The organism is Paenibacillus sp. FSL E2-0178, assembly GCF_038593005.1.
GTDB lineage: Bacteria > Bacillota > Bacilli > Paenibacillales > Paenibacillaceae > Paenibacillus_AQ > Paenibacillus_AQ phytohabitans.
Genome location: NZ_CP151953.1, coordinates 7,488,603 through 7,544,546, shown reverse-complemented (window position 1 = coordinate 7,544,546; position 55,944 = coordinate 7,488,603). Strand labels below are relative to the sequence as shown.

Genomic DNA, 55,944 nt, shown 5'->3' with positions numbered 1-55,944 from the left:
GGTGCTGGAGGTCTTACATGAGCAGAAGTTCCCCTTGTTCAGCCCGGAGATCACGGTTCATCAGCTGCTGACGCATAGCTCGGGCATTCCGGATTATTTCGATGAGGAGGTTATGGACGACTTCGCAGCACTGTGGAAGGACATACCGATGTATACGCTCAGGCGACCGGGTGATTTCTTGCCACTATTTGCAGCCCTGCCGATGAAATTCACTCCCGGCGCTCGTTTCCACTATAATAATGCGGGTTATATCATGCTTGGCCTGATTGTCGAAGCGGTCAGCGGAATGAATTTCACGGATTATGTGGAGCAGCATATTTTCCAGCCTTGCGGGATGAAGGATTCCGGTTACTTCGCCATGGATACCCTGCCGGCCAATACAGCTCTCGGTTATATCGACAGTGAGACCGGAGAGAATATCAGCAACATCTACTCCATTCCGGTAGTGGGCGGCGGCGACGGAGGTGGTTTTGTCACGGCAGCTGATATGCAGAAGCTGTGGACATGCCTGCTCGGGCACAAGCTGCTGCAGCCAGAGACAACTGCCCTGCTGCTCACACCGCATATTCATGAGGATGAGGATACTTACTATGGCTATGGAGTATGGATTACGATCCGAAACGGCGGGGTGTTAAAATACCATCTCATGGGCTCCGATCCCGGGGTCTCCTTTCGCTCGGCAGTTTATCCGGCAAGCGGCGTAACTTTCACCGCTCTTTGCAACCGGAGTAGAGGGGCTTACCGGATGATGCAGGTGGCTGAGAAGAACCTGCTGTTGGATTAGCTGCGCGCTCAAGCAGGAGCCCCGTTCTTCCACGAGCTACGAGCTACGAGCTACGGGTTACGGGTTACGGGTTACGGGTTACGGGTTACGGGTTACGGAATAAGTGGATTCCGTACACTTATTTTCATCGTGTGGACCGCATACCAAAAAATAAGTGGATAAACATCACCTAAATTTGCTGATTCCGCCGCCAAGTCGGTAAATCGGAAAATTAAATGTACTTTTTCCAACTAAAACCCAAATATCAGCGATTCAAGGATAATTAAATGCCCTTTAACCACTTGTCTTACGGGGGCGGTCCTGAACAAACCAAAAAAGCCGTACAATCAGCGAATTGCTGATGTACGGCTTTTGGATTGTTAGAGTAACCGGAATCCGCTTTAGTACCGAGTTACGCCATCCTTAGTCACCAGTGCAAATACCAGCGGCTGCGGCGGAACCGGCTGCGCGGAGATGCGGTAAGCTTCCAGCACCTTGGCTTCGGCTTCCTGCACTTTGCTCTCACTGGCATCATTCACATGCAGCACAGCAAGCGTATCGCCTGCGGCTACGGCATCACCGACCTTAATCGCCAGCTGAATGCCAACGGCCAGGTCGATGACGGATTCCTTCGTTTCGCGTCCGGCGCCGAGCAGCATCGCCGCTACGCCGATCTCTTCGGCCTGAATGCTCTCCACATACCCTGCGGTCGCAGCTTTCACTTCGATGAACTTGCGCGCTGTCGGCAAAGTATCCGGCGACTCAATCTGCGTGGCATCGCCGCCTTGGGCAGACACCATCTGCTTGAACTTGTCCAGCGCACTGCCGTCTTTGATATGGGACAGCAGAATGGAGCGCGCTTCTTGTTCGTCCTTCGCCTTGCCGCCGAGCACCAGCATCTGGCTGCCCAGAATGAGGCAGACCTCCTGCAGATCCTTCGGCCCGTGGCCGTTCAGGGTCTCAATGCCTTCTTTGATCTCCAGCGCATTGCCGATACCGAAGCCCAGCGGCTGGTCCATGTCGCTGATCACAGCGACCGTGTTGCGGCCGAGATGTGTACCGATATCCACCATTGCCTGTGCGAGTGCAATGGAATCATCCAGCGTCTTCATGAACGCGCCGCTGCCGGTCTTCACATCAAGCACGATGGCATCCGCACCTGCGGCGATCTTCTTGCTCATTACGGAGCTGGCAATCAGCGGAATGGATTCCACGGTTGCAGTCACGTCACGCAGTGCGTACAATTTCTTGTCCGCAGGCGTAATGTTGCCGGACTGGCCGATGACAGCTGCGCCGATCTCCCCTACCTGGGTGAAAAAGCGCTCCCGGTCCATCTCCACGGAGAATCCGGTGATCGACTCCAGCTTGTCGAGCGTACCGCCGGTGTGGCCGAGGCCGCGTCCGGACATTTTGGCCACCGGAACTCCGGCTGCAGCTACAAGCGGGGCCAAGACAACGGTAGTCTTATCGCCCACTCCGCCGGTAGAATGCTTGTCCACCTTGATGCCGGCAATCGGACTGAGATCCACCTGGTCACCGGACATCGCCATTTCCAGGGTCAGATCGCCGGTTTCCCGTGCGTTCATTCCCCGGAAATAGACAGCCATCGCCCAGGCGGAAATCTGGTAATCAGGAATTTCACCTTTGCTGTAGCCTTGAATCAGAAAAGCTATTTCTTCACGGCTGAGCTCGCCGCCGTCTCGTTTTTTCTGGATAAGGTCAACTGCACGCATTATACCTGTACCTCACGGACAAAGGAGCGCACAAGGCCGATAAATTTCGGTTTGGTCAGGTTAGCTACTTTTACCACCTGCTCATGAGTTAGCGGCTCCAGCTCGTCCCCGATCGCCATATCGGTGATACAGGTAATACCGAGCACACGCAGCTTGCTGTGGCTGGCTACGATCACTTCCGGCACGGTGGACATTCCAACGGCATCGCCGCCGAGGTAGGCCAGCATTTTGAGTTCAGCCGGAGTTTCGTAGGTAGGGCCGCTGATACCGGCATATACGCCTTCCTGCAGCACAAGCGCTTCACCGTCGGCACCCTTAACTTCACCGGCCAGCTTCTTCGCCAGCGCGATATATTCAGGGTCATACGCACGGGACATATCCGGGAAACGTACACCCAGCTCCGGATCATTTGGTCCGATCAGCGGGTTGTCGCCGGTCATGTTAAGGTGGTCGGTAATCAGCATGAGATCGCCGGCTTTGAACGCTCTGTTCATTCCGCCGCCTGCATTGGTAATCACGAGTGTGCCTACGCCAAGCTTAGCCATTACGTATACCGGCAGCACCACTTTGCGCATTTCATAGCCTTCATAGTAGTGGAAACGGCCCTGCATGATGATAACATCCTTGCCTTCCAGCTTACCGATCACGAACCGTCCGGCATGGCCTTCTACCGTGGAGCGCGGGAAATGCGGAATTTCTTCATAAGGCAGATATACCGCATCTTCGATCTGGTCACCCAGATCCCCGAGGCCGGAGCCCAGAATAAGTCCGATAGCCGGTGTGTAAGAACCGAATTTGGATTGAATATATTCAGCAGCTTCTTTTACCTGCGTGCCGTATGGGACTGTTGATGGTGTTGTCATAGGTTGATCCTCCCGGATATGAATTGTCTTGTAAATAGCTTGAAGCAGGAACTACATCTTCGGAATAAAAGCCAGCACCAGCTTCAGGAATTGCTCGCGCACACGTTCCGCTGTCTCCATCACTTCTGCATGGTTCAGCGGCTGTTCCAGAATTCCGGCAGCCATGTTGGTGATGCAGGAAATACCCAGCACTTCGATACCGGCATGACGGGCCACAATCGTCTCAGATACTGTGGACATCCCTACTGCATCTGCCCCTTGGCGGCGCAGCATAACGATCTCAGCAGGAGTCTCGTAGTTGGGTCCGAGCAGGCCGGCGTATACGCCTTCCTTGAACTCGAAGTTCAGCGCTGCTGCAGCTTCTTTGGCGGCTGCAATCAGGCGCGGGCTGTAGGCCGAAGACATATCCGGGAAACGTACGCCCAGCGCATTATCATTCGGTCCGGTCAGCGGATTGCGGCCTGTGAGGTTCAGATGGTCAGTAATCAGCATCAGATCACCCGGTGTGAAATCGGTGTTGACCCCGCCGGCAGCGTTAGTTACCAGCAGGCTGGTTACGCCCAGCTCTTTCATAACACGTACAGGGAAGGCAGTAGTCTCCGGTCCATAGCCTTCGTACATGTGGAAGCGGCCCTTCATCATGACGACGCGGCGGCCTTCAATCATGCCGATCAGCAGCTCACCTTCATGTCCTTCAACAGTGGATACGGGGAAATGGGGAATTTCATTATAAGGAATGACTACTTCATCCGTGATCAGATCGGCCAGAACGCCGAGGCCGGAGCCGAGGATCAGCCCGATTTCGGGTGCGACGGTACATTTGTCTTTGATATATACTGCTGCTTCTTGAATATTGCTTTGGGTAACTGCGGTCATGGTTGGTTCCTCCTTGAGGTGGGTGGGATGAACTTAAGTCATCTTCGTCAAGCTAAGTCGTAACTGCGGTGATATTTGGACTTCCGGCCGCTGTTGTCACCAGATTTCTTGATTTTAAACTGCTGTCCGCAGCTGAAATCCGGTGACAAAGGCGATCGCTTACGCTCCTTCAGTTCCAAATTTCCCCTTCGTTCCTTCAAGCTTATTGCTATTTCCTTTAGTTCATTTTGATTTGATATTTAGACAAGCTCTGAAAGGAAGCTCGTCCCGTACTGCGGTGCCTTCGCTCCGAAATTATCAGCGATGGTAGCGGCAACGTCAGAGAAGGTCTGGCGGATGCCCAGGCTGCCCGGATTCTTGAATCGCGGGCTGTAGATCAGGAGCGGCACATATTCACGGGTATGATCCGTTCCGGCATGGATCGGGTCATTGCCGTGGTCAGCCGAGATGATCAGCAGATCATCTTCATCCAGGGTGGAGAGCAGCTCAGGCAGCGCCTGATCGAATACCTCCAGCGCGCGGCCGTAGCCTTCCGGATCACGGCGGTGGCCGTACAGGGAGTCGAAGTCTACGAGATTAGTGAACAGGAATCCGTTGAACGGCTTGCGCAGCTCATCAATGGTGATCTGGATGCCGTGCTCATTGCTCTTCGTCGGGTAAGAAGCTGTTACACCTTCGCCAGTGAAGATATCATTGATTTTACCTACCGCAATCACGTCTTTGCCGATATCCTCCAGAGCGTTCATAACGGTTGGCTCCGGCGGCTTCACTGCGTAGTCATGACGGTTCGGGGTACGCACGAAATTCCCCGGTTCACCGATATAAGGACGGGCGATGACACGGCCGACAGAGAATTCGGGAGCCATCGTCAGCTCGCGGGCGATCCGGCAGGCGCTGTACAGCTCTTCCAGAGGAATGATATCTTCATGCGCGGCAAGCTGGAATACGCTGTCTGCCGAAGTATACACAATCCATGCGCCGGTCTTCATCTGCTCTTCGCCGTATTCTACGAGAATCTCCGTGCCGGAAGCCGGCTTGTTGCCAATCACCTTGCGTCCGGTTGCCGCTTCGAACTTCTCAATCAGCTCTGCGGGGAATCCGTCAAAATAAGTATTGAAAGGAACCTCAATCTTCAGGCCCATCAGCTCCCAGTGGCCGGTCATCGTATCCTTGCCTACTGAAACCTCCTGCATTTTGCCGTAATAGCCTGTTGGGGCAGCTACCGGTTCAAGCGGCGGCAGCGGAGCAATATTCGCCAGTCCCAGCTGCTGCAGATTAGGAAGCTTAAGACCCGGAACCCGCTCCAGAATGTGGCCCAGCGTATGGGAGCCTGTATCTCCAAAATTAGCGGCATCCGGCGCTTCACCGATACCTACACTATCCAGAACAATAAATCCGATGCGTTTAAATGAGGACATTGCCGTCTTCACTCCTTCGTAGTTTGCATAATCGTAAGGTCTGCTCAAAACAGGAAGAAACTCCGGGAGAACCTCTCCCGGGAGCTATCCTTTCAGTATGATTCCATCATAACTTTCTTACTCACAAAAAGCATCTTTTCGGGCCAATCCAACCCATTACCCGTTCTATCCACGGTTACACCATACCTCTGAATAAAGACTATTTCGCCCGGGGATGGTGATTCTCATAGACTTCCTTCATATTCTTGCGGGCGATACCGCTATAAATCTGAGTGGTCGAAATATCGGAATGGCCCAGCATCTGCTGCACAGAGCGCAGGTCTGCCCCGCCTTCCAGCAGATGAGCGGCGAAGGAATGCCGCAGGGTATGCGGTGTGATGTCCTGCTCGATGTGGGCTTCACGCGCATGTTTCTTGATAATCTTCCAAAAGCCCTGACGGGTCAGCCTCCCGCCCAGACTGTTCAGAAACAGCGCCGGCTCCTCCAGGTTCACCCGGAGCAGCTTGTCCCGCATCCCGCCGGTATAACGGGCCACACAGTCCGCAGCAATCGTACCAATCGGCACCACTCTTTCCTTGCCGGAGGCCCCGCTGCAGCGGACGAACTTCAGCCCGGTGTTCACGTCCTCCACATTCAGCGAGATTAGCTCCGTAACACGGATACCCGTAGCATAGAGCAGCTCAAGCATCGCCTTATCGCGCATCCCCTGGGCAGAAGATTCATCAGGGACGGCCAGCAGGCGTTCAATTTCTTCAATACTAAGAATCATCGGCGGTTTCTTGCTCGGTTTAATAGTTTCCATATCCAGTGTCGGGTCTTGCCCGATCAGCCGTTCTTTCAGCAAAAAATGAAAATAGGCGCGCAGCGATACCGTATTCCGGTTGACTGTTGCCGTTGCCTTGCCCGCTCCGCGCAGAGCGCCGAGGTAGAGCATAATATGTGATCTTCTGATTTCTTCCATCGCAGCCGTGCCACGTTCTTCGGTAAACTCCAGAAACTGTGATATATCCCGTCCATAGGATTCCAGCGTACTAGGAGACAATCCTTTGTCCCCGGACAAATACTGCATAAACGGCTGCAAGTGTGACTTCATCTATTCACGCTCCTGTCATACTCAGGCTGCTTCATGCCGCTCTGCAGCGGTTGGGGTCCGGCAGCAGTCAGAACGCGGGGCGCCCCTTACATGCTCTAGATTCATTCGACAGGCTTCAAGCTTTTTCCTGCAACCGGCGGAGCGCTCACTCCCCGTACCAATAGTAGAACCGCAGGCGCTGACCTGCACTCAGCCCTTCATCGCTTTGCTTCACATCATGAAATGCCCGGATGGCTGTGCCCTCCGGAATATCATAGTTCTGAGCGGGGCTGATCCAGGCACTGACCCAGCTTAGGACATAATACAGCACACAGCTGATCGCAACGAGCAAGGTCATGAAATACAGCCGGCGTACGGTTTTGGGAATGGAGACAATCATCCGGACAACCTCCTAAAAGTTTTGGCAGCCTCTGCTTCACTATTCCACTTCGCAGAACTCGTCCTTCACTTTATGCGCCGGAGGGTGGTGTTATGTATTGCTCTTTGAATAATCAGTTAAAAAGCCCCCTCCGGCCATTCAGCCGGGGAGAGCTTGTGCGGTAATTCCTCATCTGTATAAGAGTTCATGCTCTATATAAGCTTATTCGGGAGTATTGCCTTCTGTAGGATTCTTATCCTTGCAGCGGTGGCAAATTCCGTGAAAATCAAGTCTATGATCAAGCACCGTAAAATTATAATCCTTCTCAAGACGCTCTTCCAGCGGACCCAGCCAATCCTCACGAATCTCATCCATGGTTCCGCATTGTACACAAATCAGATGATGATGATGATGTTTCGCTGTATCCGTCCGCAGATCATAACGGGCAACACCGTCTCCGAAATTAATCTTCTCCACGACATGAAGCTCGCTGAGCAGTTCCAGGGTACGATATACGGTGGCGAGACCGATCTCCGGAGCCTTTTCTTTCACCAGCATGAATACATCTTCAGCGCTTAAATGATCATCCTCGTTCTCCAGGAGAACTCTTAAGGTCGCTTCCCGTTGAGGTGTAAGCTTGTATCCTTGGGATTGTAGTTGTTGCTTAATCTTGTCTATCCGGGCTTCCATTGTCTGCCTCCCCCTTGGAAAATTACCGCACCGGGCTTCAAGCCACTTCTTCCATTATAGGGGGAGTTACTTTGAGAAGTCAAACGGTTTTAGCTTACACGGAGGCAGGACCCCGATGTTCAAGGAAGTGCCAGAATGGAAATTCATTCCACCGCATGTTCTAAGGACAGCTGCTGCTTCCTGAAGATTCCACGCTCATCCGGCTGACACCAGCATCGGCGTCACCCACCGCATCATCACCGGGGTCACCCACGCCTCAAATCCGGAGATCCCCATAACCAGCAGGGCCATGCCGAGTGACAACAGGGTGTACATTACAAAAGGCCGTGTCACCTTGGTACGCCGCTGTTGTCCCAGCACCCGGCTGCGGATCATCAGCAGGGAGAAGGCGATCGCTGCCGCGCTGCATACAAGCAGTACCGGAATCAGCACCAGATTATGCGGGGCTACAGAAACCAGGGCAAACAGCATGCCATGCCAGGAATACTGGCTGACGAGACAGCCGACGGTGAAGCCGATCAGCACGCCTTTGAGGAAATCCAGAATCAGAATCCCCGGAAGTCCGATAACCGACAAGCCGAGTATCCAGATCAGTCCGACCCATTTCAGATTGAATGCGGCAATCCCCCAATACGAATCCTGCGCGGCAGGCAGTCCCTGCTGATCGACGGTCATGAAGAAATTGCCCAGATAATCCCCCAGCTCCTGCTGCTGATCCAGCGTTAACGCACTGACAATGAGCGCTCCAAATACGACCCCGACCAGAAATAATACCGCGACAAAAATATAAAGAGGCGTCTGTTCCTTCATCATCAGCCTTAAACTGCGCATCAGGACATTCTCCTTTCCGGTCACATGTTACACCATATGAAGGAATGTCCTGCTCTATGACTTGTCCTTGGTTACTTCCCCTTAATGACCTTGCCGTACGTCCCTCCGCCTCCTGAAGAGAGCGCAAGCCTGCCGGTACGTGCCAGTACGATCAGCTCTGCAAGCTCTTGTCCGGCAACAGCCGCAAGCTCGGCTTCACCCGCCTTGTGCAGTATATTCATCTCTGTGCCAAACGCCTGCAGCAGGTCATTCAGCTTGCGCTTGCCAAGTCCCGGAATAAACTCCAGAGGCACCTGGTAATGGTAGGGCGGACGGTACGCCGGAACCAGCGGCTGCTCACGGTCAGCAATATCGAGAATACGGTCCAGCACTCCTTTCACCAGCTTGGGACTGCCGCAATACGGACAGCGCTCTGAAGTCGCATACGCCTCATCGATAATGCTGCCGCAGCCGCCGCAATATGTGCGGTGGTATTTCCCCAGCCGGGGGTTCAGCCCGAAGTTGGCACTGATCCGGCGTCCCTCCGAGCGTTCCAGCGCCAGCTTCAACTCATGGAAAGAGGGCTGCTGCATCTCAATCACATTATACTCACGGCCGATTTTGCCCAGGGAATGAGCGTCAGAATTGGTCAGGAAGCTGTACGGGTCAAGCTCTGAGATATATCCGGCCATTTCCGAATCCGCACTGAGTCCAAGCTCTACTGCCGCAATGCGTTCCAGGTCAAATAAGTCAGCCATGCGCTCCGCTGCACAGCCGTAAAGCCCTTTGTGCGGAGTGAAAATATGTGCCGGAATCAGCAAGCCTCCCCGTCCGGTAATCTCGTCCTGCAGCACCCGGGAGGGTGCATACAGGCGCTGGGAGCTTAGATTCACGTTCCGCATATGGGCGCTCATCCAGCTGCTGAACTCTTCCATGGTCCCAAGGTCCGGCATGAAGGCCAGGACATGGCACTCTTTTCGCCCGGGCTCACGGATCTCAATCTCGGTTCCCAGGATGATGGTAGTCCCCCTGTAGGCAATACCTCCGCCTTCCGCCATCGTCATCTCGCCGGAATCCAGCGCCGCATGAATATCCCGCAGCACCCCCGGGGAGTGGCTGTCAATGATGCCGATCAGACCGATTCCCTTGCGTTCCGCCGCCTCTTTGGCAATCCCGGCGAAGGTGAGCTCGCGGCTGCCGCTGATTTTGACCGCCTGTCCCTCCGAAGTCCGCCCGATATGCACATGCAGGTCGCAGTAAACGCTCTGCAGCGTAGACTCTAGTGCCATTGTCCAGTCAGCGTATACAGATGCCAGGCGTAGACAGCCATCATGGTCTTGGCATCCGCAATACGTCCATCCGCGATATACTGGTACGCTTCCTCCAGCGTCAGCTCGGAAACCTCCAGGAATTCATCCTCATCCAGCGCCATCTCTCCCGGCTGGGCATCTTCGGTCACATAGAGGTGAATGATCTCGTCGGCGAAGCCGGGAGAGGTGTAGAACGACTTCAGCAGCTTCAGCCCGCCGCTGTGAAATCCGGTCTCCTCCTGAAGCTCACGGCCCGCAGCCGCCAGCGGATCCTCGCCTTTGTCCAGCTTGCCAGCCGGTATCTCCACCTCAGTCCGGTGCATCGGCTGGCGGTACTGCTCCACTACAAGCATTTTACCGTTATTCAGTGCCAGCACAGCTACGGCCCCCGGATGCTTCACCACCTCACGGGTTGCTGTATTGCCGTCAGGCAGCTTCACCGTGTCCACCTGCAGCGAAATAATGTTGCCAGTAAAGATCGGCTTCGTCGACAATGTTTCTTCATCCAATGCGGGGTTGCGGTTGATTTCATCGTTTTTCATAGATTTGTGGTCTCCTTTGGCATGGTTATGCATAGGGTGTATTATAGCAAACTTAAAAGGAAAGAAGGAATGCAGGCATGAATGATAGTCTTGTCCGAGCAAGCTCATCCGCAGTTACAATGGTAGGTAAACCGGAGCAGATCATGGCCGTAATGGCCGGATGGATGAAGCAGTACGGGCGCGATATGCCCCTATCCTACATCCTGCTGCTCCAGACGGAAACGCGGATCACAGCTTCCAAGGCAGGATAATGCCGCTTCGTTCTTCCGGATATCCGTGAGGAAGATTAGCTTCACCGAGTAACAAGAAGGAGCTGTCTCCCGGTGAATTCCGGAACAGCTCCTTTTTGTTACATTTAAGCGCAGCCGGCCCATTACCGCCAGGCATCTGCGCAGTTTTTGAAATCAGCCTTTTTGGCTCTCGGCCACAATAGCTACAACCAGGCTGGCTACTTTGACAATATCTTCGGCTTTGATCCGTTCCTTCGTTGTGTGGATATCCTCATAGCCGACAGCCAGATTCACAGTAGGAACCTTCAGGCCGTTGAACACATTGGCATCACTGCCGCCACCGGAAGCGAACAGCCGGGTAGTCAGTCCAAGTGAAGTAATCGCGCGGTCTGCCAGCTGTACCACCGGATCATGCTCATTAAAGCTGAACGCCGGATAAATGATTTCACTGCGGAATTCACTCTGTGCGCCATTGTCACGTGCGGTTGTCTCCAAGGCTTCACGCATAGAGGCAATCTGCAGTTCTACCTTTTCCTGCACAATACTCCGGGCTTCCGCATCCAGCTGCACATGGTCGCAGACCACATTGGTCGGGCCGCCGCCGGCAAATTTGCCGATATTCGCTGTCGTTTCATTATCGATCCGTCCAAGCTTCATCGCCGAAATCGCTTTGCTCGCCACTTGAATCGCACTGATTCCATCCTCCGGATTAACTCCGGCATGAGCGGATTTGCCGAAGATCTGCATCGTTACCCGCGCCTGTGTCGGCGCAGCAATGGCAATTGCTCCTACTTCACCATTGGAATCAAGCGCGAAGCCAAGATCGGCATCCAGATGCGCCGGGTCCATTGCGCGTGCGCCCATCAGCCCGGACTCTTCGCCTGCCGTAATGACAAACTGAATCTGCCCGTGCGGAAGCTTCTGCTCCTGAATTACCCGGATCGCTTCGAACAGGGCGGCAAGCCCCGCTTTGTCATCCGCTCCGAGAATTGTACTGCCGTCGCTGGTAATCCAGCCGTCTTCCCCAAGGGAAGGCTTAATATTCTGCCCGGGAACCACTGTATCCATGTGGCAGGTGAACAGCAGCTTAGGCGCGCTCACGCCGCTGTCCGCAGGCCAGGTCACGAACAGATTACCAGCTCCGTGTCCCGTTCTCTCCTGGGAATCATCTTCAACTGCTGTCAGTCCCAGAGTGCTGAATTTTTCCTTGAGTACATCGGCAATCCGCCGTTCATTTCTGGTCTCACTATCAATACGGACAAGCTCCATGAATTCATTGATCAACCGGTCTTGTGATATCACTTGGACTTCCCTCTCTTTCGCGGATACGTTACAATGGTTGTACTGTGTTGTCTAACGCCTACGTTCTTAACTTAAACTAATCTCAAAGGAGTCACTCATGCAACAGAAAAAATGGTTCCGCATCATTATCTACATCATGCTGATCGCTATGATCGCCTCTACGGTGCTCTTTGTCATCGAGCCGTTTATGGCCGGTTAGTCACGTTTAGTACTTGAATAACAGCGTCCGGGTTCTCCGGGCGCTGTTTGACGTTGCCCGGATTCAGCATTCCTTATTCTGCAGCACTTACAGCCCCGGCAACCGCTTCATACGGAAACTGCTGCAAGAAATAAGGCACCAGCTCGGAAGCAACACTCTCCAGGCCAAAGGAGCGCCCGGTGCATTCCTCAAGTGAAGTAACCCCGTACTCGGCAATGCCGCAGGGTATGATTCCCGAGAAGCCGCTTTGGCTGATTCCGGCTGAGATGTTGAACGCGAAGCCATGACTGGTAATAAAACCTCTGCGGAATTTACTCTTGTTGAATTTGACGCCGATCGCACAAATTTTCTCATCGCCGACCCATACGCCCGTATATCCCTGCTTGCGGGTTCCTGATATCCCGTGTGAAGCCAGATAGGCAATAATAACGGCCTCCAGCCTGCGCAGATATCCGTGCAGATCGACCTTGCCGTCTTCGCCAAGCTTCAGGAGAGGATAACCTACAAGCTGGCCCGGTCCGTGATATGTAATATCTCCTCCGCGGTCGATTTCAAACAGCGCAATCCCTTGTTTCCCAAGCTGTTCCACGCTAAGGAGCAGATGCTCCGGATGATTCTGTGAACCGATGGTATAGGTAGGCGGATGCTGCAGAAGGATCAGCCGCTCGGAAGCGGTGCCTGCGTCAATCCCCTGCACCGCTTCCTTTTGCAGCTCCCAGGCCGCGCCGTATTCCATCAGCGGGAGATAGGAAACTTCCAGTTTGCTTAAGTTCAGGTTGTCCATAGTCATAAGGTCCCCTTTGCTTCATATTCTCCCTGTCACAGGGTTGCGCAGCTGCCTTGTTCAAACATTAGTACAGCTTGGTGTCCGGCGTATAACCTTCCACATTATCCTTCACGCGCTGCAGGAAACGTCCGCTGATGACTCCATCCAGAATCCGGTGATCCAGCGACAGGCAGATATTGGCCATCGAGCGGACGGCGATCATATCATTGATGACCACTGGTTTTTTCACGATAGATTCAAAGGTTAGAATCGCCGCCTGCGGATAGTTAATGATCGGGTAGGACAGAATCGAGCCGAATGATCCGGTATTGTTAACCGTGAACGTACCGCCCTGCATATCTTCCAGCCGCAGCTTGCCTTCACGGGTCTTCAGCGCCAGTTCGTCGATCTCGCGGGCCAAGCCTGCGACGTTCTTCTGGTCGGCTTTTTTGATGACCGGTGTCATTACAGAGTCCTCTGTGCCTACAGCGAGCGAGATGTTGATATCGCGTTTGACAATGATTTTGTCAACGGCCCAGACGGAGTTCATGATCGGATAATCTTTGATTGCACTGACAACCGCCTTCATCAGGAAGGCCAGATAGGTCAGATTAATGCCCTCTTTGCGCTTGAACTCATCCTTCAGCTTGTTGCGCAGCACGACAAGATTGGTCACATCGACCTCAATCATCGTCCAGGCATGCGGAATCTCCGAGACGCTCTGGCGCATACGGGTAGCGATCGTATTACGGATCGGCGTAACGTCGATCAGGTATTCCGAGCTGCTGCCCCGCCCGCCTTCCACTTCGATCGTCGGAATCTTCGGCGACTCGCTTAAGTGCAGGCCGGAGTGACGCAAATGCTGAAGCTCTCCGCGCACTTCTTCCTGAATAGGCTGGAATACAGGCTGCTGCGGCGCAGGAGCAGCAACAGTTGGGGCTGTCGCTGCAGGCTGAGCCGCAGCTGCACCGCTCTCCAGGAACGCGAGCACATCCTTGCGTGTGATGCGTCCGCCCAGGCCGGTGCCCGGCACGGCCGCAAGGTTGATGCCGTGCTCGGCGGCCAGCGTCTGCACAGCCGGAGAGTAACGGGAACGCATCGGAGCATCCGCGTCATATGGCGCAGCCGGCACGGACGGCCGGACGGAGGCGTGGGCAGGCTGCGGCGCTGCGCCGGGTGCCGCCGGGGCTGCGGCATTGGCAGGTCCCGCAGCGGCAGCTGCCGGGGTCGCTGCCGCAGGGGCAGCACCCGCTACTGCGATGCGGGCGATGATCTCGCCGACGCTGACCGTCTGGCCTTCTTCGGCGAGCAGCTCCACCAGCGTACCGTCTACGGTAGCCGGAAGCTCAGCATTTACCTTATCCGTAATCAGCTCACAGATCGGCTCATATTGCTCGATCGTATCGCCCGGCTGCTTCAGCCATTTTCCGATCGTCGCCGATACCAGCGATTCTGCCAGCTGCGGCATGATTACATCCGTCAGCTTTGTATTGTCAGACATAATGTCACTCCTTAAAGTTTTGTAAGCACAGGCTTCCTGAAGCAGCTTCGTACAAAACTGGCTTCGGAAGCATACACTTATGTTTTGTAAGCACATACTTCCTGAGTTAGCTTCGACAAAACTGGCCTCGGAAGCATGTAGCCACGAAATCCTGCCCAAAATACAACATTTCACCACTTAAATCGGCCAAAAATCAGAAAAGTTGTACAAACGGCAGCATTTCTCTTTATCCAAGCGGATAAGCGTGCAAATTGTTGTATTTCATACAGCAATCCTGCCCAACCCACCGCTAATTTCGAATCTAAGCTGCAATAATTGCAACATTCATGCCCAATGTACATACAGGCTGAACATAAAGACCTCACCTGTTGTTCACATATATCAGTACTGCGCCAAACGCAGCATCTCCGCCTTTAATTTGTCCTTGCTCAGCATGAAGAACTTCTCCATCGGCGGGGAGATTGGCATCGCCGGCACATCAGGTCCGCACAGGCGGAAGATTGGCGCATCCAGATCAAACAGGCAGTGTTCAGCGATAATTGCTGCCACTTCGCCGCCAATGCCTCCGGTCTTGTTGTCCTCGTGGACAATCAACACCTTGCCGGTCTGGCGGACAGCGGCAATAATCGCCTCGCGGTCCAGCGGCTGCAGGGTGCGCAGATCCAGAATATGCGCGGTAATGCCCTGCTCGCGCTCCAGCTCTTCCGCTGCCTGCATCGCAAAATGCAGCGGCAGGCTATACCCGATCACCGTAATATCGCTGCCTTCACGCAGCAGATTCGCTTCACCGATAGGCACAATGTAGTCGCCCTCCGGCACATCTTCCTTGATCAGCTTGTAGCATTTCTTGTTCTCGAAGAACAGCACCGGATCAGGGTCACGGACAGCAGCTTTCAGCAGTCCCTTGGCATCGGCAGCCGAGTAAGGGGCTACAATCTTCAGTCCCGGAGTACCGAAGAAGATCGATTCCGGACACTGAGAGTGGTACAATCCGCCGAAGATCCCGCCGCCGATAGGCGCGCGGATTACCACCGGACAGTTCCAGTCGTTATTGGAACGGTAGCGGATTTTGGCCGCCTCGCTGATAATCTGGTTCGTTGCCGGCAGCATGAAATCAGAGTACTGCATTTCGGCGATTGGCTTCATGCCGTACATCGCCGCGCCGATCGCCACGCCGGCAATCGCTGACTCCGCAAGCGGTGTATCAAGCACGCGCTCTGCACCGAACTGATCCTGCAGTCCTTTGGTGGTCGTGAATACGCCGCCCTTCACGCCGACATCCTCACCCAGCACGAACACCGAATCATCGCGCTCCATCTCTTCCTTCATTGCCAGCCGGATTGCATCGATATATTCCATCATCGCCATGGCTTATGCTCCTCCCTTAAGGCCGGATTCATCGTACACATGCAGCAGCGTATCTTCCGGTTTCGGGAACGGTGCATTTTCGGCGTAGGTTATGGCCTCTTTCAATTCAAGATTATATTCGGCAACCAGATCACGCTCCTGCTCGTCACTCCACAGACCCAGTCCGGTCAGGTATGTGCGGAACGCGGCGATGCCGTCCTTTTTCCAGTTCTCGTCAACCTCTTCCTTGGTCCGGTAAGCCAGATCATTATCCGAGGTGGAATGCGGCGACAGGCGGTACATCATCGCTTCAATCAGGGTGGGTCCTTCTCCGGCGAGCGCACGCTCCCGCGCCTCTTTGACCACACGGTAGACCTCAAGCGGATCATTGCCGTCCACCCGGACACCCGGGAAGCCATAGCCGAGGGCGCGGTCACTGACCTTGCCTCCAAGCTGCTTGTGGGCCGGAATGGAGATCGCATACTGGTTGTTCTGACAGAAGATGATGACCGGCAGCTTATTCACACCGGCGAAATTACATGCTTCATGAAAATCACCCTGGTTACTGGAGCCTTCACCGAACGTGACAAAGGAAACAAACTTTTTCTTCTGCATCTTGGCCGCCAGCGCGAAGCCTACAGCATGCGGAACCTGGGTCGTAACCGGACTTGATCCCGTTACGATACGCAGGCGTTTGCTTCCGAAGTGGCCCGGCATTTGCCGGCCGCCGCTATTCGGATCTTCCGCCTTGGCGAATACGGACAGCATCAGCTCACGCGTGGTCATTCCTACCGTCAGCACGAACGCATAATCACGGTAATACGGGAGGAAATAATCATTCTCCCGGTCCAGTGCAAAAGCCGCCGCGACCTGCGCCGCTTCCTGTCCGATGCCGGACACATGGAAGTTGATCTTGCCTGCGCGCTGAAGCAGCAGACTGCGCTCATCGTATTTGCGCCCGAGCTGCATGAATCTGTACATATCGATAACCTGGCCGTCGCTGAGTCCAAGCTGTTTATGTCGGTTAACGGTTTCTACAGTACCTTGGGATTCCATATAAGAGGTACCTCCTAAAAGTTTTGTAAGCATAGCTTCCTGAATTCAGGTCGTACAACCGGCTCCGGGAGCGTTCGCTAACTTTGTTAAGCATGACTCAACAAAGTATATGCCCTGATCTTAAAACCAGGTACTAATTTCATTCTAAGTTCATTATAATCCCTTTCCATACAAAAAGAAAAGCCAAGAAATGCCGCTATGGAGCTGTTTAGGCGCATCAAGCGCCCTCAGCTCCGTCCGGCATTCACTTTAGCCCTTTCATCTTATCCTAGAATCCAATTGCTCTTCCATCCACCGCCAGCATCGCTTCCCCGATGATCTCCGAAAGTGTCGGATGGGCATGGACCGCCTCGCCAACCTCCCAGGGTGTTGCATCCAGAATCTGTGCCAATGCTGCTTCACCGATCAGGTCCGTCACATGCGGGCCAATCATCTGCACGCCGAGGATATCCCCGCTCTTCGAGTCGGCGACCACTTTTACGAAGCCGTCCTTCATGCCGTAGACAATCGCTTTGCCGATAGCCGAGAACGGGAATTTGCCGGTTACAGTCTCATGTCCCAGCGCCTTCGCTTCCTTCTCGGTATAACCGACACTTGCTACTTCCGGCCGCGTATAGACACAGCGGGGAACAAGATGGGCTTCATACGGATGGAGCGTTTCGCCAGCCAGGTGATTCACGGCACGGATGCCTTCATGGCTGGCCGCATGTGCCAGCTGCAGTCCGCCGATGCAGTCGCCAATAGCGTAGATATGCGGCTCCCCCGTCTGCATGCTGGCATTCACTCCGATGACACCTTTGTCGAAGCGGATATCTGTATTTTCCAGGCCGATATTCTCGATATTCGCTACGCGCCCTACGGATACCAGCAGCTTCTCGGCCGATAGGCTCTGGCTCTGCTCACCCTTGCGGGCTTCAATTGTAATCCCGGATTCCGATATACTACAGGTCTCTGCATCCACGGTAGTACCGGTCAACACTTTGACTCCGCGTTTCTTGAGCAGACGCAGCAGTTCACGGGCAACCTCTTCATCTTCCTGCGGCAGCAGCTGGCCGGCGGCCTCAACTATAGTTACCTGCACACCGAAATCGGCCAGCATCGAAGCCCATTCCACGCCGATAACCCCGCCGCCCACAATAATAATCGAGGCCGGAAGTTCTTCGAGCGTCAGCGCTTCCTCACTGCTCAGAATCACCTTGCCGTCAGGCGTAAGGCCAGGCAGTATACGCGGGCGTGATCCGGTAGCAATGATGAGATTGGTGGAGACTACAGTCTCCATCTCGCCATCCTCTAGCTCCACGGCAACTGCACCGCTTCGCGGAGAGAAGATAGACGGGCCGATGATCCGGCCTTTGCCTTTGAGAATCTGAATTTTATTCTTGCGCATCAAATATTGCACACCCTGATGGAGCTGCTCCACTACCGCTTCCTTGCGCAGCTGCACTTTGGGAAACACCAGCTCTACGCCAGTTGTCTCTATACCGTAGCTTTCGCTCTCCTTGATTTCAGCAAATACCTCGGCACTGCGCAGCAGTGATTTGCTGGGAATGCAGCCGCGGTGCAGGCAGGTTCCGCCCAGCTTGTCCATTTCGATAACGACGACGGATTTGCCGAGCTGCGCGGCGCGGATCGCCGCCACATAACCACCGGTACCTCCACCAAGTATCGCCACGTCACAGGTAATTGTCATGATATGTATCCTCCAGTCATTCCTCTAAAGTTCAGTTTAACCTATTATATTGTACTCTCTTTTGATTCTATTACAAAACTTATAAACGTCATGTATCCATGGACTTTTGCCAATTGAAGCGTTATCATAGGGGTGAATTCAAACGGCTGCGAAGAGGAGGGACGATTATGAAACTGCTCATTTCACGCTTCATTGCCATCCTTATCCTGGTGATCCCCGGCCTTCTGGCCATGAAGGGCTTCCTGATGATGAAAGATGATATTTTCAACTTTATCTCCATGCATGGCGACGAGTCCGTCACTCCGGATTTCGCCTGGCTGCATTTTGGCGGAGGATTACTGCTGTTCCTGGCCGGAATGAGCTTCCTCGGCGGCTGGATACTAACCCGGGACCGCAAGAAGAACTACGTAGGACCACGGTTCAGAGAGAAACAGAAAGCGCAGCAGCCCCCGTCCACCAATGGCACACTCTAACAATAATCAATAACACTAATAAGCAGGGGATGTCCCAAGCCAGGATTGAAATGGCTGCAGAGGCATCCCCTTTTGTCGTTCGAATGTTCTGAAACCAACTGCATGTAGCTTGAGCTGAAAACTTCCGGCTCCGCACCATTGCCTCAGCTTGTTTGCAAATTTGAGGTTGTGGGCTACGAGACTCTCTCTCAAGTCCCAAATTGAGTCAGCATTGCGGCGGGAGAGCTTTAATTCCCCACTCCCTCTTACACTTATAATCTGCCTGAACACGACAACCTCTTATACTTGGTTCGTTGCCGGCCTAGGAAGCACTGTCTATTAGGCCGCTGCAGACAAAAATGTTGTACGTTTTGCAACTTTGATACCCAGATAGCCAGGTGTTCAGATAGAATGTTGTATGAAATACAACAATAATCCGGCTAAGCCGCTTAAATAAGGTGAAATCCTGCATTTTCTACAACAATTTTGGTTTTAGGCCGGTAGGAAGAGGGAAATGTTGTATTTTGTGCAGGATTTCATTAAATTTGCCCGATCTCTGTCCACGGAAAGCGGATATAGTCGGGACATTTGTGCGGCCACAGCAACAGCAGCAGCCCGGAAGTCCATCCTGCACCGCCTATTTCAGCAAAGCATCTTCCCTATCCCATCCTTGCCGGCAGCACTTACTGCGCAGCAGCCCCCTTGCTCCCCTGTACCAGTTCGCTATAGAGACCGCCCTGCCGCAATAGCTCCTCATGGGAACCCTGCTGAATCAGCCGTCCGCCTTGGAGCACCAGTATGCGGTCAGCAGCCCGGATCGTGCCCAGCCTGTGGGCAATCACGAAGCTCGTCCGCCCTTTCATCAGCGCCTGAAGGCCTTCCTGAATCTTGATCTCGGTCACTGTATCAATACTGCTCGTAGCTTCATCCAGCACCAGCATAGACGGATTCGCGAGAATTGCCCGGGCAATAGCTAGCAGCTGCTTCTGCCCTTGACTGATGCCGCTGCCGTCTACGGACAGCATCCGGTCATAGCCCCCTTGCAGCCTCATAATGAAGGCATGGGCATTGGCAAGCTTCGCGGCTTCCTCCACCTCTTCATCGGATGCATCCAGTCTGCCGTAACGGATATTGTCGCGGATCGTTCCTTTGAACAGGAAAGAATCCTGCAGTACGAAGGCCATTTGACTGCGTAGACTTTCCCGGGTAATCGTGGAGAGCTCTCTTCCGTCCAGCGTTATACTTCCTTTACTCGGATCGTAGAAGCGGGACAGCAGGCCGATTAGGGTGGTTTTGCCGGCCCCAGTAGGTCCAACCAGCGCAATCATCTCTCCGGGCTTAGCTTCAAAAGATATATCCTGCAGCGTATCTGCACCTCCATCATAGGAGAAGGATACGCCCGAGAACTTCACCGCGCCCTCCACATGCTGCAGCTTTACCGCTGCCCCCTCATCCCTGGCTTCGGTATCTTCATCAAGTACTTCGAATACCCGCTCCGCTCCGGCAATTGCCGACAGAAGCGTGTTCCACTGGTTCGCCAGATCATTCAGCGGGCGGGTGAATTGACGTGCATATTCAGCAAAAGCAATAATTATCCCTACTGTTACGAGTCCGCGGATGGCGAGCAGCCCCCCGACTCCGGCAACGATTGCAAAGCTTAGGTTGTTCAGACCATTCATCAGCTTGGGAATGAAGCCGGAAATCGCCTGGGCCCAATACCCTGACAGCATAATCCGTGTATTGCGCTCCCGGAAGCCGGTAATGACCCGCTCCTCCTGCGAGAACGCTTTGATAATCCGCTGCCCGGACAACGTTTCTTCTATAAATCCGTTCAATTCCCCCATATTGCGCTGCCGTTCCTTGAACAGCGGGCCGGTCCGCCGGGTAATCCAGCGCATGCCCAGCATCATCAGCGGCACAACGATGAAGGTCAGCAGCGTCAGCAAGGGACTGAGCCACAGCATTACCCCCACCGTACCCACCAGCGTCAGGATACTGGAGAAAATCTGAATCGCCGAGTTGTTCAGCGTCGAGCTGATATTCTCAATATCATTGGTTAGCCGGCTCATAATCTCCCCCTGCTGCCTGCGGTTGAAGAAGGAGATCGGCAGACGGTGCAGATGAGAGAACAGATCCGTACGCATCCGGTATACGGTCTCCTGGGCAATCTCGATCATCCAGATATTCTGCAGCCAGGAAATCAGAGAATTAAGCAGATAGACAAGAGCCAGTGTGACCAGAAAAATCACCCAGGTTCTGCCCCCGTCCCCTTCAAGATAATGGTCCACCGCCCGGCTTATCAGGTAAGGTCCAAGCAGGGACAGTCCTGAGCTGAGCAGGACCATAAACAGTACCAATACCAGCTTAGCCCTGCGCTCCGCAAGGTAACTCCATATCCGTCCAAGCGTACCGGACCAGTTCTTGGCTTTGGCCTTCGGTTTCCGGGCGCCCATTGCCCCGAAGACCTTCCCTTCTCCCAGTCCGACCTCCAGCTTCGGATGGCGGAACGGCTCAATGAGTGCTTTGAACATGCTGCGCCTCCCCTGTCTGTGACTGATAGATTTTGCGGTACAGCGGGGACGCATCCATCAGTTCTGTATGCGTCCCCTGGGCAATCAGCCGTCCTTCGTCCAACAGCAGAATCAGATCGGCCGACACAGTGGAACTGATCTTCTGGGTGATGAGGAACGTTGTGCAGGACATCGTCTTCAGCTCCGCCAGTAAAAGCCCCTCCGTCACCGCATCAAGCGCACTGGTGCTGTCATCGAGAATCAGAATCGCCGGTTTGCGTACCAGTGCCCGAGCGATGGTCAGACGCTGCTTCTGTCCGCCGGACAGATTGACTCCGCGTTGCCCAAGCCGGGTATCGTACCCCTCCGGCAGTCCTGCAACAGTCTCATGAATCTGGGCGGCTGCGGCTGCCTGCTCAATGTCCTCCTGACCCGCCTGCCCGTTACCCCAGGCAATATTTTCCCGGATCGAGCCGGTGAACAGCAGTACCTCCTGCGGTACATAACCAATCGATCCCCGCAGTGCCTGTATGCCAATTTCCGTATGCTTCATCCCGTCAATCCTGATGACACCGCTGCCACACTCATACAGACGGGGGATCAATGTTACCAGAGAGGATTTACCTGAGCCCGTTGCACCCATAATCGCCACACGTTCTCCAGGCTGCACCGTGAAGGAAATGTCCTCCAGCACTTTAATCTCACTGCCGGGATAACTGAAGCCGACCTGCTGGAACTCGACCTTCCCCTTAATGGCTGGCAACTGATTCTGATTCAGAGAGCCCGTTTGCGCTGGCCCCATCCCGTTCAGAGGCGCCATTCCCAATTCCCCCGGACCTTCACTGGCCGACATCACTTCATCAATGCGCACGGAAGAAGCTCTGGCGCGCGAGAAGCTTACCATAATCCAAGACAGCGCAGACAGTGCACCCATGGTGCGCAGGGAGTAATTAATGACTGCAACGGTCTGGCCGAGCGTCGCATCACCTGTGGATATCTCAATCCGGCCAAACCATAAGACAGCCAGAATTCCAGCATTCACGATGATCATAATGAACGGTGTCGAGGTCTCCGTGAGCCGCAGCGCGGATACAGTCGATTGCATCAGCTTCCCGCTGAATGAGGCAAACCGGCCAATCTCATGACCCATGCGCACAAATACACGAATCAGACGGATACCGGTAAGGTTCTCCTGAATGACACCATTGACATCATCCAGCCGGTTCTGCACATTGCGGAACAGAACAGAGGCTCTCCGCATCAGCCATAGGAGGAAAATCACCAAAAACGGCAGCGTCACGGTCAGCAGCAGCCCCAGCTTGACATGTACCACGAGCGCCATAATTACGCTGCCCACCACTACCAGCGGGATACGGGTCATGAACCGCAGACCCATGAATATCGTATCCTGCAGCTGAGACACATCACCCGTAAGCCTTGTAATCAGCGATGAAGTAGGGAACCGGCTGAAGATTTCATAAGAGAAGGATTGCACCTTCTCATACAGCTTGTCCCGCAGGTCGAACGCGAACCCCTGGCTGGCATGCGAGGCAAAAAAGGAGCTGAGCACTCCGGCAAGAAACGCCACTGCAGCGCTTCCCATAAGCACACCGCCCCACAGCCAGACTACTGCTGTATCTTTTTCCCGGATGCCTTCATCAATGATTTTGGAGATCAGCAATGGCTGCGACAGCTCTACTGCCAGTTCGATCAGCATCATTACCAGCGCGGCAATGGCTGCGACACGGTATTTTTTAAGATAAGAGAAGGTTAGCTTCATCGGTTATACCCCATTTATTTATTCGTAGAGCGCATCCCGCAGGCGGGTAGACATCGCTGAGCCTTGTCCCGATTTCAGGATGACCCGGCGCAATGCCATATTGCTGCGGTGAAGCTCCGTCATTTCTGCCAGCATTTCGACCAGTAAATCCTCCGACTCAGGGCTTAGTTCCCCCTTCTCCTGAAGTAGGTTTAACCGTTCCTTGTATTGCTCCAATTTCTCTGTCACCTGATAAACTTCCTTTCTGTTCACAAGATTCTCCTGCTGAAGACATAATTGCGTTCATTATATCACATCCCCGCTGGAGCAATCTTTTCACTGGCTACCCCGGCCCCGAATATGATACTCTAATAAGGTCGCATTTTTCGGATACTATTAACCAAGCTGAACAGCGAAAGGATAGATGGACGTGGCACAGTTATTTTTCAAGTATGGGGCAATGAATAGCGGCAAATCCATTGAGATTCTCAAGGTTGCACATAATTACGAGGAGCAGGGCAAGTCGGTACTCCTCTTCACTCCATCCCTTGACGACCGGGACGAAGTCGGTTACATCTCTTCCCGGATCGGACTGCGCAAGCAGGCCATCCCTATCGATGAGAATACGGATATCTACAGCATTGTCAGCAGCAATCTGCCGAAACCCCACTGTGTGCTGATAGATGAGTGCCAGTTCCTGACTAAGGACTGCATTCTCCAGCTCGTGCGCATTGTCGATGAGCTCGGCATTCCGGTCATGGCCTTCGGCCTCAAAAATGATTTCCAGAACAATCTGTTCGAAGGCAGCAAATACATGCTGATCTACGCCGACAAGATTGAGGAAATGAAGACCATCTGCTGGTTCTGCGCCCGGAAAGCCACCATGGCACTGCGGGTCGAAGACGGCAAGCCTGTATACAGCGGCAAACAGATTCAGATTGGCGGCAATGAAGCCTATTACCCGGTCTGCCGCAAATGCCACAAGAATCCTCCATTGTAAAAAAAGAATATATTTCTATTATTTAGCCTTTTGTTATTTCCTTTAATCACTTTATAGATAGAAAACACCAAAACGCATTCCAGCCATTGATAGGCTAAAATGCGTTTTTAGTGTTTTATTCTAATGAATAGCCTTCAGTGCTCTGTGCTCATCTTCCTTACGGACATACAGATCATGCTGAACCGTAGCCTTTCCTCCATAATTAGCACGCTGGGTGGTCGCTTTCATTCCCCCGTTAATCCTGGAGCGGTGCCGTACTCCTGCCGCCGTCAAAAGACCTTTTACCTTAAAATATTGTCCCTGGTCAAACGTGGTATAAACTAAGGTGCGTTCTCTTGGAATGAAGAAATGCCAGATGCCTTTTAGCAAGCTCATAAGCGCTCCTCTCCAGCCTAATTACAGCATTTTAGTTCAAGTAACGTTCATGAAGAATCCGCAGATGATGCAGCTCATGTCCGATAATCAGACAGGCCTGCGCCCGAACCGACATGGCTATACCCCCGAAGCTCCCCTTGCGTGTATAGGAATCCTCCGGCAGGCTATCCAGCAGCGCCAGGGTGGACTCCCGAACGATCCGGTAATGCGTGATCATCTCCTGTAGCGAGAAGCGGTCGAATCCGCCAGCAGCAGCGTAATCATTCTCTTCATAGCCGGGCAGCGGCGCCTGCTCTCCTCGGGCAAAACAAAGCAGACGGTAGGACATAATCCGGTCGTTATCCGTTAGATGCCCTATCATTTCTTTGATGCTCCACTTCCCTGGGGCGTAGCGGTATTCACCCTGCTGCTCCGTCAGCCCGCCAAGCAAAGCCAATACATGCTGAGTCTGCTCTCTTAGAATGACCTTTAAATCTCCCTCTGGCGGCACCAGTGTAATATATCTGGACTGGAATTCGGTGTATTCTCCCTGCTCTGGACGCTCCTGCATGGTAAAACTCCTCTCAAAATACATTTTTTAAGAAATATTTGCCGGAAAGTGTCAAAACCTGTTGTTGCATTTTATCCTATTATGTATAATATCACCAAGATTAGCTACTTTGGTATTCGGGAGTGTAGGCATGCTGGATTTTGTGCTGTATATGGTATTTTCCATACTTGAGACAACTGCAATGTTTTATTTGGCCTTCAAGGTTTTTAAGATTGATGTTTATCCCAAAGAAATCTTGTTCGCTGGTGCCCTTATGGCATTTGTGTCCTACGTTCTCCGTAACGACTATGGGCTTATACTTACAGACGTGGCTATTCAATATCTGTTAACTTTCTGCTTTTTATGGCTTTTGTTTCGAATTCATATTTTTTATGCTGCTATTATGACAGGATTAACTTATTTATCCTATATGCTCATTCAATCCACATGTTATTTTCTAATGAAATTGACAGGTTTATACTCTATAGAATTCCCTTTTTTGTCCGTTGGTGTGTATATTCTTCAATTAATCTCTGTTGTACTTACAATCATTATTGGTTTTAATATCGGTAAACATAGAAAGGGATTTGATTTTGTTCCTGACAAACAAAACGTCAAAGTAAAGATAGCCCTTCGTGAAATTAAAATCTTTATTCTAAGTGCGCCTGCTATATTCATCGTTATATTAATGCTAATTCTAACACAAAGATATTCTCAGTATTTCTTCCTAATGCCTATGCTTTATGGCATTTTGCTTTATGCCTACCTATATCTATCATATAAAAAGGATCGAACCGATGATGAATTCATTAGCCTTTAGAATTGCAATGGCAATAAAGAATGCAAATTCAGAGGAAACCCACTCTGTCGAAGTTATGCAGTATTCGCTGGGCATTATTTTAAATACACTGCTAATCATAGCGGGCACTTCGATAATAGGTTTTATTTCGGGAACATATGCCGAATGCTTAACCTTTCTATTCTGTTTCTCGATACTGCGCCTCGCCTCAGGCGGTTTTCATTTAAAAACAGCTACGGCTTGTAATATTGTTACTATTTTATTAAGCACCTTACTGCCTTCTTTAATCACCTTTCCAGACTCTGCCCTTTGGATTGCTAACATAATCAGTTTGATCATAATCGTTATATTTGCTCCAAACCCGGACAATAATGCAAGAATTCCCACTTCTATATTTCCATTATTGAAGTTGGTTTCTATATTAATGGTTTCCTCTAACTTTTTTCTTCAATCATCTGTAATCGGATTGGCTTTTATAGTCCAATCATTAACAGTAATTCCTTGGACAAGGAGGAGAATACATTGAAAAAAGCTATCGCTAAACAAATTTCAGCCGCTCTTGCCGGATCTGCACGTTTCTTTGTTTCAATTATGAAGCCAGCCTTTCACAGCCCGGAAGCACCCAAAGAATTGCGCAAGTAATTACACAAGGATGGGGAAAACATGCGTGTCTTACTAAACGACGGATCTTCCCGGAGTATCCGGGAGGAGGATATATTGTATTTCTCAAATCATAAGAATACAATATTCGTCCATACGAAAGAAGGCGAATTTGTTCTCCCTACCACTCTTTCCGATTTATACGCAGCATATGGGGGCATCGGCTTTGAACGTCTTGACCGCAGTAATGTAGTCAACATTGGCAATATTGACGGTTATGACCCGGAACGGAAGATCGTTCTGTTCAATCAAGGAGAACAATTTGCTACCGTATCAGAATCGAATGAAGCACGGATCAGAAGATTTTTAGCCTCCCGGTGGAATGATTCACCGTAATCACAGAAGAATAGAATCATTCCCATTTCCCGGTGCCCATTGGCGCCGGGATTTTTCCTGCTATATAATTAATTCAAAATCTTATACTTATAGCTATTAATATATCCTCGCACCAAAGCTAATTATTATCCCATATTACCCATCTTTTGTAAAGATGAATTCAGAGGGCGAATGACAGCAGACGGATTAGCTTCCAAATGGTACCATTTTGATAGATTCGTAATGTTTTAAAACAATTCACTTATTTGTTAGCACTCTCAACTACAGATGGAGGAATCTAATGGAATATTATTTTCATCCTTCTCCGCGCCCCTCATCACTTGAGCTATTGTCTGACGAACAATTAATTAACATCTATGAATTGGCGCTGGAAGCTAAAGCTTCAGCTGATTTTATCGAAATCATCAGAAATGTCCTCTCTGGCCGAAATCTGTTAGGCTCAGATCATTATGATGCCTAATCCCTATTTTCAAGCCCTCCTATAAAACCATTCTGCTTATTGGTATATTGACCCGGCCTGCCGGGCAATATACTTTTTTGTCATTTTAAGATAATCAAATTTTAGTTTTTAATTTCAATTTCAATATCTTTCCTATATAATATTCTTTGTGTTTGTTACCTAACTTGACAATAGAAGGGATGAAAGATTGCATGAGGCATAATTTCCAGCACTTATTGCACAAAACTGTTCTATCTTCACTCGTAATTTCTATGACTGTATTGCCATTCAGTGGAATGTTCGCGGCAGCTGCGCCGGCTGACTCCACAATGAAACTGCGCATCATGGAGACTACAGACATCCACACCAACCTGCTCCCGTATGACTATTATAAGAGCGCTACGTCTCTGACCGTCGGACTGGCCCGCACAGCTAATCTAGTGAAAGCAGCCCGCCAAGAGATTGGCAATACGCTGCTGGTAGACAACGGAGACCTGATCCAGGGTACACCTCTCGGCACATACAAAGCACTGGTGAACCCGATTAAGGGCACCGAGATTCATCCTGTGTACAAAGCAATGAACCTGATGGGGTACGATGTAGCCACCTTCGGCAATCATGAATTCAACTACGGTCTGGATTACCTGGATCAGGCGATCAAAGGCGCCAATTTCCCTTATATTAACGCCAATGTATATGTAGATGACAAAGACAGCAATCCGGACAACGATGTTAACAAATACAGCCCTTATCAGATCATTACCAAATCCTATAAGGATGAAGCCGGCAATGTGCAGACGCTGAAGATTGGTGTACTCGGCCTTGTCACTCCGCAGATTACCGAATGGGACAAGAGCAATCTGGAAGGCAAAGTCATTACCAAGGATATCGTAGCTACAGCTGAGAAATTCATTCCACAGATGCGCGCAGCCGGTGCAGATCTGATTATCGCCATGACCCATTCCGGGTTTAACGGCAGTGCCGAAGCTTACGTGAAGGCAGAGGATGCTATTTTCCCGCTGAGTAAGGTTGCCGGTATTGATGCGATTACTTTCTCTCATACGCATAAAGTATTCCCTGCTGCAGATGAGAAGTCGCTGGATGTCCTCTTCAAGGATGCCTCCGGCAAAGTATTGCCTGGTGTCGACAATGCCAAAGGAACCATCAACGGTGTCCCTGCAGTACAGGCCGGCTACGGCGGCAGTAATCTGGGCCTCATCGATCTGACACTTGAAAAAACAGATGGCAAGTGGAAGGTCGCTTCATCGCAATCCTCCACCAAGGCAATCTATGATGCTGTTGCCAAAAAATCTACGGTAGATGTGGATCAGGCCATTGTGGATGCCGTGCAGGCCGATCATGAAGCTACAATTGCCTATGCGAACAGTCCAATTGGCACAACGACCGCACCGATCTACAGCTACTTCGGACTGGTTCAGGATGATCCATCCGTACAGATCGTTACCACTGCACAGAAGCAGTATGTAGAAAATTACATCAAAGCTAATCTTCCGCAATATGCAGGTATCCCGGTTCTGTCCGTCGGTGCTCCATTTAAAGCCGGACGTAACGGCCCCGAAGAATATACTGATATTGCTCAGGGACCACTGGCCATTAAGAGCGCAGGCGACCTGTACCTGTACGACAATACGCTGAAGGCGATTCTCGTGAAGGGATCTGTGGTCAAGGAATGGCTGGAAATGTCTGCGGGCAAATTCAATCAGATTAACCCGTCCGCAACAGAAGCACAGGAGCTGCTTAATTCCTCCTTCGCCGTCTATAACTTCGACGTAATTGATGGTGTAACTTATCAGGTCGATGTTACCAAACCAGCCAAGTACAAACCGGATGGTACCGTGAATGACGCCTCCTCCAGCCGGATTATCAATCTGCAGTATAACGGCAAAGCGATTGATCCGAATCAGGATTTCATCATGGCAACCAATAACTACCGCGCAAGCGGCGGCGGTAACTTCCCTGGTGTCAAAGGCAGCAAATACATCATCGACTCACCGGATGAGAACCGCCAGATCCTGATGGATTATATCACGGCCAGCAAAACCATTAATCCGTCCGCCGATAACAACTGGTCGATTGCACCCATCTCCGGGAATGTGAAGGTCACCTTCACCTCATCTCCCAAAGCAGAGGCCTATGCCAAAACAACGGACAACATTGCCTATACAGGTCAAGTGGATGAGAAGGGCTTTGGTGTCTTCACACTGGACGTAAGCAAGGCTGTAACGCCATCTCTGCCCGCTGCTGATCCGGTTACGGAACAGCCTGCCGTTGCAGTATTCAAGGATGTTCCCGTGTCACACTGGGCGGCTGGTTACATCAATAGCCTCGCTGCGGATAAGATCATTTCCGGCAAAACAGCCGATACTTTTGATCCGAACGGCCTGGTAACCCGCGCCGAATTCGCCAGCTTGCTGACCAAAGCTTTGAAGCTGCAAGTCAATGTATCTCCAGTCTTCAAAGATGTACCCGCATCCGCCTGGTATGCAGGTGCTGTTGCAGCAGCTCATAAGAACAAGCTGGTTAGCGGTGTAACCGCCGACACCTTCGCACCTAATGCTTCCATCACCCGTGAACAGATGGCGGTTATGGTGAAGCAGGGGCTGGATCTTCGTGCCGGTAAAATATTGACTGCCTCCACAGCAGTCAGCTTCAACGATTCGGCTTCCATCAGTGCTTGGGCAGCATCCGCTGTAGCTGTTGCTGTCGATAAGAAGATTATCGCCGGACGCACAGACGGCAGCTTCGCCCCTAAGGCTACTGCCACCCGCGCTGAAGCCGCCAAAGTAATCTCCAGCCTGCTGTCTGCTTCTGTAGAGTAACCCTCAGCTGCGAGGGCTGAAAGGCTATCCTGACCAGTATACACAGACGCAAAAAAGCCATCCTCCACATACGTGCGGGGATGGCTTTTTATGTTGGTACGCAAGGATCTACTCGATGAATTCTGTTTTGAAGACATTCTCCAGCTTGCCGCCGAGTCTCTTCTTCAGCGGAACCTTGATATCGCGGCCCAGCTCTTTGAAGAACGTATCCACATCGCATTTCACATTCTGCGCCAGGGCAATGATCGTACCGTCGCCTACGATATTCTGGTTCACTTCAAGAGGCACATCCACTTCAATATCGTATTTCTTAGTAAGTGTTTTGATGTATCTTGCAAAGATCTCCAACAGCTCATCGTTATTGAAATTCTCGATTGCAGCTTTACCTTTGCTGGTAAACTTCATATTGATTCTCATGATTCGTATCCCCTTTTCTGTCTAACCATTTGTAGTTGTTTATGGATCAAGATGAATAGATGGCTGCAAGAAAGGGCAACATTATTCATTTTTGACAACAAGCTGAGCTAGGCCCTTCTTCACTTATACACGCCCTTGATCTGCTGAACTTTGAACTGGGTGAATTCCTTCAATGACTGGATAACCTGGTCCTGCTCTTCTTCCTTCAGCTCATAGATGCATTCGCGCAGCCATTCTCCGAACAAATAGGCCTGACGCCCTTTGCGGGGCTGTTTGCGGAGGCTGTCCAGACTTCCCTCGAATTTATCGTTCAGGACATCGGTCAGGTTATATTTCTCGATCTTCTCTATTACCATTCCTGCCCCATATTCCGTTTCATAAACGATAACTTCGTCAGAATCAAACGAAACATATGACGTTTCTTTGTCTTCCTTAGCCCGGAACTCCTTCAGCTTGTTAAACGCCGTTTCATAGATGTAATCCTGGGACTGATTATGCTGCGGCAGCTTGTAGCCTTGCTTGAGAGTCTTAATGTATTCAATGTCAGGCATGTAGTCCGCCAAGTGATACATCCGGTTCTTAAGATCCCCTCCGAGCGCCTCAATAATCTTGTCCAGGTTATCTTTAAGCGGAATACTCTCTCCCCGTTCAATCTTGCTAAGCTGTGAATAGCTGATGCCGCTCTTCTCTTCAAGCCCTCGTAAGGTCAAACCTCGAGCTTTGCGGAAGTGCCGGATGAAATTCCCCAGCTCATCGGGATAGTTATCGAAATCGTTCATAGGAGCCACCTCTACCTATATCATAACACAAGATAACAATTTGTGTTTCATTATAACAATTGTTTGTGTAAATTCTTTAGGCAGAATCAATAAAAACTCCATTATTAGCACTCAGAGCAGCTAAACTTAAGGCTAAATCCGCACTAAATGGAGGTAATTCCCATAACTGTGAGCTGATCCGATTTGATTTCCTTATTCTCTCAAATAGCCTGTATTCTTATCCGATAAAGACTAATGTAAAATCAAAATCACTACTGGGGGAATTATCATGTCTTACACCATGGAAGTAAATGTAGCGAAAAATCAAGTGATTGTTAGAGCCTATGGCCTCACCGAAGGTGACGTGCCTGCATACATAGCTGATTTCGAGAGTGCTCTGAAGAAACTGAAACCGGGATTCACCGGCGTAACCGATGTAACGGGTTCCCCGACTGTACTGTCTCCGGAAGTTTCAGCTTTGCTTGCTCCGACGGGCGACCTGGCAATTGCCGCAGGTGTCGGCGGCTGGGTCTACGTTGCAGATTCCCCGGTATGGAAAATGCAAATGAAGCGCTTGTTCGGTAAATTCGCTGTTCACTACCCGACCTATGAAGAAGCAGATGCTTACCTGAACGGCTTGTCTAACCAGTCGATCCACTAAAAAAACAGACAAAAGGTGATCCCGGACCAGAAATGGCTTGGAATCACCTTTTTTTATATGCGGATTAATCACGGAAAAGAACCCGAAAGCTTATTTCAGCGCTCAGAATTTCCGATATAGATTCTATATGGTATTTAATCCTTTCCTTGGGAGGAATTCTCTTGTCATCCATCTCTTCAACCTCTTCACAGAGTTCTATGCCTGTTTCCGCCACAAGCCACCAATTGAAACCTGATTCCAGGGACAAGGAAATTCAAAGTCTGATCAAACAAAAGTCCAACCTGAATGAACAGATTGAAGCCGTCAGATCCAATGAGAACCTGGATAAGAAGCTGAAGCAGGAACGCGTACAGGCCCTCAAAGCATCTATTCAGGAAGTTGATGCGCAGATCGCACAGATCAAAGCCGAGCAAATGCAGGAAAAAATGGAGAGCAGCAAGCCTAAACAGACTGAAGCCAAAAAAGCTGAGCAAGACACCTTCACGGATATTAGTGTTGAATCGATGCATGCGCTCATCAAAAACAGCACGACATATGACCGGATGGGTAAGCTTGTGAATCTCAGTAAGCAGCTGGAAGGCGAGATCAAGCCCATCCAGAGTGAGATTAAGATGGAAAGAGACCGGTTAGCCAACAACCCTACGAACGACATAGGCCGGCCGTTAATGCTTGAGAATGCGGAACGTATTATTTTCCAGGCTAAACGGGAGGAAATTCTCGATATGAAATCCACCATCCGCGGGATCGACAGCAAGATTGGAGATTTAGTCTCTGAGCTGAAGGACAATAGCAAAGCGGCGGCAAAAGAGAGTAATACTCCTAGCTCGCTCTCCCGCACTGAGGATAAAGAAGAAACAGATGAGACCAATAAGTCCTCCAAAATTGGAGATAAAAGCAGCACTGCCGAAGCGGCTGGTACAGGAAGAGCGTCAGACCCGGTGACCGGCTCGGCCCCAGCCTCAGCGTCGTTGGATATTTTGGTGTAGCCTGGAAGCTAAGAAACAGCGAACCTGATGAACAACAAAACACTCCTTATTGGAATTAATGCATCCAAAAAGGAGTGTTTTTCATTTTATAAGCATATAATATTGGCTCTGAAATTCGGTCAAACATCTTAACCCTTTCACGTATCTTGATCCTTCCCCCTTCAAGACACCTTATGCTCAATCCGCAGCTTGTCTGCTACCATGGCAATAAATTCCGAGTTAGTTGGCTTGGATTTGGAGATATTAATCGTATAGCCGAACAGATGGCTGATGCTGTCAATGTTGCCGCGGGTCCAGGCGACTTCGATCGCATGGCGGATGGCACGCTCCACGCGTGAAGGCGTTGTCTTGAATTTCTCGGCAATGGCAGGGTAGAGTGTCTTGGTTATGGCACCCAGAATCTCGATATTGTTGTAGACCATGGTGATGGCTTCACGCAGGTACTGATAACCTTTAATATGCGCAGGTACGCCGATTTCATGAATGATCGATGTAATATTGGCATCCAGATTCTTTCCTTTGGACAAAGGTACCACATTACTGGAAGATCTGGAACTCGAATAGCCGGACATGCTGGCAGAAGTGCTCATGCTGCCTTGGGCGCCCACAAGCTGACGCACACGGTTCGCCAGAACCTCCATATCGAACGGCTTCAAAATATAATAAGATGCTCCTAGCTGAACAGCTCTTTGGGTGATGTTCTCCTGGCCGAAAGCGGTCAGCATGATGATCTTCGGCTGCGGGTTCAGATCCATATCGCGCAGGCGTTCCAGAACGCCAAGGCCATCCAGATGCGGCATGATGATATCAAGAATAAGGACATCGGGAACTTTGCGTGCTCCGCTCAGCATTTGAAGCACTTCTTCACCATTATAGGCAATGCCTGTCACGGTCATATCTTCCTGTTCGGTAATGTACTCGGCAAGCAAGTTAGTGAACTCCCTGTTATCATCGGCCAACAACACTTCAATATTCTGCACTGGCTGCTTCCTCCTTATTATCTTCTCTCCCTTAAGTTTTCGACATGAAGATTGAATATCCTTCTGTCGAAAATTATTTTTCTTTATTTTTTTTCGGTGTTGATTTATAATTAAATATTTTGTTTCACGATTCGAGGTTTATCGCTGGCCTTCGACAAAAAAATCTTAAGGCTAAACCGCCTTAAGATTGTAGGGAAGCAAATTCTCTTGTTGCACCACACCGGAGTCACGAAGCATCCATTCGATGAAGCAGCCGTAACCCGACTTGGGATCATTGACGAATACGTGGGTAACTGCACCGATCAGCCGGCCATTCTGGACAATCGGACTGCCGCTCATCCCCTGAACAATCCCGCCGGTCTTATCAATCAGACGGGAATCGGTGATGCGCAGGACCATGCCTTTGGTCGCCGGAGTCTGCTGGCGGGCCACATGAATGATCTCCACATTGAAACGCTCCACCTGCTGACCATCGACTACTGTAAGAATCTGTGCCGGGCCTTCCTTCACTTCAGCGCTCATTGCAACGGGTATCGGTTCCTGGTACAGGCTGTGCTCCGGATTGCGGGTCATTTTGCCGAAGATTCCGAAATCCGTATTGCTCTCCACATTACCGAGAACCTGGCTTTCCTTCAGAAAATGGGCCCGTTTCTCCCCAGGATCGCCATCCTGGCTTTTGGAAATGGAGGTGACACTGGACTGGACGATATGGCCGCTGCCGACAACAATCGGTGTGCCGGTGTTCATGTCGGTAATGACATGCCCCAGAGCACCGTATACGCCTTGTTTCGGAGCATAGAAAGTCAGGGTACCCACACCTGCTGCGGAATCGCGGATGTAGAGCCCCAGTCTCCATACCTTGTCATTACGGTCATACGCGGGTTTTAGCTGAGCTTTGTGCTCTTTGCCGCTGCGTTTGTACACAATACTTAAGGAATCATTGCTTTTACCGGCACGTTCCACAAGCTTTGCTACCTTGGATACCTCGTCCAGCTTGACCCCATTAATGGAGATCATCAGATCACCAGGCATCAGTCCGCTGTTCTCGCCGGGTGAAATCTTGGACTGCTCCGACACTTCAATCAGATGATGGCCCACAACCAGAACCCCTGCTGACTTCACTTTCACGCCAATCGTCTGACCTCCCGGGATGACTCTAAGCTCATTGTCATTCCCCTGAACCGCTTTATGCGGCTGATGTTCCAGCGGTGCTGCAAAGCTCTGTTGAGGTCCCGTTATGCCTGATAAGCTGAGAAAGAAGGCAAATAAAAGGCCGGGCATTAACTTCCTGAGGTTCGGCTTCAATGGCTGTCACGCTCCCTTTTGCTTCTTTCGCTTGACGAAAAAGGTGGTCGCCAATTGCGTACCTATAAGATAACCTTGCCCCCAGGCTTTTATTACTGTCAATCATTGTCCCGCTTACCCAGCAGCAGCTTTGCTGGCCTCAGCCAAACCGAGCATTTCCTGTGCGTGATGCAATGTTTTTTCGGTAATTTCCACACCACCCAGCATACGGGCCAGCTCCAGCACCCGGCCTTCCGCCGAGAGGGAGTCCACTTCGGTCATCGTGCGTCCGTCTTCGACTTTTTTGACAATCAGATATTGATGATCCGCCATACAGGCCACCTGCGGCAAGTGAGTAATGGAGAACACCTGACAGGTGGAGGACAGCTTGTATAATTTATCCGCAATGGATTGTGCCGCGCGCCCGCTGACACCGGTATCCACTTCATCGAAGATCAGGACAGGAATGGCGTCATGCCGGGCAAAAATACTCTTCATCGCCAGCATGATGCGGGACAGCTCACCGCCGGAGGCGATTTTGCCCAGCGGCCGCAGCGGTTCGCCCGGGTTCGGGGAGATCATGAACTCTGCGCTGTCAATCCCCTGCCGGGTAAGACGGTATCGCCGGTCCTGATACTCAATACCGCGCGGGTCTTCGAGCGTATCCATTTTGACCTGAAGCGAAGTCCGCTCCATCTGCAGATCCTTCAGCTCACCTTCCACTTGGGAAGCGAGATCCGTAGCACACTGGCGGCGTGCCGTGCTGAGCGCTCCGGCGGCTTTCATTAAAGTGCCGAGCAGGCCATCGCGTTTGGCCGTCAATTTCTCAATGTATTCGTCCTTATTCTCCAGAAGATCGGTCTCCCGGTGAATCTGCTCATAATACTCCAGAATCTGCTCTACACTGTCTCCGTATTTGCGCCGTAGCCCTGTGATAAGATCCAGACGGTTCTCAATTTCCTCCAGCCGCGCCGGATTGAATTCGATATCTTCGCGGTAGTCACGCAACTGGAAGGCCGCATCCTCCAGCTGGTAATACGACGACTGCAGCTGCTCGAACACAGCCCTCAGGCCCTTCTCGTCATAACGGATCGCATCCTCCAGCTTGGAGATGACACTCCCGATGGATTCCAGCCCTTGCCTGTCATACAGCAGCTCGTATGCGCCGGATACTGAATCCATCATTTTCTCACTGTGGGATAGTTTGACCCTTTCTTCGTTAAGTAATTCATCTTCTCCCGGTTTTAGTCCTGCAGCAGAAATTTCCTCCAGCTGAAAACGGTACAAATCAAGCATTTGATACGCTTTTTGACTGGATTCCTGAAGTTCCCGGAGTTCTTTTTCCACTTTGGCGAAGGCCGTATATTTCTCCTGGTAGTCAGCTTTGAGCGGGCCAATCACAGCTTCGCCGTAAGTATCCAGCAGCCCCAGATGACGTTCAGCCTTCAGCAGGTTCTGATGCTCATGCTGCCCGTGGATATTCACCAGCTGTTCACCGATTTCCCGCAGCATGCTGAGATTGACCATCTGGCCGTTCACCCTTGAAGTGCTTTTGCCTTGAGAGGTAATCTCCCGGCGGATCACCAGGTGCTCTTCGCGTTCTGCTCCAATGCCAAGCCGTTCCAGCGTATCCCAGACCGGATGAGTTCCCGGCAAGCTGAAAAGCGCTTCCATTTCTGCCTTTTCACACCCATACCGGATAGAGTCCGCAGAACCACGGCCCCCGGCAATGAGTGCAAGCGCATCGATAATAATCGATTTCCCTGCCCCCGTCTCCCCTGTAAGAACATGAAAGCCGGGATAAAAATGCACATCCACCGCCTCAACGACGGCCAGATTGCGGATTGATAACGTGTCTAACACGAATACAGCACCTCCGAAAAGATGATCGCTTATTTAAGTGTAAAAGGGTGATGAAGTTACGAGATGTAGCCCATAATTTGTGCAATAACGCCTTTGCTGTCCTCAGGCTGGCGGCAGATAATCAGAATGGTGTCATCGCCCGAGATGGTGCCCATAATTTGCGGCCAGTCAATATTATCAATCAGTGCAGCCACAGAATTGGCTGTTCCCGGAAGACATTTCATAACCACAAGGTTGGCGGAGAAATCGATCTGCACAAAATTATCCACCAGCACCCGCTTAAGCTTCTGGGTCGGATTATAGCGCTGGTCAGTCGGCAGGGAGTATTTGTAGCGCCCGTCATCCATCGGCACCTTAATCAGCAGCAGTTCCTTGATATCACGGGATACTGTGGCCTGGGTAACCTGAAATCCGGATTCACGCAGAGCCTCCACCAGATCATCCTGGGTCTCGATCTCCCTCTGCGTAATAATTTCTCTTATTTTGATGTGCCTGTGTCCCTTCATTGTTGCCTCCCGTATTTATAAGTTGATCTCAATTGGATTCACCATCGTCTTTGCCTAACTTAATTACATGAATTGCTGAATTCACCGTATCCACGTACAGCACACCACTGCAATCCGGATAAATTAGCAGATAAGGAAGCAGAGTGTCGCGAAGTCCGCTGCCGGTGAACTCAAGCCCTTTGCGCGGCCGGGACAGAATAACCAGATAGAAATGCTCCTCATCTTTGCTGGCCACATAATCAATGAACAGCCTGCTGTACATCGGTGCCCCGTTCACTTGAAAGGACAAAGGAATCTTCAGCTTGCCGCCAATGACCTCGTAACCGGCATCCTCTAATAATGCGATGGACGGATGAGGCTGAATAATGGTATTGATCGGCACCCGGTCCTTCATGAACGATCTTGGGGAACCTTGGAGCCAGATGTAGATCCGGTAAACGATAAAGATTGCCGCCGCCAGTCCAATGAGTGCTACAACGGCCTTGTCAGAGCTCGCCACTCCCATCACCTCGGTGAATCTATTCGAGTGAAGGCAGGCGAAATCCTGCTTGAGGGGAATAACAGAGCCTGATCCGGCAGCAAAAAGTTGAAGCTGACTGCAGATGAAGCGTTGCCTGCTTAAGTTCATTAATTATAACGTATAACACCGCTTGAAGCATGTATATTGCAGGCAGAAAACGGCAGATGATTTAATTCTTTATTTTTGCAGCAAAAGAAACTCATCGCTTCGATGAGTTTCCATTGTTCGTAGCGCTAAAGGTTGCATTCGCTTCCTTGATTACGGATTCGGCAAGCGCGGCGAAAGGATTCGGCTGTGCTTCAGCCGGGAAAAGCTGCTGTTCGTGCTGTTCGTTCGTAGAGTTATCTACCGCTACAGGCAGCAGCTTCCAGTGAGCCAGGAATTCAATATTGCCTTCCCCTCCGGTAATTGGAGAGAAGGTCAGCCCTTCCAGCTTATAGCCCAGCCCGGCCGCCATTGACAGCACATTAACAAGCACCTCTTTGTGAACGGCTGATTCGCGGACTACACCGGATTTCCCCACCTTTTCCCGTCCGGCCTCGAACTGCGGCTTGATCAGCGCAGCGATATCGGCCGGGCGGTTCAGGAGCGCCATCAGCGGCGGCAGAATAATCTTCAGTGAAATAAAGGACACATCAATACTGGCAAAGTCAGGTACCGGCCCCTTCAGGTCAGGCGGGGTCATGTAGCGGAAGTTGGTCTGCTCCATTACGGTTACCCGTTCGTCGTTGCGCAGGCTCCAGTCCAGCTGGTTATGGCCGACATCAATAGCATACACATGTGCTGCCCCGTTCTGGAGCGCACAATCGGTGAAGCCTCCTGTTGAGGAGCCGATATCCAGCATATTCCTCCCGTTCAGGTCAATGCCGAAGTGCCGAAGTGCCTTCTCCAGCTTCAGGCCGCCCCGGCTGACGTAGGGATGCACAGCTCCTTTGACTCTTAAGACAGAGCTGCGCAGCACCTTCATTCCCGGCTTCTCAATCCGTTCTTCATTCGCCAGCACAAGCCCTGCCATGATTGCTGCCTTGGCCTTCTCACGGCTGTCGTAGAAGCCTTGCTCAACTAACAGTACATCTATACGTTCTTTAGGGTGTTCCATGTTCATCTCCTGGTCACTTGGGTCCGGCTTCCACCCTGTACTCAGGAATTGGAAGTCGACTTGTAAGTATAAGTGCTTAGCGCCTTCATCGCCTTGATCCGTGTACACAAGGCTTCAACGGTGAGGCCGGTTTCCTGGCGCTGTTCCTTGATCGAACCATGCTCAACGAAGATATCCGGCACGCCCATCAAGTGAACTCGTGCATCATAAATTTCATGTTCCGCATAGAATTCGAGCACTGCGCTGCCTAGGCTGCCTGCCTGGCTGGCTTCTTCAAGCACAACCATGCTGGTTCCGGCATGAGCCAGTTCAAGCAGCATGGTATTATCCAGCGGCTTCAGGAACCGGGCGTTCACTACGCTAACCTGAATGCCTTCACGCTTGAGCAGCTCAGCTGCCTCCTCGGCTAGCTGAACCATCGGGCCGCAGGCCAGCACTGCGTAATCATCCCCGGGACGCAGACGCTCCCAGGAGCCGATAGGCAGACAATGCAGTTCGGCATCTACAGCCGCTCCGGTGCCTTCAATCCGCGGATAACGGTAAGCAATAGGTCCGTCATTGTATTCCAGTGCCGTCTTCATCATATGGCGCAGCTCATTCTCATCCTTAGGCATCATAAGCACTATATTCGGGATGTGCCGCATGAAAGCTATATCATATACCCCTTGATGGGTCTCCCCGTCCGCTCCGACAAAACCGGCGCGGTCGATGGCAAACATTACATTGGCATTATGTCTGCAGATATCATGGACAATCTGGTCATAGGCACGCTGCATAAAAGTGGAGTAAACGGCATAGACCGGCTTCATCCCCTCCATGGCCAGTGCGGCGCACAGCGTGGCTGCATGCTGCTCAGCGATACCGACATCGATCATCCGGTCCGGGAATTCCTTGGCGAACGGGAACAGGCCCGAGCCGCCCGGCATTGCCGGTGTGACCGCAATCAGTCTTGAATCCTGACGGCCCAGCTCAATCAGCGTCTCCCCGAACACTTCGGTATACATCGGGTGGCTGACAGCCTTCACAGCCTTAAGAGACTGGCCGGATTCAATTTTGTAGGGTGAGATCGCATGTGATTTATAGAAGTCCGTTTCGGCCGGCTTGTAGCCTTTGCCCTTCGTCGTCAGCACATGTACCAGCACAGGACCAGACACATTATCTGCCTGATGGAAGGTGTCGATCATTTTCTCCAGATCATGACCATCCACGGGTCCCAGATACGTGAATCCGAGCTCTTCGAACAGAACACCGGGAACCAGCATGTTCTTCAGGCCGTCCTTCACATTCTGCGCCGTCTTGGCCAGCCGCCCGCCAATCGCCGGGATTTTCTTGAGCAGGCCTTCCACTTCATCCTTCGCACGCAGATAATGGCGGTCCGAGCGGATTTTGCTCAAATAATTATGCATGGCTCCTACATTCGGTGCAATAGACATCTCATTGTCATTGAGGATAACCATCAGTTTGCGGCGTTCATGTCCAATATGGTTCAGCGCCTCAAAGGCCATCCCCCCGGTAAGCGCACCGTCGCCGATCACAGCGATGACCCTATTGTCCTCGCCCTTCAAATCCCGGGCCATAGCCATACCCATTGCGGCAGACAAAGAGGTACTGCTGTGTCCGGCTTCCCAGACATCATGCTCGCTCTCCGAACGCTTCACAAAGCCGCATAAGCCGCCCTGCTTGCGCAGTGTATCAAACCGGTCCTGGCGGCCAGTCAGTATCTTGTGTACATACGCCTGATGACCGACGTCATATATCATCTTGTCCCGGGGACTGTCATAGCAGTAATGCAGGGCCAGCGTGAGCTCCACTACCCCCAGGTTGGATCCGAGATGCCCTCCGGTTACTGTAAGTTTGTCTATTAAAAACCGGCGGATTTCTTCCGCAAGGGCTGCCAGCTCCTCGACTGACAAAGATTTAAGTTGCTGAGGATCATTTATTTGTGGAAGCAGCACGAGTATTCCCCGCTTTCCTAGATGTTGTAAAATATAAACCCCATTATAACACAAACGAAACGGCTGTCGAAACACAGCCGTTTCCGAAATGTACCTAATGATCGCGTGACATCAAATAATTTGCAATTTCAAGCAGCCGGGTATGATCCTGAAATCCGCCCTCAAGGACCGCGCTGTGCGCTTCAGCGGTCAGCCGCTTCACCTCTTCACGCGAGGCTTCCAGGCCGATGAAGTAGGGATAGGTCACCTTTTGCTGCTTGATATCACTGCCGGTTTTTTTGCCCAGCTTGCTCTCATCGCCGACCAGATCAAGGATATCATCCTGAATCTGAAAAGCCAGGCCAATCTGCGTACCGAACTGGCGCAGCGCCTCCAGCTGACGTTCATCCGCACCGGCGATTCTGCCTCCCGCCAGCAGCGAGAAGATCATCAGATCGCCTGTCTTATGAAGATGGATATACTGAAGCTGATGCAGGTCGGTTAAGCCCTGCTCGCCTTCCATATCGGCAACCTGCCCGCCGACCATTCCGCGCGGACCGGCCATTTCGGCCAGATCCTCAACAATGGACAGCACATTCTCTGCCGGAACGCCAAATTTACGCGAAGCTTGTACCACACTATAGAATGCATGCGTCAGCAGTGCATCCCCGGCCAGGATCGCCGCAGCTTCCCCGAAGACCTTGTGGTTCGTGAGCTTGCCGCGCCGGTAGTCGTCATTATCCATGGCCGGCAGATCATCGTGAATCAATGAATAGGTATGCACCATTTCAATCGCTGCCGCTACGGGCAGCGCAGCCTCACGGCTGCCGCCAAGCGCTTCACAGGCGGCGATGACCAGCAGCGGGCGCAGGCGTTTGCCTCCGGCCTGCAGCGAGTAGTCCATCGCCTCCCTGAGCACCTGAGGCACAGTCCACTGCGCAGGCAGGGTTGCCGTCAGTGCATCAGCAACCCAGTGGCCCACCTCTGCAATATACTGCTCAAGCGGTGCGCGCCCGTGTGCTTCCGCTTCACTGCTGCCCGGTTCCAGCTCAGAACGACTCATCGCCATCGCCTTCCAGCCGGGCTCCGAATGGCTTCTTGCGCAGCTCGCCATCCTCTACCGTAATCATCTCGATCTTGCGCTCTACCTGCTCCAGCTTACTGCCGCAGAGCTGCGACAGCTTCATTCCCTGCTGGAATAAATCAATCGCCTTCTCCAGGGGAACGTCGCCATGCTCAAGCTCGCGTACGATTCCCTCCAGGCGCTCCATGGCTCCCTCAAAATCCAGTTCCGCTTCCTTTGCCATCGTCTTAAACATCCTCCTTCATTCCCCATACCTGGCAGTTTAGCTGTCCGTCATTAAGCTTTATGTTCACCTTATCGCCTACTTCAACTTCCTTCAGCGATTTGATTAAATGCTCTTCGTTCTCGTCGTACACGAGGCTGTAGCCCCGTGACATCACCTTGAGCGGGCTGAGCGCATCCAGATGGCGCAGCTCAGCCACATAGCGCGCGCGCTTATCCTGGAAGCGCGCCTGCATGGCCCCCGTCAGCTCACGGGTAAGGCTATCCGTGCGCCGGCGGGCAGCGCTGATGCTATCCCGCGGATGGAAGCGCTGCAGGCTCTGATGCAGCAGCGCGCTGCGCCCCTGCGCGCGGCTGTGCCTTGCCTCGGCTGCGCGGACCAGGGCCGCGCGCAGCATGTCCAGCCGCTGCGCGTGCTGGGCCAGCTGCCGGCGCGGGCCGGCCAGCGCCAGCGAGCGCTGCAGCGCCGTGAGGCGCTCGCCGCTGCGCTGTGAGCGGCGCAGCAGCCCTTGGCGCAGCCGCTGCTGGGCGGTGCGCAGCTGCCCGGCTAGCTCGGCTGCGCTCGGCACGGCAAGCTCCGCTGCCGCCGTAGGGGTTGCCGCACGGAGATCGGCGGCGAAGTCGGCGATCGTGAAGTCGGTCTCGTGGCCGACGGCCGAGATGACCGGAATTCTGGAGGCCGCAATCGCGCGGGCGACGGCCTCTTCATTGAAGGCCCAGAGCTCCTCCAGGGAGCCGCCGCCGCGCCCTACAATCAGCACATCGGCCTCGCCCATGGCGTTCAGGTTCTCGATGGCCTTCACAATGGAAGGGCCGGCGCCTTTACCCTGTACAAGCACAGGATAGAGCACCACCGCCACCTGCGGATAACGGCGCTGCAGGGTGATGATAATATCCCGCACTGCCGCTCCTGTCGGCGAGGTAACTACACCGATCACGCGCGGGAACCGCGGCAGCGGACGCTTGCGCGCCGCTGCGAACAGCCCCTCCTGCTCCAGCTTGCTCTTCAGCTGTTCGTAAGCCAGATACAGGCTGCCGATTCCGTCCGGCTGCATGTGGGTGGCGTAGAATTGATACTGCCCGTCCCGTTCATAGACCGTCACGTTGCCTCTGGCAATGACCTTGGTCCCTTCCTTCGGTACAAAAGGCAGCCGCGAGTTATGTGAAGCAAACATGATCGCCTTGATCCGGCTGCTCTCATCCTTCAGCGTGAAATACATATGCCCGCTTCCGTGGTGGGTGAAATTCGATATTTCACCGCGGATCCATACATCGGAGAGCACCGCATCCGAATCCAGCTTCATGCGGATATACTTGTTAAGTTCCTTAATGGAGTAGACCTGCCGCTCTGCCGCCATAAGCTTAGCCTACTTCAGGCCGTGGCGGCGTTTGGCCGCGATCAGCGTGTTGCTCATCAGCATCGTGATCGTCATCGGCCCTACTCCGCCCGGCACAGGCGTAATAAACCCGGCGACTTCACGGGCACTCTCATAATCGACATCACCGGCAAGCTTGCCGGTATCCAGGCGGTTCATTCCGACATCAATGACAACTGCACCCGGCTTCACGAAGGAAGCATCGATGAAGTTAGCCCGGCCGATGGCAACTACCAGAATATCCGCCTGGCGGCTGAGTTCAGCCATATTCGCGGTGCGTGAATGACACATGGTAACCGTGGCATTCTCACGCTGCAGCAGCAGGGACACCGGCTTGCCGACAATATTGCTGCGGCCGATAACCACAGCATGCTTGCCGGAAATATCAGTGCCTGTCCGTTTGATCAATTCGATGACTCCCGCAGGAGTACAAGGGAGCAGACTGTCATCACCGATGACGAGGTTCCCTACATTGACCGGATGGAACCCGTCAACATCCTTCTCCACGGAAATGGCATTAATGACTGCCTTCTCTTCAATATGCTTCGGAAGCGGCAATTGCACGAGAATGCCGTCAATATCATCACGGCCGTTCAGATCAGCCACCAGAGCGAGCAGCTCCTCCTGGCTCGTTGCCGCATCCAGCCGGTGAACCTCGGAATGGAAGCCCAGCTCAATACATGATTTTTCCTTGTTACGCACATAGACCTGAGAAGCCGGATCTTCACCGACTAGAACGACAGCAAGACCGGGCTTAACGCCACGTTCCGTAAGCTCTGCAACCTCCCGGGCAATGCTGATCCGAATTTCGTCCGATACCTGTTTACCGCTGATAATCGCTGCTGTCATGTAAGTCTCTCCCCTTTTGTCTATTTAACGATTACAGATCCGCTCTAAGCGTATCTACATCCTGAATCATCTTGCCAAGTACGCCGTTTACGAATTTACCGGAATCATCGGTGCCGAAATGCTTGGCCAGATCAATTGCCTCATTGACAGCTACCTTAGCCGGTACATCACTGGCAAAGATCATCTCGAACGTGGCCAGACGCAGAATCTGACGGTCAACACGGGACAGGCGGCTCATCTGCCAGCCTTTGAGGTAATGCTCCAGCATTTCGTCGATGGCCATTTTGTGCTCCCAGACGCCATTTACATGGGCGATCACATAAGCCTTCAGCTCGGTCTCGTCAGTGATGACGCGTTCAGTTTCGTTCTCATCGGCAGCTTCCTCAATCAGCATTTCTACAGCCTCAGTAACTTCCACATCATTCATTTCCATCTGGTACAGACTCTGGACAATAATTTCTCTCGCTAAACGTCTTTTCATTTGTTCCTCCTACAGTCTTAACTAGCATACTTTGTATTTGAATTTCTTAAATCTTCTTACCAAAAAACCGCGCAGCCGTTCTTCCGCAGGTCAGCAACTCAAAGTAACGGGTTCCAGGCTTCCGGGAGAAAGACTATCGCGGTTCATTTGAAGGGACGCCAGCGTCCGGACAGCCGGCTCACGAGCTCCTGCCACTGAAACAGGGGAGCCTGTGCGGTATCCTTTCTTTTGCCAAGCGTATATCCGATGAACACTACCAGTGCAAAGAACAGCATATCCCAAAAACCGCTAATCAGATAAATCAGACCGAGAACGACCCCGAAGGTAACTCCGGCAATTCTACCCCCGTGACTTTCCCATACTTCTCTCCAAGACATAAGGGAAACTCACCTCTATTCCACTCGACTTTTGAAGCTTGGTGACTGTGTGAGGTTAGCAATATATACAGATACATCCGCTACCGGAATTCCGGTTGTTTCCTGCACGAAATCATGCACCTGGCGCTGCACCTCCGTAGTAAGCAGAGGCAGGGAATGCTCGCCGTCCACAACTGCCCGGATCATAATTTCAAGTCCGGCCTGCGAGACGCGGATGCGCGACTTCAGATCACGGATGCCCTTCACTTTGCCTGCAGCCTTGAGGCTGAGGTTCTCGATGGTTTCCATGGAGATCTGAATGTCCCCATACTCTGTACGCTGATCCACGGACGGCAGGGAAGCACGGTCGCGGCGCAAGGAGATGTAGAAGAAACGGATGCTCAGCAGGAAAAGAATAACCGCAGCTGTAATCGCAGCGATATAGGCCCCCGGCCCGTCAGGAATCTCAAACGTGTCCGGAATGGCGCCGCTCAAGAGGAGGATGGCAATTACAGATAGTATTCCGATACTTAAGCTGTAAAGGAACAGCAGAAGCCTGTCCAGAATTTTGGCCACGAGTCACATAACCTCCTTAAATTAAGGTAAACCCTCGACCTACGTCGGGGGTTTATGGAAGAACAAAGGCCTTTACTTCACGCGGATAACCGCGTCTGTATCTTCGCTTTTGTCAACACTTGTGGCGTTTCTGAACTGCACATCATGGATATGCACATTCACTTCTACAACCGTCAGGCCGGTCATGGTTTCGATGGAACGCTTAACGTTGCGCTGAATTTCAGCAGCCACTTCAGGAAGACGGTTGCCGTATTCAATGATTACGGATACATCCACTGCAGCTTCGCGTTGTCCCACTTCAACCTTAACGCCCTTAGACAAGTTCTTGCGTCCGAGAAGCTCCACGATTCCTCCGGCGAAACCGCCGCTCATTCCGGCCACGCCTTTAACCTCTACGGTTGCCAAACCTGCGATAACCTCGATCACTTCAGGAGCAATCTGGATCTCACCAATTTCCGTACGTTCGTATTCTGTCGGCAATGTACTCATTTTGGACTTCACACCTTTCCGGTAAAAAAGTTATTCGGGCATTTCAAGCAAGGCAGCACGTCTCTTATTAAACATACTATATCATTTGACGAACTTTATGACAAACAATGAGAAGTCGTCCTAAATTTCATACTCTTCCAGGAATTTGATATCGAAATTCCCGTCCAAAAATACCGGATGCTCCAGCAATCTCTGATGGAAAGGTATGGTTGTATGTATGCCTTCCACAGCGAATTCGGATAAAGCCCGTTTCATCTTGGCAATGGCTTCATAGCGCGTCGGCGCCCAGACGATCAGCTTGGCGATCATCGAGTCATAAAAAGGTGAAATGGTGTAGCCCGGATAAGCCGCGCTGTCCACCCGCACTCCAAGTCCGCCCGGCGGCAGATAAAAGCCGATTTTGCCCGGAGACGGCATGAAATTACGTTCAGGGTCCTCGGCGTTAATACGGCATTCGATTGACCAGCCGTTGATCACAATATCCTCCTGGGTGAAGGACAAGGGGCTGCCTTCCGCCACAGAGATCATTTCCTTGATCAGATCCACGCCGGTGACCATCTCCGTTACCGGATGCTCAACCTGGATACGCGTGTTCATCTCCATGAAGTAGAACTGTCCGTCCGGCCCCAGCAGGAATTCCAGCGTACCCGCTCCCGAGTAATTTACCGCCTGCGCAGCCCGTACAGCCGCTTGACCCATTGCATCACGGACCTCCGGGGTAAGCACGGAGCAAGGCGCTTCTTCAATCAGCTTCTGGCGGCGGCGCTGCACGGAGCAGTCCCGTTCACCCAGATGGACTACATTGCCATGATTATCGGCGATAATCTGAATCTCCACATGCTTCATGCCGGTCAGGAATTTCTCAAGATACACACCAGCGTTGCCAAAAGCCTTCTGCGCTTCCTGCTGGGCAGCCGTAATCTGCTTCACCAGTGATGCTTCGTCCTCGGCAATGCGGATGCCTTTGCCTCCGCCGCCTGCTGTAGCCTTGACGATGATCGGATAACCAATATCACGGCCCAGCATAACCGCTTCCTCTATGTCGCCGACAAGCCCGTCAGAGCCCGGAATAATCGGAACTCCGGCCAGCTTCATGGTTTCTTTGGCTACAGCCTTGTCACCCATCCGTGTGATCGCATCCGGAGAAGGGCCTATAAATGTAATATTGCAGGATTCACAAATCTCCGCGAAATCCGCATTCTCGGCCAGGAAGCCATAGCCGGGATGAATGGCATCACAGTCGGTGAGCGTGGCTACGCTCATAATATTTGTAAAATTCAGATAGCTGTCCTTGGCGGGCATCGGACCAATACAGTACGCTTCATCAGCCAGACGGACATGCAGTGAATCCCGGTCCGGCTCCGAATAGACTGCTACGGTGGAAATGCCCAGTTCACGGCAGGCCCTGATAATGCGGACCGCGATTTCGCCGCGGTTGGCAATCAACACTTTTTGAATGTTCATGCTTTTCCTCCCAAAGTTTAGCGAAGCTTGCAGGCTCCTCATGATTCTCGCGGCAATTATTCCGCTCTCACCAGAAACAGCGGCTGGCCGTATTCCACTAACTGGCCGTTCTCTGCCAGGACGGAGACGATTTCGCCTTTCACTTCCGCTTCCAGCTCATTCATCAGCTTCATGGCTTCAATGATGCAGACCGTTGATTTCTCATGAACCCGGTCTCCCACACTTACAAAGGACGGTGTTTCCGGAGAAGCAGCACTATAGAAGGTCCCTACCATCGGAGAGACGATTTTATGTAATGCGCCTTCAGCGGAGGATGCTTGCTGCTGCGTTACAGCAGGAACTTCACTGACAACCGGAGGAGCAACATGCTGCGGACTTTGCGGCTGCGGTGCTGGCGTAAAGGGGTAGGCATAAGGAGTCGCCTGGATTGCTGTTCCATCAGCTTCAGGGCGATCCGGTTTGCGGATAGCCAGCTTCATACCTTCGCTTTCAATCTCCAGCTCATGTACGGAAGAGGTCTGGTCCAGCAATTTAATTAATTCCTTAATCTCGCTTAACTTGAACATTGGGTAGTTCACTCCTTCAGCTTTCTCTCGAAGCCATTTTGGACGCAGATAAGCAGGGGTACGATATTCCGTTCTTCCCGGGTAACCTGTGATTCGGTCTGCTTGCGGTTCTTTAGAATCGCTTTCAGGATAACCGCTGCCTGCGTATTCTTCTTATATTTCAAGATAACTTTATGTATTATATCACAAACGCTAGAAATGGAAAGAGCCCGGGACGTGCCCGGGCTCTTTCGGCATTTTATTCTATTTTCTTTCATTTAATTCAGGAGGCCTTACTGTTCCGATACGTATTGGACTTTAATCTTGTCCTGGGACACACTCAGTTCTTTCATTACAAGGTCAACGATGCCCACGGCCTGCTTCACATCCAGCTTATCGCTGAGCACTACGATTGTGTACGCATCTCCGGCTTCCTCTTTCACAATAGCTTCACCGTATTTCTGCTGAAGCTGCTCTTCAATTCCGGTGATTTTGGATTCTTTTTCCTCCAGCTTGCTGAGTTGTTCCTGGGCAACCGCGTTCTCCGCAGGTGTCTTATCCATGTCATTAATCAGGGCCAGCAGATCATTGTGGTCCTTAAGATTCTGCTGCTCGCGTTCATACAGGTAATTCGTGAACATGCTGCTGGCCGATACGCTCTGGGAAGCTACTTCATCCAGAATAGCCGCATCATCCTTGGCCGGAGTCTTCTCTGTGGAAGCTGCTGCTGATTTGTCGGCACTAGCAGCCGGTTTCTCTGTCTTGTCCGCTGTATCTGCTGCGGCCGTATCCTTGTCAACGCTGGAGCTGTTAGCTGCTGCGCTGCTGTCATCTGTTACTGCTGCGGATGTGCTGTCATCCGTCACGGCAGCGGCTGCGGTCTCGTCTGCAGCAGCTTTGCCGGTATCCTCAGTTACAGCAGCAGTTTTGCTGTCATCTGTCTGGGCTCCCGCATCGGCAGTAACGGAATCATCAGTTGTTACTTCGTTGATCACGAGCCCGCTGTCAAGCGTAGTAGCGGTCCCGCCGCCCGTTCCGTCCTTCACGGTGTCCACCTGAATGCTGCCCGCAGTTTCTTTGGGAATGGAAGCTCCAGTGTCTTCCGTGAACAGGTAATAAGCCGAGAGCACCACCATTAAACTGAGCATCGAAACCAGCCAAATCGTTTGTCTTTTGCCCTTCATTTGTGATTCCTCCTAAAAGTTTTATTGAATATGCCTCTTCGAAATCGCTTGCGTATGTCTGGCTTGTAAGCTGAACGCCTATTCCTGCTTGCGCGGAACGACGGAGATCCGGTAGCTCGGCACGTTCAGCCCTTTCTCGACAGCCTGCTCGATCAGGTTACGCACCACTTTATTCTCTGCCCCTTTGGCGACAACTAGCACACCGCGCACCTGGGGTTTGATCCGTTTGGTGATAATCGGGGTTTCGTCGCCGGACTGGCTGTAGGTTACGATTTCGCCGTCCCTGGTGTATTGTGTAGTATGGCGTTTACCGCCGCTGGCATCGGTTTCCTCACTCTGCGCCTGCGAATCATTCATATTACGCTGCACGACTATTTCCTCTGTGGAATCCACGGTGACCATAATGTCAACTGTGCCGACCCCGACGATTTTCTCCAGAATCTCCTTCGTCCGGTTCTCCATCGCCAGCTCGATGCTGTCAAAAGAATTGGGTTGCACCGCCTCCTGCTGCAGGACCGCCTGAGAGGTCTCGCTTACGGGCGGTTCACGTCCCGTATTCTCGCTGTCCAGCTTCTTCACATTCACGAAGGAGTTGAACAGCATGATAGCAACGCCCAGCAAGCCAATAATGATCAGCCAGCGGAAAGTATGACTCCTCTTCGGGTTGCCGCTTCCGCCGCCGGCCCACTGCTCCAGCTTTTTCAGCCAATTGGCCATTGATTTCCCTCCTTCTGTATATGGCATTCTGCCTTGTGTTCCCTGGTCTCTGTCTTATGATTTCACGGCGCTGGTGCCGCCGCTCAGCACATGTATCGAATCCGGGTCCAGGTTCCAGTTCTGCTCGAGCAGCCTTTTGACCGATTCGGCCTCTATAACCGCTGCTGCCTGTTCCTCCTGCGTCCCGTTTCCTGCAGCTGAAGGCTGCGAAGCACCCGTTGCGGCTCCAGAGCCTTCACTTGCCGCCCCTTCTTTGTCCAAGCTGACCTGGACCGGTTCTACAGGAGTAATCCGTATCGGTTCGGATGCCGGGCCTGCTGCAGGCTGTGAGCCCTCTGCTGAACCCGGTATGCCGCTTGCAGCAACCGCTCCCGCCACTGGCATATCTACTGTGACCGAAGAGATCACCGGCACCTCTTCGCCCAGAGGCGCACTTGGATTCGGCCCCATGCCCAGCGTTACCGTAACATTCACCCCGCGGATGCCGGTGCTGCCGGCAATCTGATCGCGCATCTGCCCTGCTATTTCTTCGGCGGCAAGCTTCAGGCTCTGATCACGCGCCCCCTCTGCCAGCATCCGCCCGTCCGCCAGAATCTTCTCCAGCGAGTCCGCGCCGTCTCCTGTACCAGAGAGCAGCCCGCCGCTCCGCTCCTGCTGCTCCATGGCCAGACTAAGCTCCTTGCTGGCGTCCCCCTTGAGCATGGAGACGATCGGACTAAGCATCGTCAGCAGAACCAGCAGACTGAGCACCAGCCTGGCATAGCGTTCCATGGATTTGCTGGGCAGCAGCATCTCGACAAACGCGGCCATCAGCACCACCAGAATCAGTTCATGGAGCCATCCGCTGAGCCAGCTCATGGCGCACCTCCTGAAAGTTTGTTTACACAACCTGCCTCATATCTCATACAAACGGACCCGGATGATATCCGCCTCACCGCATCATTACGGTGACATTGCCTGCGGTCAGCATGATGGTGACGGCCAGAAAGAACATCAGCGATACGGCAGCCAGCGCGGCGAACACGTAGATCATGCTTTTGCCGATCGTCTGCAGGCAGGTCACAATCGGCGTTTCACCCAGCGGCTGCATAACAGCGGCGGCTACGTTGTAGATCAGGGCTAGCACCAGAATTTTGATTGCCGGGAAAGCACAGAGGAAGAGGATGATAATGACCCCTGAGAGCCCGATGGCGTTCTTCACCAGCAGTGATGCCGAGATTACGGTATCCGTGGCATCTGCGAACATTTTGCCGATAACCGGCACGAAATTGCCTGTGATATATTTGGCGGCGCGGATGGTTACACCATCAGTGACCGAGCTGGTGATTCCTCTGACCGAGATTACCCCGAGAAAGACGGTAAGCAGTACTCCGAGCAATCCGGCCCCGATATTGCGCAGCAGGTTGGCCAGCTGGGTCAGCTTATATTTCTCCGACATCGCACTCACCAGATGCAGCACCGCCGAGAAGAACAGCAGCGGGAACACTATGGTGTGAATCATCGTACCCACTGTATGGATCATGAACACGATCAGCGGATGGGTCACCGACACCGTTACGATATTGCCCATCGAAGCCAGCAGTGCGAACAGCAGCGGAATCATCGCCATCATGAAGTCGATCATCCGGTCAATGGCATCCTTGGCGTAGCCGATGGAGATGTTGAAGCTGTTCACGGCAATGACCAGTACCACCATGTAACAGAGCATATAAGCGATTTTACTGACGGATTTCCGTTCAAAAGCGGTCTGCAGCGTCTCCAGAATCATACTCAGCACGCTGATCATCACAATCGTAACCAGCAGCTTGCCGTTGTAGAGCACCTCATGCCACATGAAGCGGGTCAGGCCGGACAATACGCTTTTGAAGCTTAATCCGTCTTCTCCGGGCAGCAGCATTTCCATCAGCGAGGGTGTTTTGCCTTCCGGGAAGAAGCCCCCGTAGTCCTTCATCAGCTGATCCCAGTACGTCTCTACCCCGTCTGTAGGAAGGTTCTCTACCTGCCCCTTCACCCACTGGTCTACAGGGGATGAGGAGCCTCCGCTGCCTCCCGTTTGCGTTTGCGCCTGCGTTTGTGTCTGTGTCTGCGCTTGAGAAGCCGGAGCTGCATAAGCGGTTCCTGCACACAGCAGAAGCAGCAGACAGGGGAGCAGAACGAGCAGCCTGCACCCTTTTGGCGGACGAAAAATACTGCGCTCCTGCACACCCTCACCCCGCTTTCCTGTGGCCTTCTGCTACTCCGTCTGAATCTCATGCAGGCAGCAGCTTCATTACCGTTTCTATAATGATGCTTATAATCGGTACGGCCAGCACCATGATCAGCACCTTGCCGGCCAGCTCGATTTTGGAAGCGATCGATTCCTGTCCGGCATCGCGCACGATCTGTGCCCCGAACTCCGCGATATACGAAATACCGATGATTTTAAACACGGTTTTGATGTAGATCATTTCCATCCCGGAGGATTCTGCCACCCGCTCCAGCGTGCCGAGAATCGTTCCGATCTTGCCGATCAGGAACAGAAAAATCAGTATGCCTGCCGCAGTAGTCAGCAGAAAAGCGAACATCGGCTTTTGTTCCTTCAGGACAAGGATGAGGACGGTCGACAGAATTCCTATTCCCACTACTTGAATGATTTCCATAACCCCAGCCTATTGAAAAAGAAAGATCGTTTTGATTTCCTGAAGCAGTCCGTCCAGCATGCGGATGACCATGAACAGCACGATGATAAAACCGACAATTGTTACCCAGTGGGCGATGTCCTCTTTGCCCATCTGCTTAAGCACCGTGTGGATCATGGCGATAATGATGCCGATGCCGGCAATCTGAAAGATCGCGTTGACTTCAATATTCATTCCTGGCACCTCGCTAAAAGATCAAAATGACGATCAATGCTCCAAGCAGCAGACCCAGGCTTTTGCTCACTTTTTCATATTTGCCCTGATCTTCTCTGGCCGCTGTCTCTTCCTGCTTCAATTGCTGTAAAGCCAGTGCAATATGCGTGCTCTGATTCGATCTGTCACTGGTTCCGAGTGTGCAGCTGAGCTGCCGGAAAATTTCCTTCTCTGTTCCTTTCAGGGAAGCGCTGCTCCAGTGAATCTCCATGGACCGCTGCACGGCTTCCTCGGCGCTGCAGTTATGCGGCGGGCTCATCTCTTCCGCTGCGGTGAGGAAGAATGCTCTCAGCGGCTCCTTGCTCTGCATCCCGATCCGGCGCAGCGCCTCCGGCAGCGGGGTATAGCCGTACTGGATCTCCGTCTCCAGCCGCTGCAGCGCTGCGATCAGGCCTCTGATATGCCGGGGCCTGTCAGCATACTGGGCAGCCCGCTTGAAGCCGGCCAGCGTGCCCGCAAGCACGATGAGCACTGCCCCGAGCAGCTTAAGCATGCCGGTCACCGCCTATCCGCTCTTCCGGAGAGATCAGCAGCAGCCCGCGCTTCTGGGCGTCCAGGATGCGGAAGGACAGGCCTGACTCCGAACGGTGCAGGATTACATACCGCTCGAACATCCGGTGCTCCAGCAGACCGCCAAGGCCGGGCCGGCGGGCCAGCTCGGACACTTCCTTGCCATGCGCGGAAGCGACTACCGTGATGCCGGCGTGCAGCGCCTCGGTTACTGCATCCGCATCCTCCACGCGGCCGATCTCATCGGCGATCAGCACGTCGGGCGACAGCGAGCGGATCATCATCATCATGCCTTCCGCTTTGGGACAGCCGTCCAGGATGTCCGTGCGCGGGCCGACGTCGAAGGCGGGAATCCCGCGGCGGCTGCCGGCAATCTCCGAGCGTTCATCGACGATGCCGACCTTGAGACCGGGGCGGCTGCCCTCGCGGCCGCCCTGCCCTCCGGCCGAGATCTGCCTGGCGAGGTCGCGCAGCAGCGTGGTCTTGCCATGCTGCGGCGGCGAGAGGATCAGCGTATGCATAATCCGCTGCCGTCCCCGGTCCAGCAGATAAGGCAGCACGCCGTCTGCCAGCCCGTGCACTTCACGGGCAATCCGCACATTGAAGCCGGTAATATCGCGGAGATGCTCAACCCCCCCGCCGCTTAAGACCGTCCGGCCGGATAAGCCGATGCGGTGCCCGCCGGGAATCGTGATGAAGCCCTTGCGCAGCTCCTCTTCCATCGTATACAGCGAATGATTGCTGATCAGGTCCAGCAGCCGGTGCGTATCCTCCCGGTCCGGCTTGTAGGCTTCAACGGGAAGCTGTGTCAGACTGCCGTCCACGCCGACAAAATGATATTTGCCGGAGTAATTAATCTCTAGCGGCCGTCCTTCACGGACGCGCACTTCCTCCACCTTGTCCAGGAGCGCAGCGGGGAGGCCGCCGAGCAGCGCTCTTACTTTTTCGGGAAACAATAGAAGCCAATCATTAGCCATACAAAGTACCCCCAAGTTGTCCTCTACTTAATAGCTTTATTCCATATTTATGCTTGTACTTGTACTTTATGACTATCATCTATCATTTCTTCAGAATGCCGATTAAGAGAAAGGCCACGCCGCAGCCGATCCAGCCGAGCTTGCCCCACGACAGCTGCTGGGCCATCCCCGTCAGGCCGACCGCTGTGGTCAGAATAAGGATTGTCGGCCCGACCAGCGCCAGCCCGGAATTAACCGCAAGCGCCTTATCCACCTGGTTCAGCCTCAGCATAATCAGTGCAGCAGCAATCTCCACACTGCCTGACAGCAGCCGAAGTCCCGCCATCCAGCTCACATACTTGTCCAAACTGTTCAACTCCCTTGTACAAATCTATGGATACCAAAGAATCCGCTGCGCAATAAACAAGCTGTTATCCATGGATATGCAGAAGCTGTCCACTTTAGACAAGAAGAAATGCAGGAAGCTAGCAGAGATTTTAGCAGGTGTGAAAGAAATCATAGTGCTCTCCTCTATAAAAAAATATCATCGGTATGATAAAATTAATTTTGCGCGTGCAAAAAAATGGAGCTCTGGAAAATAGAAGGGCAGGCTGCTGGAGAAACTAAGCCTTCCTAACTGCTTCTGGAATAGGTCCGAGCGCCGCAGAAATGTAGATAAAGACATCGGAAAAAGAGGGGATCACAGTCATGCAAGTTCGTAATTTCGTAGTACCGCTCGTATCGGGAACAGTAGCCAGACAGGTAAAAGAAGTAGCCGTTATCATTTTTTCAGCCTTTCTGGTAGCGGGCGGGCTCCGGCTGTTCCTGATTCCGCATCAATTGCTCAGCGGCGGCGTGGCAGGGACGGCATCCATTATTGGCTACTTAACGAATCCTAAGTATATCTCGCTGTATTATTTCGCCATTAACCTGCCGATCCTGATCTGGGGTTTCGTAGCCGTGGGGAAGAAATACATCTGCTATAGCATG

The 55,944-nt window shown here is 52.3% G+C and carries 64 protein-coding genes (2 of these 64 running past the window's edge); 14 read left to right on the top strand and 50 right to left on the bottom strand.

Annotation, left to right across the window (positions count from 1 at the left end; translation table 11 throughout):
• Window positions 1–784 carry the 3' portion of a serine hydrolase gene (locus MHI42_RS32395; RefSeq protein WP_342421836.1) on the top strand. 263 nt of this gene lie to the left of the window's left edge, so only the last 784 of its 1,047 coding nucleotides appear in the window; its start codon lies off the left edge, out of view; the stop codon is at window positions 782–784.
• Between the two features lie 380 nt (window positions 785–1,164).
• Here MHI42_RS32395 and MHI42_RS32390 read toward each other — a convergent pair whose 3' ends face one another.
• The 10 genes from MHI42_RS32390 to MHI42_RS32345 all read right to left on the bottom strand — a co-directional run bounded on the left by MHI42_RS32390 (window position 1,165) and on the right by MHI42_RS32345 (window position 10,456).
• On the bottom strand, window positions 1,165–2,496 hold the full coding sequence (locus tag MHI42_RS32390) for a pyrimidine-nucleoside phosphorylase (protein WP_342421835.1): 1,332 nt from the start codon (window positions 2,494–2,496) through the stop codon (window positions 1,165–1,167).
• On the bottom strand, window positions 2,496–3,359 hold the full coding sequence (locus MHI42_RS32385) for a purine-nucleoside phosphorylase (RefSeq protein WP_171716744.1): 864 nt from the start codon (window positions 3,357–3,359) through the stop codon (window positions 2,496–2,498). The genes MHI42_RS32390 and MHI42_RS32385 overlap by 1 nt, the downstream gene beginning before the upstream one ends.
• A gap of 51 nt (window positions 3,360–3,410) precedes the next feature.
• Window positions 3,411–4,235: a purine-nucleoside phosphorylase gene (locus tag MHI42_RS32380; RefSeq protein WP_076245560.1), complete on the bottom strand. Its 825-nt coding sequence runs from the start codon at window positions 4,233–4,235 to the stop codon at window positions 3,411–3,413.
• 239 nt (window positions 4,236–4,474) lie between these two features.
• Window positions 4,475–5,653 carry a phosphopentomutase gene (deoB, locus tag MHI42_RS32375; RefSeq protein ID WP_342421834.1) on the bottom strand — a complete coding sequence of 393 codons (1,179 nt, stop codon included), beginning with the start codon at window positions 5,651–5,653 and terminating at the stop codon, window positions 4,475–4,477.
• 199 nt (window positions 5,654–5,852) lie between these two features.
• The gene (gene xerD / locus MHI42_RS32370; RefSeq protein WP_342421833.1) at window positions 5,853–6,746 is read right to left on the bottom strand and encodes a site-specific tyrosine recombinase XerD; all 894 of its coding nucleotides are present in this window, start codon (window positions 6,744–6,746) and stop codon (window positions 5,853–5,855) included.
• A gap of 145 nt (window positions 6,747–6,891) precedes the next feature.
• The gene (locus MHI42_RS32365; protein WP_039300347.1) at window positions 6,892–7,125 is read right to left on the bottom strand and encodes a DUF4227 family protein; all 234 of its coding nucleotides are present in this window, start codon (window positions 7,123–7,125) and stop codon (window positions 6,892–6,894) included.
• A 201-nt stretch (window positions 7,126–7,326) separates the two neighbouring features.
• Complete coding sequence (locus MHI42_RS32360; protein WP_171716747.1) at window positions 7,327–7,794, bottom strand: Fur family transcriptional regulator; 468 nt, start codon at window positions 7,792–7,794, stop codon at window positions 7,327–7,329.
• A gap of 195 nt (window positions 7,795–7,989) precedes the next feature.
• Window positions 7,990–8,625, bottom strand: a complete 636-nt coding sequence (gene spoIIM / locus MHI42_RS32355; protein ID WP_042138701.1) for a stage II sporulation protein M — start codon at window positions 8,623–8,625, stop codon at window positions 7,990–7,992.
• 71 nt (window positions 8,626–8,696) lie between these two features.
• Entirely contained in the window at window positions 8,697–9,893 is a 1,197-nt protein-coding gene (locus MHI42_RS32350; protein WP_340986261.1) for an endonuclease Q family protein, read from the bottom strand.
• Complete coding sequence (locus MHI42_RS32345; protein ID WP_042138703.1) at window positions 9,884–10,456, bottom strand: NUDIX hydrolase; 573 nt, start codon at window positions 10,454–10,456, stop codon at window positions 9,884–9,886. Before MHI42_RS32345 ends, MHI42_RS32350 begins: the two co-directional genes overlap by 10 nt.
• 77 nt (window positions 10,457–10,533) lie before the next feature.
• Here MHI42_RS32345 and MHI42_RS32340 point away from each other — a divergent pair, with 77 nt between their 5' ends.
• Window positions 10,534–10,707, top strand: a complete 174-nt coding sequence (locus MHI42_RS32340; RefSeq protein ID WP_342421832.1) for a hypothetical protein — start codon at window positions 10,534–10,536, stop codon at window positions 10,705–10,707.
• Between the two features lie 153 nt (window positions 10,708–10,860).
• On the opposite strand, the gene MHI42_RS32335 is transcribed toward MHI42_RS32340, so the two are convergent.
• On the bottom strand, window positions 10,861–11,988 hold the full coding sequence (locus tag MHI42_RS32335) for a M20/M25/M40 family metallo-hydrolase (protein WP_342421831.1): 1,128 nt from the start codon (window positions 11,986–11,988) through the stop codon (window positions 10,861–10,863).
• 97 nt (window positions 11,989–12,085) lie between these two features.
• Here MHI42_RS32335 and prli42 point away from each other — a divergent pair, with 97 nt between their 5' ends.
• The gene (gene prli42 / locus MHI42_RS32330; RefSeq protein ID WP_099052488.1) at window positions 12,086–12,187 is read left to right on the top strand and encodes a stressosome-associated protein Prli42; all 102 of its coding nucleotides are present in this window, start codon (window positions 12,086–12,088) and stop codon (window positions 12,185–12,187) included.
• A 73-nt stretch (window positions 12,188–12,260) separates the two neighbouring features.
• Here prli42 and lipB read toward each other — a convergent pair whose 3' ends face one another.
• From lipB to lpdA, 5 genes are all read right to left on the bottom strand, one after another.
• Window positions 12,261–12,962: a lipoyl(octanoyl) transferase LipB gene (gene lipB / locus MHI42_RS32325; protein ID WP_179093563.1), complete on the bottom strand. Its 702-nt coding sequence runs from the start codon at window positions 12,960–12,962 to the stop codon at window positions 12,261–12,263.
• Between the two features lie 76 nt (window positions 12,963–13,038).
• Entirely contained in the window at window positions 13,039–14,454 is a 1,416-nt protein-coding gene (locus tag MHI42_RS32320; RefSeq protein WP_342421830.1) for a dihydrolipoamide acetyltransferase family protein, read from the bottom strand.
• 381 nt (window positions 14,455–14,835) lie between these two features.
• Window positions 14,836–15,822, bottom strand: coding sequence for an alpha-ketoacid dehydrogenase subunit beta (locus MHI42_RS32315; RefSeq protein ID WP_076245571.1), 987 nt, complete (start codon window positions 15,820–15,822; stop codon window positions 14,836–14,838).
• A 3-nt stretch (window positions 15,823–15,825) separates the two neighbouring features.
• Window positions 15,826–16,857 carry a thiamine pyrophosphate-dependent dehydrogenase E1 component subunit alpha gene (locus tag MHI42_RS32310; RefSeq protein WP_039300370.1) on the bottom strand — a complete coding sequence of 344 codons (1,032 nt, stop codon included), beginning with the start codon at window positions 16,855–16,857 and terminating at the stop codon, window positions 15,826–15,828.
• Between the two features lie 268 nt (window positions 16,858–17,125).
• A complete protein-coding gene (lpdA, locus tag MHI42_RS32305; protein ID WP_342421829.1) occupies window positions 17,126–18,547 on the bottom strand; it encodes a dihydrolipoyl dehydrogenase in 1,422 nt (473 codons plus the stop codon).
• Window positions 18,548–18,714: 167 nt separating this feature from the next.
• Here lpdA and MHI42_RS32300 point away from each other — a divergent pair, with 167 nt between their 5' ends.
• Window positions 18,715–19,020: a DUF2627 domain-containing protein gene (locus tag MHI42_RS32300; protein WP_342421828.1), complete on the top strand. Its 306-nt coding sequence runs from the start codon at window positions 18,715–18,717 to the stop codon at window positions 19,018–19,020.
• Window positions 19,021–19,682: 662 nt separating this feature from the next.
• On the opposite strand, the gene MHI42_RS32295 is transcribed toward MHI42_RS32300, so the two are convergent.
• Genes MHI42_RS32295 through MHI42_RS32285 form a run of 3 tightly spaced genes read right to left on the bottom strand, consistent with a single transcriptional unit; the run spans window position 19,683 to window position 23,517 of the window.
• Window positions 19,683–21,530 carry an ABC transporter ATP-binding protein gene (locus MHI42_RS32295; protein WP_342421827.1) on the bottom strand — a complete coding sequence of 616 codons (1,848 nt, stop codon included), beginning with the start codon at window positions 21,528–21,530 and terminating at the stop codon, window positions 19,683–19,685.
• Complete coding sequence (locus MHI42_RS32290) at window positions 21,511–23,289, bottom strand: ABC transporter ATP-binding protein (protein ID WP_342421826.1); 1,779 nt, start codon at window positions 23,287–23,289, stop codon at window positions 21,511–21,513. The genes MHI42_RS32295 and MHI42_RS32290 overlap by 20 nt, the downstream gene beginning before the upstream one ends.
• Window positions 23,290–23,307: 18 nt before the next feature.
• A complete protein-coding gene (locus MHI42_RS32285) occupies window positions 23,308–23,517 on the bottom strand; it encodes a hypothetical protein (protein ID WP_342421825.1) in 210 nt (69 codons plus the stop codon).
• A gap of 181 nt (window positions 23,518–23,698) precedes the next feature.
• Between MHI42_RS32285 and MHI42_RS32280 the strand changes: the two genes are divergently transcribed.
• A complete protein-coding gene (locus MHI42_RS32280; protein ID WP_042138712.1) occupies window positions 23,699–24,268 on the top strand; it encodes a thymidine kinase in 570 nt (189 codons plus the stop codon).
• 120 nt (window positions 24,269–24,388) lie between these two features.
• On the opposite strand, the gene MHI42_RS32275 is transcribed toward MHI42_RS32280, so the two are convergent.
• Complete coding sequence (locus MHI42_RS32275; protein WP_171716755.1) at window positions 24,389–24,643, bottom strand: hypothetical protein; 255 nt, start codon at window positions 24,641–24,643, stop codon at window positions 24,389–24,391.
• Window positions 24,644–24,674: 31 nt separating this feature from the next.
• Window positions 24,675–25,193 carry a DinB family protein gene (locus MHI42_RS32270; protein ID WP_342421824.1) on the bottom strand — a complete coding sequence of 173 codons (519 nt, stop codon included), beginning with the start codon at window positions 25,191–25,193 and terminating at the stop codon, window positions 24,675–24,677.
• Window positions 25,194–25,323: 130 nt separating this feature from the next.
• Here MHI42_RS32270 and MHI42_RS32265 point away from each other — a divergent pair, with 130 nt between their 5' ends.
• The 6 genes from MHI42_RS32265 to MHI42_RS32240 all read left to right on the top strand — a co-directional run bounded on the left by MHI42_RS32265 (window position 25,324) and on the right by MHI42_RS32240 (window position 30,246).
• Window positions 25,324–25,992 (top strand): hypothetical protein, encoded by a 669-nt coding sequence (locus MHI42_RS32265; RefSeq protein WP_342421823.1) that lies wholly within the window; start codon window positions 25,324–25,326, stop codon window positions 25,990–25,992.
• Entirely contained in the window at window positions 25,970–26,497 is a 528-nt protein-coding gene (locus tag MHI42_RS32260) for an accessory gene regulator B family protein (protein WP_342421822.1), read from the top strand. The genes MHI42_RS32265 and MHI42_RS32260 overlap by 23 nt, the downstream gene beginning before the upstream one ends.
• Window positions 26,494–26,613 (top strand): cyclic lactone autoinducer peptide, encoded by a 120-nt coding sequence (locus MHI42_RS32255; protein WP_171716759.1) that lies wholly within the window; start codon window positions 26,494–26,496, stop codon window positions 26,611–26,613. The genes MHI42_RS32260 and MHI42_RS32255 overlap by 4 nt, the downstream gene beginning before the upstream one ends.
• Window positions 26,614–26,634: 21 nt before the next feature.
• Entirely contained in the window at window positions 26,635–26,967 is a 333-nt protein-coding gene (locus MHI42_RS32250; RefSeq protein ID WP_171716760.1) for a LytTR family DNA-binding domain-containing protein, read from the top strand.
• Window positions 26,968–27,247: 280 nt separating this feature from the next.
• Window positions 27,248–27,427, top strand: a complete 180-nt coding sequence (gene sda / locus MHI42_RS32245) for a sporulation histidine kinase inhibitor Sda (RefSeq protein WP_039300400.1) — start codon at window positions 27,248–27,250, stop codon at window positions 27,425–27,427.
• A gap of 191 nt (window positions 27,428–27,618) precedes the next feature.
• On the top strand, window positions 27,619–30,246 hold the full coding sequence (locus MHI42_RS32240; RefSeq protein WP_342421821.1) for a bifunctional 2',3'-cyclic-nucleotide 2'-phosphodiesterase/3'-nucleotidase: 2,628 nt from the start codon (window positions 27,619–27,621) through the stop codon (window positions 30,244–30,246).
• Window positions 30,247–30,354: 108 nt separating this feature from the next.
• Here the strand turns inward: MHI42_RS32240 and MHI42_RS32235 are convergent, their stop codons facing one another.
• Both MHI42_RS32235 and MHI42_RS32230 read right to left on the bottom strand, forming a co-directional pair.
• Window positions 30,355–30,663: a hypothetical protein gene (locus MHI42_RS32235; RefSeq protein WP_039300408.1), complete on the bottom strand. Its 309-nt coding sequence runs from the start codon at window positions 30,661–30,663 to the stop codon at window positions 30,355–30,357.
• Between the two features lie 119 nt (window positions 30,664–30,782).
• The gene (locus tag MHI42_RS32230) at window positions 30,783–31,442 is read right to left on the bottom strand and encodes a helix-turn-helix transcriptional regulator (protein ID WP_039300411.1); all 660 of its coding nucleotides are present in this window, start codon (window positions 31,440–31,442) and stop codon (window positions 30,783–30,785) included.
• A 268-nt stretch (window positions 31,443–31,710) separates the two neighbouring features.
• Here MHI42_RS32230 and MHI42_RS32225 point away from each other — a divergent pair, with 268 nt between their 5' ends.
• The gene (locus tag MHI42_RS32225) at window positions 31,711–32,082 is read left to right on the top strand and encodes a hypothetical protein (protein WP_342421820.1); all 372 of its coding nucleotides are present in this window, start codon (window positions 31,711–31,713) and stop codon (window positions 32,080–32,082) included.
• Window positions 32,083–32,279: 197 nt separating this feature from the next.
• Window positions 32,280–33,068: a FlxA-like family protein gene (locus tag MHI42_RS32220; protein ID WP_342424848.1), complete on the top strand. Its 789-nt coding sequence runs from the start codon at window positions 32,280–32,282 to the stop codon at window positions 33,066–33,068.
• A gap of 161 nt (window positions 33,069–33,229) precedes the next feature.
• On the opposite strand, the gene spo0A is transcribed toward MHI42_RS32220, so the two are convergent.
• The 27 genes from spo0A to MHI42_RS32085 form a co-directional block, all read right to left on the bottom strand.
• Entirely contained in the window at window positions 33,230–34,048 is an 819-nt protein-coding gene (gene spo0A / locus MHI42_RS32215) for a sporulation transcription factor Spo0A (RefSeq protein ID WP_042138725.1), read from the bottom strand.
• 171 nt (window positions 34,049–34,219) lie between these two features.
• On the bottom strand, window positions 34,220–35,353 hold the full coding sequence (spoIVB, locus tag MHI42_RS32210; protein ID WP_171716765.1) for a SpoIVB peptidase: 1,134 nt from the start codon (window positions 35,351–35,353) through the stop codon (window positions 34,220–34,222).
• A gap of 114 nt (window positions 35,354–35,467) precedes the next feature.
• A complete protein-coding gene (gene recN / locus MHI42_RS32205; protein ID WP_171716766.1) occupies window positions 35,468–37,195 on the bottom strand; it encodes a DNA repair protein RecN in 1,728 nt (575 codons plus the stop codon).
• 56 nt (window positions 37,196–37,251) lie between these two features.
• A complete protein-coding gene (gene argR / locus MHI42_RS32200; RefSeq protein WP_039300423.1) occupies window positions 37,252–37,701 on the bottom strand; it encodes a transcriptional regulator ArgR in 450 nt (149 codons plus the stop codon).
• Between the two features lie 28 nt (window positions 37,702–37,729).
• Window positions 37,730–38,206 carry a hypothetical protein gene (locus MHI42_RS32195; RefSeq protein ID WP_342424847.1) on the bottom strand — a complete coding sequence of 159 codons (477 nt, stop codon included), beginning with the start codon at window positions 38,204–38,206 and terminating at the stop codon, window positions 37,730–37,732.
• Between the two features lie 214 nt (window positions 38,207–38,420).
• Window positions 38,421–39,320, bottom strand: coding sequence for a TlyA family RNA methyltransferase (locus MHI42_RS32190; RefSeq protein ID WP_342421819.1), 900 nt, complete (start codon window positions 39,318–39,320; stop codon window positions 38,421–38,423).
• A 41-nt stretch (window positions 39,321–39,361) separates the two neighbouring features.
• Complete coding sequence (gene dxs / locus MHI42_RS32185; RefSeq protein WP_340986246.1) at window positions 39,362–41,275, bottom strand: 1-deoxy-D-xylulose-5-phosphate synthase; 1,914 nt, start codon at window positions 41,273–41,275, stop codon at window positions 39,362–39,364.
• Between the two features lie 94 nt (window positions 41,276–41,369).
• Window positions 41,370–42,317, bottom strand: a complete 948-nt coding sequence (locus MHI42_RS32180; protein ID WP_342421818.1) for a polyprenyl synthetase family protein — start codon at window positions 42,315–42,317, stop codon at window positions 41,370–41,372.
• Window positions 42,304–42,561, bottom strand: a complete 258-nt coding sequence (gene xseB / locus MHI42_RS32175; RefSeq protein WP_039300434.1) for an exodeoxyribonuclease VII small subunit — start codon at window positions 42,559–42,561, stop codon at window positions 42,304–42,306. The genes MHI42_RS32180 and xseB overlap by 14 nt, the downstream gene beginning before the upstream one ends.
• A 4-nt stretch (window positions 42,562–42,565) precedes the next feature.
• Window positions 42,566–43,918 (bottom strand): exodeoxyribonuclease VII large subunit, encoded by a 1,353-nt coding sequence (xseA, locus tag MHI42_RS32170; RefSeq protein ID WP_342421817.1) that lies wholly within the window; start codon window positions 43,916–43,918, stop codon window positions 42,566–42,568.
• A 9-nt stretch (window positions 43,919–43,927) separates the two neighbouring features.
• Window positions 43,928–44,785, bottom strand: a complete 858-nt coding sequence (gene folD, locus MHI42_RS32165) for a bifunctional methylenetetrahydrofolate dehydrogenase/methenyltetrahydrofolate cyclohydrolase FolD (protein ID WP_042237848.1) — start codon at window positions 44,783–44,785, stop codon at window positions 43,928–43,930.
• Window positions 44,786–44,816: 31 nt separating this feature from the next.
• The gene (nusB, locus tag MHI42_RS32160) at window positions 44,817–45,266 is read right to left on the bottom strand and encodes a transcription antitermination factor NusB (protein WP_042138733.1); all 450 of its coding nucleotides are present in this window, start codon (window positions 45,264–45,266) and stop codon (window positions 44,817–44,819) included.
• A gap of 143 nt (window positions 45,267–45,409) precedes the next feature.
• Window positions 45,410–45,643 carry a DUF2273 domain-containing protein gene (locus MHI42_RS32155; RefSeq protein ID WP_042138734.1) on the bottom strand — a complete coding sequence of 78 codons (234 nt, stop codon included), beginning with the start codon at window positions 45,641–45,643 and terminating at the stop codon, window positions 45,410–45,412.
• Between the two features lie 15 nt (window positions 45,644–45,658).
• Window positions 45,659–46,198: an alkaline shock response membrane anchor protein AmaP gene (amaP, locus tag MHI42_RS32150; protein WP_039295507.1), complete on the bottom strand. Its 540-nt coding sequence runs from the start codon at window positions 46,196–46,198 to the stop codon at window positions 45,659–45,661.
• 72 nt (window positions 46,199–46,270) lie between these two features.
• On the bottom strand, window positions 46,271–46,687 hold the full coding sequence (locus tag MHI42_RS32145) for an Asp23/Gls24 family envelope stress response protein (protein WP_039295505.1): 417 nt from the start codon (window positions 46,685–46,687) through the stop codon (window positions 46,271–46,273).
• A gap of 120 nt (window positions 46,688–46,807) precedes the next feature.
• On the bottom strand, window positions 46,808–48,151 hold the full coding sequence (gene accC, locus MHI42_RS32140) for an acetyl-CoA carboxylase biotin carboxylase subunit (protein ID WP_342421816.1): 1,344 nt from the start codon (window positions 48,149–48,151) through the stop codon (window positions 46,808–46,810).
• Window positions 48,152–48,207: 56 nt separating this feature from the next.
• Window positions 48,208–48,717, bottom strand: coding sequence for an acetyl-CoA carboxylase biotin carboxyl carrier protein (gene accB, locus MHI42_RS32135; RefSeq protein ID WP_039295500.1), 510 nt, complete (start codon window positions 48,715–48,717; stop codon window positions 48,208–48,210).
• 8 nt (window positions 48,718–48,725) lie between these two features.
• Complete coding sequence (locus tag MHI42_RS32130) at window positions 48,726–48,881, bottom strand: hypothetical protein (protein WP_342421815.1); 156 nt, start codon at window positions 48,879–48,881, stop codon at window positions 48,726–48,728.
• Between the two features lie 108 nt (window positions 48,882–48,989).
• Complete coding sequence (locus MHI42_RS32125; protein ID WP_342421814.1) at window positions 48,990–49,880, bottom strand: SpoIIIAH-like family protein; 891 nt, start codon at window positions 49,878–49,880, stop codon at window positions 48,990–48,992.
• A 78-nt stretch (window positions 49,881–49,958) separates the two neighbouring features.
• Window positions 49,959–50,597, bottom strand: a complete 639-nt coding sequence (gene spoIIIAG, locus MHI42_RS32120) for a stage III sporulation protein AG (RefSeq protein ID WP_039295496.1) — start codon at window positions 50,595–50,597, stop codon at window positions 49,959–49,961.
• 54 nt (window positions 50,598–50,651) lie between these two features.
• Window positions 50,652–51,455: a stage III sporulation protein AF gene (locus tag MHI42_RS32115; RefSeq protein WP_342421813.1), complete on the bottom strand. Its 804-nt coding sequence runs from the start codon at window positions 51,453–51,455 to the stop codon at window positions 50,652–50,654.
• 73 nt (window positions 51,456–51,528) lie between these two features.
• Window positions 51,529–52,800, bottom strand: a complete 1,272-nt coding sequence (spoIIIAE, locus tag MHI42_RS32110; protein ID WP_342421812.1) for a stage III sporulation protein AE — start codon at window positions 52,798–52,800, stop codon at window positions 51,529–51,531.
• 46 nt (window positions 52,801–52,846) lie between these two features.
• Window positions 52,847–53,236, bottom strand: a complete 390-nt coding sequence (gene spoIIIAD, locus MHI42_RS32105; RefSeq protein WP_039295491.1) for a stage III sporulation protein AD — start codon at window positions 53,234–53,236, stop codon at window positions 52,847–52,849.
• Window positions 53,237–53,245: 9 nt separating this feature from the next.
• On the bottom strand, window positions 53,246–53,449 hold the full coding sequence (gene spoIIIAC, locus MHI42_RS32100; RefSeq protein WP_020426549.1) for a stage III sporulation protein AC: 204 nt from the start codon (window positions 53,447–53,449) through the stop codon (window positions 53,246–53,248).
• Between the two features lie 13 nt (window positions 53,450–53,462).
• Window positions 53,463–53,981, bottom strand: a complete 519-nt coding sequence (spoIIIAB, locus tag MHI42_RS32095; protein WP_039295486.1) for a stage III sporulation protein SpoIIIAB — start codon at window positions 53,979–53,981, stop codon at window positions 53,463–53,465.
• The gene (gene spoIIIAA / locus MHI42_RS32090; RefSeq protein ID WP_342421811.1) at window positions 53,974–54,975 is read right to left on the bottom strand and encodes a stage III sporulation protein AA; all 1,002 of its coding nucleotides are present in this window, start codon (window positions 54,973–54,975) and stop codon (window positions 53,974–53,976) included. The genes spoIIIAB and spoIIIAA overlap by 8 nt, the downstream gene beginning before the upstream one ends.
• 82 nt (window positions 54,976–55,057) lie before the next feature.
• On the bottom strand, window positions 55,058–55,300 hold the full coding sequence (locus tag MHI42_RS32085; RefSeq protein WP_039295545.1) for a YqhV family protein: 243 nt from the start codon (window positions 55,298–55,300) through the stop codon (window positions 55,058–55,060).
• 362 nt (window positions 55,301–55,662) lie between these two features.
• Between MHI42_RS32085 and MHI42_RS32080 the strand changes: the two genes are divergently transcribed.
• Window positions 55,663–55,944, top strand: partial view of a YitT family protein gene (locus MHI42_RS32080; protein WP_076245612.1) — the start only. It continues 585 nt past the right edge of the window; the window shows 282 of its 867 coding nt (coding positions 1–282); the start codon lies at window positions 55,663–55,665; its stop codon lies beyond the right edge, outside the window.

Coding starts and splice junctions, on each gene's coding strand:
- MHI42_RS32390 (WP_342421835.1), bottom strand. CDS start 2,496: ATGCGTGCAGTTGACCTTATCCAGAAAAAACGAGACGGCGGCGAGCTC.
- MHI42_RS32385 (WP_171716744.1), bottom strand. CDS start 3,359: ATGACAACACCATCAACAGTCCCATACGGCACGCAGGTAAAAGAAGCT.
- MHI42_RS32380 (WP_076245560.1), bottom strand. CDS start 4,235: ATGACCGCAGTTACCCAAAGCAATATTCAAGAAGCAGCAGTATATATC.
- deoB (WP_342421834.1), bottom strand. CDS start 5,653: ATGTCCTCATTTAAACGCATCGGATTTATTGTTCTGGATAGTGTAGGT.
- xerD (WP_342421833.1), bottom strand. CDS start 6,746: ATGAAGTCACACTTGCAGCCGTTTATGCAGTATTTGTCCGGGGACAAA.
- MHI42_RS32365 (WP_039300347.1), bottom strand. CDS start 7,125: ATGATTGTCTCCATTCCCAAAACCGTACGCCGGCTGTATTTCATGACC.
- MHI42_RS32360 (WP_171716747.1), bottom strand. CDS start 7,794: ATGGAAGCCCGGATAGACAAGATTAAGCAACAACTACAATCCCAAGGA.
- spoIIM (WP_042138701.1), bottom strand. CDS start 8,625: ATGCGCAGTTTAAGGCTGATGATGAAGGAACAGACGCCTCTTTATATT.
- MHI42_RS32350 (WP_340986261.1), bottom strand. CDS start 9,893: ATGGCACTAGAGTCTACGCTGCAGAGCGTTTACTGCGACCTGCATGTG.
- MHI42_RS32345 (WP_042138703.1), bottom strand. CDS start 10,456: ATGAAAAACGATGAAATCAACCGCAACCCCGCATTGGATGAAGAAACA.
- MHI42_RS32340 (WP_342421832.1), top strand. CDS start 10,534: ATGAATGATAGTCTTGTCCGAGCAAGCTCATCCGCAGTTACAATGGTA.
- prli42 (WP_099052488.1), top strand. CDS start 12,086: ATGCAACAGAAAAAATGGTTCCGCATCATTATCTACATCATGCTGATC.
- MHI42_RS32320 (WP_342421830.1), bottom strand. CDS start 14,454: ATGTCTGACAATACAAAGCTGACGGATGTAATCATGCCGCAGCTGGCA.
- MHI42_RS32315 (WP_076245571.1), bottom strand. CDS start 15,822: ATGGCGATGATGGAATATATCGATGCAATCCGGCTGGCAATGAAGGAA.
- MHI42_RS32310 (WP_039300370.1), bottom strand. CDS start 16,857: ATGGAATCCCAAGGTACTGTAGAAACCGTTAACCGACATAAACAGCTT.
- lpdA (WP_342421829.1), bottom strand. CDS start 18,547: ATGACAATTACCTGTGACGTGGCGATACTTGGTGGAGGTACCGGTGGT.
- MHI42_RS32300 (WP_342421828.1), top strand. CDS start 18,715: ATGAAACTGCTCATTTCACGCTTCATTGCCATCCTTATCCTGGTGATC.
- MHI42_RS32295 (WP_342421827.1), bottom strand. CDS start 21,530: ATGTTCAAAGCACTCATTGAGCCGTTCCGCCATCCGAAGCTGGAGGTC.
- MHI42_RS32290 (WP_342421826.1), bottom strand. CDS start 23,289: ATGAAGCTAACCTTCTCTTATCTTAAAAAATACCGTGTCGCAGCCATT.
- MHI42_RS32275 (WP_171716755.1), bottom strand. CDS start 24,643: ATGAGCTTGCTAAAAGGCATCTGGCATTTCTTCATTCCAAGAGAACGC.
- MHI42_RS32270 (WP_342421824.1), bottom strand. CDS start 25,193: ATGCAGGAGCGTCCAGAGCAGGGAGAATACACCGAATTCCAGTCCAGA.
- MHI42_RS32265 (WP_342421823.1), top strand. CDS start 25,324: ATGCTGGATTTTGTGCTGTATATGGTATTTTCCATACTTGAGACAACT.
- MHI42_RS32260 (WP_342421822.1), top strand. CDS start 25,970: ATGATGAATTCATTAGCCTTTAGAATTGCAATGGCAATAAAGAATGCA.
- MHI42_RS32250 (WP_171716760.1), top strand. CDS start 26,635: ATGCGTGTCTTACTAAACGACGGATCTTCCCGGAGTATCCGGGAGGAG.
- sda (WP_039300400.1), top strand. CDS start 27,248: ATGGAATATTATTTTCATCCTTCTCCGCGCCCCTCATCACTTGAGCTA.
- MHI42_RS32240 (WP_342421821.1), top strand. CDS start 27,619: ATGAGGCATAATTTCCAGCACTTATTGCACAAAACTGTTCTATCTTCA.
- MHI42_RS32235 (WP_039300408.1), bottom strand. CDS start 30,663: ATGAGAATCAATATGAAGTTTACCAGCAAAGGTAAAGCTGCAATCGAG.
- MHI42_RS32230 (WP_039300411.1), bottom strand. CDS start 31,442: ATGAACGATTTCGATAACTATCCCGATGAGCTGGGGAATTTCATCCGG.
- MHI42_RS32225 (WP_342421820.1), top strand. CDS start 31,711: ATGTCTTACACCATGGAAGTAAATGTAGCGAAAAATCAAGTGATTGTT.
- MHI42_RS32220 (WP_342424848.1), top strand. CDS start 32,280: ATGCCTGTTTCCGCCACAAGCCACCAATTGAAACCTGATTCCAGGGAC.
- argR (WP_039300423.1), bottom strand. CDS start 37,701: ATGAAGGGACACAGGCACATCAAAATAAGAGAAATTATTACGCAGAGG.
- MHI42_RS32195 (WP_342424847.1), bottom strand. CDS start 38,206: ATGGGAGTGGCGAGCTCTGACAAGGCCGTTGTAGCACTCATTGGACTG.
- MHI42_RS32190 (WP_342421819.1), bottom strand. CDS start 39,320: ATGGAACACCCTAAAGAACGTATAGATGTACTGTTAGTTGAGCAAGGC.
- MHI42_RS32180 (WP_342421818.1), bottom strand. CDS start 42,317: ATGAGTCGTTCTGAGCTGGAACCGGGCAGCAGTGAAGCGGAAGCACAC.
- xseB (WP_039300434.1), bottom strand. CDS start 42,561: ATGGCAAAGGAAGCGGAACTGGATTTTGAGGGAGCCATGGAGCGCCTG.
- xseA (WP_342421817.1), bottom strand. CDS start 43,918: ATGGCGGCAGAGCGGCAGGTCTACTCCATTAAGGAACTTAACAAGTAT.
- folD (WP_042237848.1), bottom strand. CDS start 44,785: ATGACAGCAGCGATTATCAGCGGTAAACAGGTATCGGACGAAATTCGG.
- nusB (WP_042138733.1), bottom strand. CDS start 45,266: ATGAAAAGACGTTTAGCGAGAGAAATTATTGTCCAGAGTCTGTACCAG.
- MHI42_RS32155 (WP_042138734.1), bottom strand. CDS start 45,643: ATGTCTTGGAGAGAAGTATGGGAAAGTCACGGGGGTAGAATTGCCGGA.
- MHI42_RS32145 (WP_039295505.1), bottom strand. CDS start 46,687: ATGAGTACATTGCCGACAGAATACGAACGTACGGAAATTGGTGAGATC.
- accC (WP_342421816.1), bottom strand. CDS start 48,151: ATGAACATTCAAAAAGTGTTGATTGCCAACCGCGGCGAAATCGCGGTC.
- accB (WP_039295500.1), bottom strand. CDS start 48,717: ATGTTCAAGTTAAGCGAGATTAAGGAATTAATTAAATTGCTGGACCAG.
- MHI42_RS32125 (WP_342421814.1), bottom strand. CDS start 49,880: ATGAAGGGCAAAAGACAAACGATTTGGCTGGTTTCGATGCTCAGTTTA.
- spoIIIAG (WP_039295496.1), bottom strand. CDS start 50,597: ATGGCCAATTGGCTGAAAAAGCTGGAGCAGTGGGCCGGCGGCGGAAGC.
- MHI42_RS32115 (WP_342421813.1), bottom strand. CDS start 51,455: ATGAGCTGGCTCAGCGGATGGCTCCATGAACTGATTCTGGTGGTGCTG.
- spoIIIAD (WP_039295491.1), bottom strand. CDS start 53,236: ATGGAAATCATTCAAGTAGTGGGAATAGGAATTCTGTCGACCGTCCTC.
- spoIIIAC (WP_020426549.1), bottom strand. CDS start 53,449: ATGAATATTGAAGTCAACGCGATCTTTCAGATTGCCGGCATCGGCATC.
- spoIIIAB (WP_039295486.1), bottom strand. CDS start 53,981: ATGCTTAAGCTGCTCGGGGCAGTGCTCATCGTGCTTGCGGGCACGCTG.
- spoIIIAA (WP_342421811.1), bottom strand. CDS start 54,975: ATGGCTAATGATTGGCTTCTATTGTTTCCCGAAAAAGTAAGAGCGCTG.
- MHI42_RS32085 (WP_039295545.1), bottom strand. CDS start 55,300: ATGGCGGGACTTCGGCTGCTGTCAGGCAGTGTGGAGATTGCTGCTGCA.